Genomic DNA, 57,671 nt, shown 5'->3' with positions numbered 1-57,671 from the left:
TCACCATGACCGAGAAGATCTGGAACAACAACCTGAAACCCAAGAAAACGGAAGTATAAAGCTGAATTGATCATAAAATCTTTTGATGTGCGAAATCCATGCAATAAGATTACGGTACCATCGTAACTCCGCTCCATAGAGTTTCTGGTTAAATCGATTTTAACATTGTTCTCTTTGTCGCCTTCTCCATGCTTTACGGAGTACTGAAGTTTGTTATCGGTTAAAGGTGGACCATAGTAATAGCTAATACAGTTCTTTTTTTGCAGTGGGCAATATTTGTCTTTTTTGAAGTCTAAGTCTTTAATTTGATCGGCAGTTATTCTGTTGTTAAAAGAATAATCTTCAGCATTGTCTATAAAGCTTGCGATCCTTTGGGAGCAGGCTGAAGTAGCTAAGCATGTTAAGGTAATGGCGAGTACTTCAATTAGAGATACTTTGGTTTTCATGGTTTTTGACTTTAGGAGGTTGCGGTAATTTACTCGCAGGATTATTCGTTTTTCTCTTGCCTTTGATATGTGCCATATAGGCAACCAGTTCTTCTGCCTGCAAACCTGCTGTGAGGGGTACTTCGTTCATAATTTAGGGCTTTTCCAACTTTTGCCCTTGTTTTGCGAAGGGGGCTTAGGAGTCTGCTGAGGTATTGTGTTTCGAACCAGCGTACGCCTAAGATGAGTACTAATTACTTGAGCCGGCTTGTACTTCTTCTAGGCTAGCATGTGCCACTTATGTTGGGAGTCTAGGGTTTTGCCGAATAACTAAAGTGACCACTAAACCCCTTCTTTGGTTGAGAGGGCTGTCGGCTATCCTCTAAGGCAGCATGAATACCTCCATTCCTCAAGGTGCTACGGTGTTATATCTAGTCACAGCAAAGCGTGAGGCCGAGTATGGTGCTTACCTTTGCTTGCTGTAGTTGCGTTCCAGCATTTCCTGGCGACTTTTTTCTTCAAAAGAGAGTTCTGCAGTGGGCCTTAATAGCAGTCGCTGCAAACCGATCGGATCCCCACTTATCTCACAGTACCCGTAAGTGCCATCTTTAATCTTCTCTAATGCCCGCTGGATCTTGCGCAGAAGTAGATGCTTGCGGCCTGTAAAGCGTAGGTGTTGCTGGTTCTCCTGCTCTGCGGCCGCTCGGTCCAGGTCATCAGCTAAGGCAAGGTTCGTGGTTGCAATAGCCTGCTGTCCCTGTTCAACCTCTGCCATTAGGTCGCTTTTCAATTCCATTAGACGATGCTGGAAGAAGAATAGTTGTTTTTCGTTCATATAGTCTGAGGCGGGCATCCCCAGCAGTTCTTGCTCACTGATTTTTGGCATTCCATGAATCCCCTGTTCCATAGCTCACGTTGACTTGAAATATTAAATTTATGATATAACATATCATCATATTGGCTGAAGTGTATGTGGTTGTCTTGGGTTCTCGTAGATTAAAAGGATTGTTGTGAGAGATACTTTAGGAATTTTGGCTTCTGGGCTTTGCTTGCTGCACTGTCTTTTGACTCCTTTGTTACCGGTATTGGGAGGTTTGGGGATATTGGGTGCTTTACAAGAGGACCAGTTTCTCCATTTGCTGTTGCTTGTACCCGTGGTAATTCTGGCCTTGGCCAGCTTCCCAGCCTCTTGCCGACGCCATCAGCGCTACGCGGTAATGATTGTTGGTTTCTCCGGGGCATTGCTATTGGTTGGTGCGCTATATATCGAGGGGGTATGGGAGCTAGTTGCCAGTGTTCTTGGTGCAGGCTTATTGATTGTTGCCCACTGGGTAAACCTGCGCTTGATTTATCGGGATGCTTTAGTCGAGTAGGTGAGGGTCATGAAACTTGCAGGAGCATTGTTTGTTGCGTTGTTTTGGGCCGGTCCAGTCGCTGGGGAAATGGGAAGTCATATTCACGGTAAGGCGATGATGTACCTGGTGGCCGAAGCAGACAGAATCAGTGTCGAGCTGGAGTCGCCCACAGTCGACCTGGTGGGATTTGAGCATGCGCCACGTAACGATGCTCAAGAGCGGCTGTTAGAACAGGTTGCTTTTAATCTATCCAAGCCAGACCATTTTTTGGAGTTTGTCGGTGCTCAGTGCCATCCCTTAAGTGTGGAAGTTAAGGCGCCATATAGCGCAGAAGTTACCAGTGACAACTCAGTGCACAGTGGTTTCCGTGCTAGTTACCAATTCAAGTGTGATAATCTGGCAGAGTTCAACAGTGTCATTGTTACCCTGTTTGAGAGGTTTCCCGGTATTCATGGGATTGCAGTGCAATGGATCAGCTCCGGTCGTCAGGGGGCTGAACTGCTCACTGGTAAAGACAACAAATTGCAAATGAAATAGGCTATGAAAGCATCCCAAATCAAACAGACCCTGAGTGTGGCGGAACAAACCTGTCGCAGTTCAGGTGCCCGCCTGACTGAAAAGCGTAAGAACGTTCTTACCGTGTTGTTGCGGTCAAAAACTCCGCTCTCTGCCTATGAAATAGCGGAGCATTACAATGGTGACTTTGGCGACTCAATTCCCGCCATGTCAGTCTATCGAATGCTGGACTTTCTGGCAGCAGAGAACCTGGTTCACAAACTCAATTCAGAAAACAAGTACCTGGCCTGTGCTCATATTGCCTGTGACCACAGCCACCAGACTCCACAGTTTTTAATCTGCAATCGCTGCAGCAAAGTGCGGGAAATTGGCATTAGGCCCGAAGTCATTGATGCATTGCGGGATACGGTTGAAAGTGCTGGATATCATCTCCAGACATCCCAATTGGAGCTGGATTGTGTTTGTGATGAGTGCAGCCGGGATGCAGCTTAGTGGCAGCTAGTCAGTTAATACGCGGGGTACCTGCCAACGTTATCACTGGTTTTTTGGGCGTCGGCAAGACAACGGCTATCCGGCATCTCCTGGAAAGTAAGCCCGCTGATGAGCGCTGGGCTGTTCTGGTCAATGAGTTTGGAGAAGTGGGCGTTGATGGCGCACTTTTTGAACCAGAACAGGAAGGCAATATTTATATTCGAGAGGTACCTGGCGGCTGTATGTGTTGTGCTGCTGGTTTGCCGATGCAGGTTGCTTTAAACCAGTTACTGGCTAAGGCCAGGCCCCATCGATTAATAATTGAGCCGACAGGCCTGGGGCACCCTAGAGAGGTGCTGGCGGCTTTGTCTGATGCAGTGCGCGGCGGTGTGTTGAACCTTCGCGGTACGCTAACTTTGGTCGATGCTCGCTGTATTGAAGATAACCGCTACTTACGTAGTGAGACTTTTCGGCAGCAATTAGAAGTTGCTGATCTGGTAGTGGCTAATAAGTCTGATCTCTACGGCCCCGAAGACTTGCAAAACCTTCAGCGATTTCTCTCGTTCTTAGGTGAGGGCGCTGAAAAACCGCTGCAAGTGGTGGAGCAGGGGCGTATCGAATTGGATTGGCTCCAACTGCCCTGCAGTTTTCAGGTCTCGTCGGGGAGTGACCACCACCACCCAGTAACTCAGGCGGCGGATGAGATTGAGCTATTGCCGGAGTGTGGCTATCTCCGCTCAGAGAATAGCGGAGAGGGTTACTACAGCTGTGGCTGGCGTTTTAGCCCTGAATTTATATTTGATTATGATGCGCTCTTTTCACTATTCAGTGGCACTGACGCTGAGAGAATCAAGGGGGTATTTATTACCGAGCAAGGTGTATTTGGATTTAATAAGGCTGACAAAGTGCTTACAGTTTTAGAGCTGGATGACACATTGGAAAGCCGGGTAGAGGCGATTAACCAAGCGCGTTTGGATTGGGATGCAATGGAGAGCTCCTGGATCGCTGCCCTGGCGGATAACCAGGGTACCGAAACAAAAGTGTTTTACGAATCCAAATAGCTATATGGCCAGGTATTCAAATCTGGCCTGGCTTATTAGAAATTTTTGCATAAATTCGGTCATTTTTTCGCGGCCGTATTCCGTAAAGTTTTAATCTGACGTAAATCTCTGAAGTAAACCAATGAATATAAAATTACTCGGCCGCTTAACTGTGGCATGGCTTGCTATGTCCGGAACCTCGGGCAGCTTTGCCGCAGACCCCCTCAATGTTACCGGTGATAAGTTCCGCCAGTTGGAGGAGCTACTGCCGACACCTAACAGCTATCGCACAGCTTCGGGAGCCCCTGGTCATGCCTACTGGCAGCAGCAGGCGGACTACGATATCAAGGTTTCATTGGATGATGATAAGCAACTGATCACTGCTTCAGAGACTATCACTTACACCAATAATTCGCCGGACACCCTGCGTTACTTGTGGGTGCAACTGGATCAAAATCGCTTCAAGCCAAATTCCTCTGGTAATTTGGCGACGCCGGTTGATATGGAAGCTATTGAACCGGACACCATTCCATTTAAGAGTTTTCGTCGTGCAGTAGTATCCGGTGAATTCCCAGGCGGATACCAGATTACTAAAGTGGCTGACACTCGGGGTAGGGAGCTTAGCCATACTATTGTCGATACCGGGATGCGAATTGACTTGCCCCAGCCTCTGGCCTCAGGTTCCAGCGTGAGTTTCCAGATTGACTGGGCTTACAAGGTTATTGAGCAGAAAGCACTGGGTGGGCGTTCCGGTTATGAATATTTTGAGCGCGACGATAACTACTTATACGAGATAGCCCAATGGTTCCCTCGTATGGCTGCATATAACGATGTTAGCGGCTGGCAAAACAAGCAGTTCTTGGGGCGCGGCGAATTTGCGCTGGAGTTTGGGGATTATCGTGTTGCTATCGAGGTGCCGGCGGATCATATCGTTGCTGCAACCGGTGTTCTTCAAAATCCCAAGGATGTATTGACCTCCAAGCAGCGCGAGCGTTTGAGAAAGGCTCGAGTAGCCAGTAAGCCTGTGATGATTGTCACTAAGGATGAAGCGCTGGAGAACGAAAAAAGTCGTTCAAATAAGCGTAAAACCTGGGTATTTGAAGCTGAGAATGTACGTGACTTTTCTTGGGCTTCGTCACGTAAATTCCTGTGGGACGCACAGGGTTACAAGAAGGGTGGAACCGATACGATGGCTATGTCCTTCTACCCGGAAGAGGGCGCTCCACTGTGGGACAAGTACTCAACAGAGTCCATTATTCATACAATAGATATTTATAACCGCTACAGTTTTGACTATCCCTATCCGGTCTCTATTTCCGTCAATGGCCCTGTGGGGGGAATGGAATACCCCATGATCACCTTCAATGGTCCGCGCCCTGAAATTGATGAGGAGGACCGCAGCAAGCGTACTTACTCTCGCCGCACCAAGTATGGGCTTATCTCTGTGATCATTCATGAGGTGGGGCACAATTATTACCCTATGATCATCAACTCTGATGAGCGTCAGTGGACCTGGATGGATGAGGGCCTGAATACCTTCGTACAGTTCTTGGCTGAACAGGAATGGGAAGAGAAGTACCCATCCCGCCGTGGCGATGCACGGAAAATTGTCGAGTATATGAAGAGTGAAAACCAGGTTCCGATCATGACGAACTCGGAGTCTGTGCTTCAGCTTGGTAACAATGCCTACGGTAAGCCTGCAGCTGCACTGAATATCCTGCGTGAATCCATTATGGGGCGTGAGTTGTTCGATTTTGCTTTCCGGGAATATGCCCAGCGTTGGAAGTTCAAACGCCCTATGCCTGCGGACTTTTTCCGCACTATGGAAGATGCATCAGGTATGGATCTTGATTGGTTCTGGCGTGGCTGGTTCTATACTACCGATAATGTCGATATCAGCCTTGATGCGGTCCACCATTACACAGTAGGCACCAAGAACCCTGAAGTGGAAGGTCCCTGGAAACGGGCCCAGCATGAAAATGAGCCAGACACTATCACTGTAATTGAAAACCGCGAACGAAAGCTGACTCGCATCGTTGATGGTAAGCCGGAGCTGGAAGACTTCTACAACAAGCACGATGAATTTGATGTCTCCAATGCGGACCGCAATAGCTACCAAAGCCAACTTGAAGGGCTTGAGGACTGGGAAAAGGACATGCTCAAAGTAGAGAGCAATGTCTATGTAATGGACTTTAGCAATATTGGCGGCTTGGTAATGCCGTTACTCCTGCGCCTGGAATATGAAGATGGAAGTATTGAGGACTTACGTATCCCTGCGGAAATCTGGACTCGCAATGCTAAGAAAACTTCCAAGATGCTGGTGCGGGACAAGAGCAAGGTACTCAAGTCAGTAGTGCTCGACCCCCACTGGGAAACAGCAGATGTTAATGTGGAGAACAATTTCTACCCACGCCGAATTATCAAGTCTCGCCTGGAGCTATTTAAGGATGAGAAGCCGCGTAACTTGATGAAGGATTGGGATGTAGAGCTTGAAGAGGAAGATTAAGCCTTGGAAGAAGTGCAGCTCTGCGGCAGTGGGCCTGGAGAGCTGCACTTAGTGCTCTTTACTTAACGTATCCACCTGAAACATTCATTGTGTTGTGGTAGTAATTGATGAAAGTTTTATTTTCCTTCTTATTGATAGTAACGACCTCGATATTTACACTCCAGGCAAATGCACATCGCTATCATTTTGGTTTGACCGACCTCTCCGTAAACGAGCGCACTCAAACACTGGAGGTCTCCCATCGTTTTTTTGTTGCTGATATTGAAAAGGCCTTATCAATAAGTGCCAGTAAAGAATTGAATGAAGCACAAAAACAGATGGAGAGCTATGTCAATTCAAGATTCCAGATTAGCCAGGAAAATGGTGAGTTGTTGAAGCTCAATTGGGTAGGTGTGGAGTCCGATGTTCATGACATCTGGATATATCAGGAAATACCTTTGGTAGATATTTCCAGCAAAAAATTGAGTGTTAAGCAATCAATGCTTATGGAAATTGAGCAGGATCAAGTGAATACTATAAATGTCAATCGAGGTAAGAAAACCCAAAGTTACACCTTAAAACCAGGTGGGAGTAGGGTAGAGTTTGCCTTATAAGCTGGAAATTTATCAGATAGCATCTAATTTTGTGCTTGTCTGAAGAGCTGTAGTTCAGGGTTGACCTGACAGAAGGCCTTTTGAAAACCGGTAACTGTCAGATCAAATCTGAACTGATGCAGTCAAAAGCAGAATAGCTCAATAGGCTATACGTCCACTCTTGAGAAAAGTTAAATCACTTGCCCCGTTACCGGCATATATATCATGGTTGTATGGGAGTTGCCGTTATGATTACTATCTTTACCAAAAAAATGAGCCATATCTAGTAGCTCCCAACCGCCTGTATTTCCATCAGTAAAAACACAGTCACTTTTATTGCCTGCTCCATGACCATTTGAGGTATGAATCATTACATGTCTCATAACTCCTAAATTTGATAGAAAACCAACGAAGCAGCCCTCCGGCAAGGTCATTAAATCGTGCAGAGTATTAACTGATCGGGTTCTGGGGGTGGCTCCAAAAATTCTATTGTAGTTATTGTTACCAGTAACATTATAGTTTTTGTTGTCCATGGTTACACTTGGGCAGTTTACACCCTTGGCGCTCCAGGCACAGTAGAGAGCAGCGTCCCAGCATTGCAAACTGCTTAGTTTTGTATAAAGGGAAAGCTCTGGTCCTGTCAGAGTGCCGTTCATGAAAGCGGGTTTCGCATTTCCCATCGCCTCAGCTAACAGACGCGTTCTTCTACCTGGTGTTTGCCCCTCAGGGATTAAGGTCATTAGTGGCATTTTTGTTCCTTATTTTTATGCTTAGAAGTTGTTTTCTAAATGTTAATGCACCAAATGAATCGCATTGAAGCCATGATAAATGAATGGCGGACCTAACTGTTAGAAAAAAGTGCTATTTGTAATGCTGTGTTTTAGTCGGCTAATGGCAATCTCTAGATGCGACTCTTTATTTTATATTTTTTGATTAAATGGCCGCGCTTTGTAGGCGGCAAGTCGTAAAACCCTACTTGGTATCAGGGGTTTCATTTTCGTAATTTCCGTTTCAGATCTTTAGTTTGAGTAACTGTGATCTCTGGTATCAATTTCTGGATGTTATTAACGGCTTCATGTTGCTTGTAAAGGCAGTTGAGTTGAGGTCGCTATGGTTGTTTTAGGTTGGAGTAATAGCTAGATGTAAATCTTTCTTAAATTATCCGCATCGATGGGTAGGGTGTTTGGGTTTCCTTATAAAACTATTAATCTGGAGTCACATAATGCCAGTCGAGGCTATTGTGTCCTTTGGTTTTGGTGGTTTTTGGTTGTCTCCGGGGTTATATTCCTTCACGTACTTGTTTAAACCAGCTGAGTACTTTCTGGTGGTGTTCTTGCCCGTATAAGAGAATAAAATTACGGGTGTGGTAATTCTTGTTGTCCTGCAGTGCATTGATGCGCTCATCAACAAATTCTGGTGTTAGTTCGATGCCGCACTCTACCGTAATGCAATGTAGCCAAGCGTTGAAATTCTCTGGTACTACTGGCTGGGTCATAATAACTCCTAATTATTTTCTTGGTGCCTACGGGCCCTAAGGGAAGTTCTTGTGAAAACGCAGGGATTTATCTAAGTTCTTATTGAGGGCAATTTATAAAATGGAAAAACCACCGGCAATGATTACTGCTGGTGGTTTGATTGATTGACTAAAGCCTTTCCCTGACTAAAACATGCCTCGCAATCCAACACTAAAGTTCCGCCCCGGCAGTGGAGCAAGTTCCTTTAGGAAGGATGAATGCACGTAAGCTAACTCGTCAGTTAGATTGTTAGCCTTCAGGTAAACGGTGAGGTCGTGTTGGCTTCCTTGAAAAGTGTATGCAAGCTCAGTATTCAAAAGTGTGTAAGCAGCGGTGCTGGTTTCCAGTTCTGATACTTTGTTTTGCTCAAACGCGTGCGTAATCTCAATTCCTGCATCCCATCCATTGGAGCTATAACTTAACATACTGCCCAATCGTGCAGGTGGAATGCGAGGCAGGTTACCTCCGTCATCTAACTTTCCACGAACAGTGTCTCCCCACAGTGTTAATGTGAGTGGCTTGGATATTTGCCAGGCAAATTCAGCTTCTAGCCCGTAGAGTGTCGAATCAGCTTGATCGAAGACATAAACGGGTAATTCGCCATGATCGTGACTCTCTTCTTCCTCATCGTGACCATGCTCTTCAATATCTTCGCTGGTGTAGCCCGTATTTCGCTCGTAGTAGAAATTATCAACCTGGTTGTAGAATAGATTCAGCACCCAGCCGATATTTCCGGAATGCCGGCGAAAACTGAGGTCAATGTTGTTGGAAACCTCTTCCTCAACATTGTTCTCGTAGTAAAAATAGGGCTCTTCTGTGTCATCCAGTCTAAATAGTGCGCCGACTTCGAAGGTGCTGGTGCCAATATGGGGACCATAAGAAAAAAGTTCAGCGGCACTGGGTGCTCGTTGGGCGTGAGTAAAAGAGATGCCGGCATTGTAATTAGCAGCAATGTCCCAGACCAAGCCGGCAGAAAAGCTATAGGGTGTGAAAGCTAACTTATCGAGATTTCCCCCCTCCCAGTCATCATCGGTGGTTTCGATAGTGACTCTTTCGATTCGGGCTCCTAACTGCCATAGGAACTCTCCCGTGTGCTTTTCCTGTATTAGCCCAATCGCTGAGCTTTCCGTTGTGCTCGGCGGAGTGAATGCCTCTTCGCCTATTGCTTCAAAATCGGTGGTTTTGCTTTCCAGGGTTATTGCACCACGCCAGCCGGCCATCTCTTGCAGCAGCAGGTTGACCCGTGCTTGCAGTGTTTGATTACTGAATGTCGTACCGATAGCGTTGTTTTCGATCTCAGAATGTTCGTAGTCTGTGTAGCCAATTCTGGCATCCAGGCCGCTCAACCATGGGTTATCCAGTGACAGTTCGCTAGCCAATTGCCAGCGGTCCTGTTTCAAGTCAGAGACTACTTCTAACTCTTCTTCATGCTCGTCATGATGCTCTGACTCATCTTCCTCGTGTTCCTCATGTTCTTCAGCGTGCGAATGGCTGTGCCCGGGAATACCGTTAATTCGCTCCAGGCGTCCATAGGCAAGGCCGATTGAACCATTATCTAAAAACCAATTGCCACCGATGTTGAACCCTTTGCTTTTTGAGTCACTGTTCTCTAATACCCCACTGGATTCTTCGCCATAGTCGCTTGAGGTGGGAATTTCATAGTCGTCACCTTTGCGCCAGAAGCTGTCCACGTGATACGCCAGCTGATCATTGCCGCCGGTATGAGTCAGCGAGGCTTCGCGCTCATCTGCCACGGTATTGCTGCCCAGCGAGTAAGCGGTCCTGTTTTCACTAGAGGTAGGGATCCGCTCATCTACAACATTGACTACGCCACCAATGGCTCCTGAACCATAAAATAAAGTGGCAGGCCCCCGCAGGATTTCTATCTGCTCTGCAGTAATGGTCTCAGTGGCGACGACATGGTCTGGGCCAACTCGGGAGGCATCAGCGCTATCGAGCCCATTTTGGGTAATCAGAACGCGGGGGCCGTTGAGTCCGCGGATAATGGGACTACTGGCTACTGGTCCAAAGTAACTGGAATGAACCCCTACTTCATTCTTGAGGGTTTCTCCCAAAGTGGAGGCTTGTTTTCGACGCAGCTCTTCGCCGGCTACCACTGTTACTGGTTGTGCTGATTCAATGGTCGAAGCATGTAATGGCGTGGCTGTTACGTCAATTTGCTCGATAACAGTGTGTTGCAAGGTAACCTTCAGGGGCTCATCCTGACCAGCTTGTAAAATTACTGTCTTATGGCTGTGCCCCGGGGCATTGATATGGATCTCGCGGAGCTGTGAAGTATTCACCTCAAGTGAAAATCGGCCCTGCGCATCTGTTTGTGCCTGCTGTCTACTTCCCGCGACTTCAATACTAGCGCCATAGATGGGCTCTCCAGAAGAATCTAATACCTGGCCGGAAATCCCATGGGCCAGGTTAGATAGGGTCATCAGTGCGAAAAGGTTCGCAGTAAGTTTCATGAGTTATTCCTTATAAGATTTTTACGTCCAAGTGCACGCTAGTTACTCGTCGGCGGACCCGAAATCGAAAGTGAGTAGCAGTCGCAGTTGGCCGGGCTCGACACTCGGCGAGCGGTGGATTAGACCGGCCCCTTCATTGCCCTCCCAGAGTTCGCCTTTGAGAAGGGCAACCGAGCCGCATGCCAGGTGATTGATGGAAGTTGGAGGGAATTCCTGGTTAGCCTTTAAGTTGAGCGTATTTGGGTCAATAGAGTCTGGAGTCAGCCACTCTGTACCTGTACCTAAATATGTCGTAATCAATCGGCAGGGCACCCGATCTACATGAAACTTGGGGCACATTGCACCGTTCAGGGTTGTTAAACGAATACCGACTCCACTTAGCTCAAATAGGTAACTGAACATATCTGCCAGTAGCTGGATATCAGCACATAGGTGCGGGTAGGGCTTAAGCTCCGGTAATACTTCAGCGAGACGGTCAATCTTGGTGGTGGGAAGCAGAATCCGGCGGTTGGGGTGTACACCACTATTTAAGAGGGTGCGGCAATCACTGGCTATGCTACTGGGCAGTTCCCGTTGCCAGATGGCCATATTGATATCAGCTTGGAAAATATCTGTTAAAACTTCTCCAATATCTGCAGATACGGCCCGACGGATATTTGGCAGGTCTGCCTCTGACAGTCCTTCTTCTTTCGGAGCCAGTTCAGCACTTGGAGTTTGTGTGATAAGTGTCTCATGGCTTCTTTCTGTAAAGTCGGTCAGGCTCAAGCTAATCTCCAATTAAGTAACTTCGGCTAATAAACACTATTTTCAGAGGCTTTAATTGCTTTGCTCTCTGCTGTGGCGGGCGCTGCAATACCTAAATTCCTCACTCGCACTACCCACTCCTTAATGTAGGTGATGATATAACATATCATATTGAGAATGGTCGGCCTTGGCAACCTCCAACATTGGGGTGAATCAAGCTTGAAGACCGAATTCATCAGGAGTTCTGATAGCTGGAGGGAACCTTGGTGAGACGTATTGACCACTGCCTGGCGCAAGTAGATTATTCGGCGATGTTCTTTTTAGCAGCAAAACTGTTTATCGCAGATTTCTTTCTTGCTGTCGTCGTAATTCACATTTTGCTCAGATTTGACTGGATTAAAATGATATAGTGTATCAATTGTGTGTTTATGGTTTATCCCACTTGAGTGGAGGAGCCAGGGAAATAATGGCAATGATTGGCAGGATTTAGCTAGGGGTGCAGCTTCGTGCCGGCCTGCAGCCGGGGAGGGTGTGTTACTCTGTCAGCCTGCCGTGTTTATGAGTGAATTTTCGGTGTACCGGAAAAGACAGGGTTAGCGTTGGGAAGTACCCAAAATTAACCTGTTATTTTTTAAATATTGCTGAGTAAATATGAAGATCAATAATTCTATTGTTTACGGGGTTGCAACTGCTGCGTTATTTGCTGGAGCGAGTTGCGCCAGTCTCGCTGCAGAGAAAGAGAGTGTTTCAACTGAAGGCATGTGGCAACCTCACCAGTTGCCTGAGCTGTCCAAAGAGCTTCGGACTCATGGCCTGGAGCTGGACCCAGCCAGCATGACCAAGCTTACCGAATTTCCAATGAACGCGGTGATCAGCCTGGGAAACTGTTCTGCTTCCTTTGTCTCTCCCACGGGATTGGTGATTACCAACCACCACTGCGCCTACGGTTCAATTTCATACAATTCAACTGAATCCAAGGATTTACTGGCTGAAGGTTTCCTGGCCGGAGATTTGTCTGAAGAGCTGCCTGCTGCACCGGGCTCCCGCGTCTACGTCACCGTTGCAATGAACGAAGTAACGGACAAGGTTAACGAACGCCTGACAGATGAGATGGATGGTGCTGCACGTTTTGCCGCAATCGAAGAAGCGGAGAAGGCGCTGGTTTCCGAGTGTGAAAAAGATCCGGGCCATCGCTGTGAGGTCTATAGCTACTACGGCGGTTTGAATTACTACCTGGTTAAGCAGCTGGAAATCCGCGATGTGCGTTTGGTTCATGCGCCGGCGTCTTCGATTGGCAAATTCGGCGGCGATATCGATAACTGGATGTGGCCTCGCCATACCGGCGATTACGCTTTCTACCGCGCCTATGTTGGCAAAGATGGTAAACCGGCTGATTATTCCAAAGATAATGTCCCTTACGAGCCCAAGCACTACCTGCCCGTAGCGGCAAAAGGCCCTAAGGAAGGCGATTTTGTGATGGTTGCCGGTTACCCTGGCCGCACTAATCGCTATCGCACCGCCCAGGAAGTGGAAAGTAATTTTAATTGGTATTACCCAAACATGCAGCGGGTATTGGGTGAGTGGTCAGAAACGATTGGTGCGGCTACCGCCGACAATAAAGATGCAGAGTTAAAGTATGCCAGTCTCGTGGCAGGCTTGAATAATTACTCTAAAAACTTTACCGGCATGATGGAGGGATACCAGCGTAGCGATCTATTGCAGCGTAAAGAAAAGCTGGAAAAAGATTTGCAGGCCTGGGTGGATTCAGACAAAGCCCGCCAGAAAAAATACCAGTCTACTATTGATGACCTTGAGGCACTGGTTGTAGAAAAAGAATCAACCCGTGAACAGGATCTCGCCATCGATTATATGGATCGTTCAGCTATGCTGGGTTCCGCGAGCAAACTGTATCGTTTGGCTAAAGAGAACGAAAAACCTGATGCTAAGCGCAAGCCGGGTTATCAGGAAAGGGATCTGACCCGATTCACAGAGGGCATGCGTCGTATTGAACGCAGCTATCACCCATCAGTCGACAAACAGATCTGGCTTTATTTCCTGGACCGTTACCAGGCGCTCCCTAAGGAGCAGCGTATAGCCAGCTTTGATCGTTACTTGAATATCGGCAAAGGCAATACTGACTTAGAGGCAACTCTCGACAAAATGTATAAGGAAACAGAGCTTTCCAATGTCGAGGTACGTGAAGCGTGGATCGGTAAAAAGCCCGAAGACTTCAAAGAGAGCAAGGATCCGTTTATCCAGCTGGCAGTGGCCATGTACGATGATATGCTTGCCCGTGAAGAGCATGAGGAGTCCATGAAAGGGCGCTTCGCTCAATTGCGCCCACAGTATATGGAGATGCTGATAGATTATTACCACTCCTTAGGTAAGCCGGTCTACCCGGATGCAAATAGCTCTCTTCGCGTGACTTATGGCCTGGTTAAAGGCTATGAGCCACCAGCTGGAACAATTAAAGAGGCAGCAGATGGTAATGACGGTAAACAAGGCTTTGTACCTTTTACAACATTGCGTGGTATTAAGGCAAAGTATACCGGCGAGGACCCCTTTGATGCTCCCAAGGCTTTGATGGAAGCGATCGATAAGAAGAACTATGGCCGCTACTATGAAAAGCAGCTGGATTCAGTACCGGTTAATTTCCTAAGTACCGTAGATATTACGGGCGGTAACTCAGGATCTCCGACAATGAATGGTCGCGGCGAGCTGGTGGGAGTCGTATTTGACGGAACATACGATAGCATCAATGCTGATTGGGACTTCACCGATAGCACCCGGGCGATTCATGTCGACATCGCTTACATTCTCTGGGTAATGGAGAATATCGACGGTGCCGGATACCTGGTTCGGGAGATGGGCCAATAGCCGGCAATCGATGAAGTAGTGTCCTCGGGTGAGCAGCGCTCGCCGGGGACATTATTCTGCGTAAGGTTGTATGTTATCCACTTCCATACTGTAAGCCGCAGTTCCGAACTCGCTTTCTATTTTCAATGTTCTCAGTTTCCCTTCTATAGAGAAAGGTTCGTACAGAGCGTCAACTTGAACTCCCTCAGAAAAACTGCCATGGATAACCTGATTTGGAGGTGGGGGCGGCAGGTGGATACAGGCTCCGAAGTAGGGAACAAAAAGGAAATTGGAAATTGTTAATTCGTCATTGAATTCAATTGGAACTATAAACCCAGCAATACGTATCTGTTGATTGTCGAACTCTGGTTTTATTCGGGTGGAAGTCAAAGCGGCTTGGTAGCGGCTTTCATTTTCGCTCGTAGAGGCAATAGCTGATGTGTCAGGCATTGAGTCGGCAGTGGAGCCTTCAACAATATCATCTATGTATTCTGGTGGGTTGAGTAACGCATCCAGATCATCTTTTGGGATTAACTCTTCCCAGCTGACTTCACGATAATTGATACTTACCTGTTTGACTTGAGTATCTTCAGCGACTGGCGCTGAAACTTGATTGGTTTCAACTGGGCTATCACAGCCAGCTACGAGTAGTACGATTGCCAGGGTGCAGGCTGATGAGAAGAGATATCTGTTCATGGCTGGGGTTTATTTATCGTATTAAATGATTTGATATATCATTATATATCTGTTTGCAAAAATCCATGCTGCAAATGAGGTGCAAGATGAATGCTTTCACTACGAAATTGAAACTAGCGGTTGAAGTGGAGCAGCTGCGCTTCGCCTATCGTACAGGTCCTTCGGTTTTAGAGGTCCCTTATTGGTCAGTGCCTGTCGGTGAGCAGGTATTTTTACGTGGCCGCTCCGGTAGTGGTAAATCAACACTGCTGAACCTCCTGGCCGGTATTCTGTCAACAAAAGTTGGAAGCCTTAAGGTTCTGAGTCAACCACTGGGTACACTGAGTGAGCGCAAGCGGGATCGCTTCAGGGCGAGACATATTGGCGTTGTATTTCAGCGCTTTAACCTAATTCCCTATTTGAGTGTGGAGGACAATATTCGTGTCGCCACCCACTTTTCTGGTTTCCGTGGCGATTTTCGCGGCAGGGTTAATGAGCTGCTAACGGGACTCTGTTTAGGAGAGGAAATTTTACCCAAGAAAGTGGCCAGCTTGAGTGTCGGACAGCAACAGAGGGTGGCAATCGTGCGGGCATTGATCAATGAACCGCAGTTATTGCTGGTTGATGAGCCTACATCTGCTTTGGACCCTGAAGCGAGAGATGCTTTTGTCCAGTTGTTGATGACTGCATGTCAGCAAAAGAAATGCACTCTGATCTTTGTCAGCCACGATAGCTCTTTGGAACGACACTTCCCTCTGGTTATGAATATGCGCGAAATAAATATTGCCTGGAAACTTAGGCCCGAGTGGGACACTGCACCGGAGGCTTTAGCCGATGTTTTTTAAACTTGCTTGGCAAAGCCTGATGCAGCGTAAGGGTAGTGTGTCACTGGCCGTATTGTCTGTAGCAATCAGTTTGATTCTAATGTTGGGGATCGAGCAGTTGCGAAGCCATACTAAAAACAGCTTTAGTCGAACTGTGTCAGGAGTAGACCTTATTGTTGGGGCGCCTACGGGACAATTGAATCTCTTGTTATACAGCGTATTCCATATTGGGAATGCCAGTAATCATATTTCATGGGATAGCTACCAGGAACTTTCTCACTTACCCCAGGTAGGTTGGGCGATACCCCTATCCCTGGGGGATTCGCACCAAGGTTACAGGGTGGTGGGAACCTCAACGGGATTTCTCGATCACTATCGGTATGGGAATAAGAGGCCATTGGAGCTATCAACCGGCCAGAATTTTATCGATACTTTTAGTGTCATATTGGGGGCGGAGGTCGCTCGGGAACTCAACTACCAACTTGATGACACTCTCACATTGGCGCACGGTTTGGTTGGAACACGCTTTACTGAGCACGGTGAAAATCCCTTTGCCGTTAGCGGAATACTCAAGCCTACTGGTACACCAGTAGATCGAGCACTCTATGTGAGCTTGGCGGGACTGGAAGCTGTTCATGGTGTTAACGTGGAGCACGATGATCTGGTGCCCACTAATATTACGGCCTTCTTACTGGGGCTTAAATCCCCTATGGCGACATTCCAGGTGCAGAGAAAAATAAATGAATATTCCAAGGAACCACTATTGGCAATTCTGCCGGGCATTGCATTATCGGAGCTTTGGCAGATATTGGGTGGTATAGAAAGGGTATTATTTTTTGTTTCTGCTCTAGTGGTTTTCGCTGCATTACTTGGCCTGTGTATCTTACTGCTTTCTACGATGCGCGAACGTAGATCTGAGATTGTACTGCTGAGGACTATAGGTTCTGGTCCTTTGTTTCTATTTTTACTAATCCAGTCTGAGGCACTATTGGTTTTACTTTTAGGTGTAGTACTTGCTACTTCTGGGTTGATATTGGGGGGCTGGCTGGTTGAACCAATACTGATAGATAAATTTGGGGTTTACTTGGATGGCATTGTGATAGGTGAACATACTATCGTGCTTTTAGTTTTAGTCTTGGTGAGCACCTTAATTGTGGCTGCATTTCCCGCAATAAGCGCATGTCGTCAGTCTTTAGGGGATAGCGATTTTCTGCGTTGACTAGGTGATTAGGCTGAGTTAACCCCACACTAGTAGCACCTTAAGTTATTGATATTAGAAATAACCAAATATCTTTTATTTTGTGGATGATACTAGTTTTGTAATTTCTATATATTTGCATTGTTGCCTTTCTATACCATTCGTGATCCTATTTCCAGGCTGCAAATTTTCCTGTCATGGGAAATGTTTATATCCCATGCCTTATAGCAGCTCACGAGCACTATCTAATAATTTTTCGTAACAAGGAAATAGTTTTGAATAGGATAATACTAACAATCTTAATGTTGCTGGGTAGCCTCAATATATTTGCTTCAACCCCGGATATTGAGCAGGCTAAGGACTCTTTAGAGATTGTAAAAGAATTAACCCCATGGCCTTGGGAAGAGCCGGTAACTCCAATTCTTGAAGAGTATATGGCAGCTGAATTTGATCAATACTCGGGGATGGCAAAATCCCACTATATGGTTGAAGAATTACTGATGCACAAGTGGGGCCAGTCAATCACAGAATTTATTGTATTAGCTGAGCTTCTGTATACGTTTCAGCCAGAAGATTACCAGGAGCAATATAGGCCGGAATTTGATGCCGCTATTGCCGACCTGAATCTATTCAGATTGGCAATTAATGAGTTACTGCTTCCCCATGTGCCCGGTTATAAACTGAAACAGCAAATTTTGACTAAACGCTTTGATGGCGAGGGTATGGTAATTGCTGTCTTTGATTTGTTTGATCCGACACGCTTACAAGAGCAGCGCGAACAGTATCCCAATATTGAAGCAGAAGTTGCATTTGGTGATCCCATTACTTTCCTTCATGGTAACACCGTAATTGATATCATTTTGGATATTGCTCCTAAGGCAACTATTGTACCCGTTAGTGCTGAGAGCAAAACTTATAATGATGCAATGGCCTATATGCGGTATCGAGATGACATTAGTGTGATCAATATGAGCCGTGCATTCCATATCACCAATGACCAACTAGACCCAGAGTTTGCAGAGCATCTTTCCGCTATTTTACAAAGTAAGATTTTTACCAAGTCACTAGGAAATACAGGTACGGATCTTGAGCATAACAACTCCGATGTGAGAGAGCGCTTGGAACTACCGCCACTCGGCAGCTTCTTTACCTATGACCTGGATTTAATCAGGGCATTCCTTGCTCAGAATGAAGGGCAGACCGGTGCTGAAAATTTGTTTTTTGCAATCAACCTCCAGCCATTCTCAAATGAGATCTCACTTACGGCGACGGTTCCGGGTTACAACCCCTTGGCTATTAAGCAGAGCTTTGCTATTGCCGGCGATGCAGTATATTCAGCTTCCAGTCAAAACTTTGAGTCCGGTAGCTCTTTTGCCGCTCCTCAACTAGCGGCTGTGAGTCTATTGCTCCTTGAAATGGCAGACTACTATGGCCTTAGCAGGGTAGAAGCTGCTCAACTAGTGAGCAAGTCATTGAAAGATAATGCTCGCCGCAGTTGGCTAGGTGATCACAACACCGGGCTTGGGTTCGTTGACGCCCACCGGGCTATGAGCACTATTCTGAGAGCGAATAGCAAATAAGCTTGATTTAGTCATCGAGTTGAATGAGAGTGCGCTGGCAGGTTGAATATTTGCAGCCTGCCAGTTACCTGTATAGATGGTACTGTGGGTAAAGGAAGTGAATAGGAATAGGAGTGAATATTGAACATACTTTCCGCTCATATGGGGTCCTCATTCAATGAATTATCTCCACTGTTGCAATTTGCACACACTGGGATGAAGAGGTATGAGGGTTCTGTTGTCGTCAAACGAGGTGGGGTTATTGCGAATACTATTTGTTCAATATTTAGATTCCCGAAGGCGAGTTCAAGTTCGCAGTTAGTTGTTGATTGTGGACATTTTTCCGATCGGATGGATTGGGTGAGAGATTTCGATGGGTTCAAGATGAGCTCATCATTTTATTCAGAAAAAAATTATCTGGTGGAAAGGCTCGGCCCTTTGGAAATGCAGTTTACCGCTCATAATGTCAACGGAGCACTTGAATATCAGTTTTCGAAAACGAAGCTATTAGGTATACCTTTGCCCAAATTTCTTTGGCCCAAAGTCAAGGCTTATGAAACAGAGAGTGAAGGGCAGTATCAGTTCAGTGTTAGTGTGCACATGTTTTTAGTGGGGTTCATTTTATCATATGCTGGCGATCTGAAAATTACGGAGCCCACTTGATTTAAAATGCCATTAGGGAAGAGCGATCTCAGTAACAAGCTCTTCCCCAACTACAATACCTTACTTACCTGGTATCAGAGGATTCCGCTAGTCCCTTCAGGAGTTTCTGGCTATCTGTATGAGCGCCAAAGACACCTCCCTGCATAGTAATCATCTTGAGAGCCGACTCATGGTTGCCGATGTCGGTAGCCCCAGTGCAGTCTGATAGAAGCAGGCACTCGAATCCTCGATCATTTGCTTCCCTCATGGTGGTGTGTACGCATACGTCGGTTGTAACGCCCACGAGAATCAAGTTATCTATCCCTTTAAGCTTGAGTATGAGCCCAAAGTCTGTAGAAAAGAAGGTACCTTTGCCTGGCTTATCAATAATGACCTCACCAGCTTTGGGCGCTAGTTCAGGGATCACGTCCCAACCAGGTTCCCCTCTGACTAAAATACGTCCACATGGTCCCGGGTCGCCGATACCCGCAGCAATTTGTCGTGAGCGCCAGCGTTTGTTTGGAGGGAGGTCAGAAAGGTCGGGGCGATGTCCCTCCCGGGTGTACATAATGTGGTAGTTTTCTGCCCGCATCGCATTCAATACTTGCTGGATGGGTTCGATGGGCTTGCGCATTGCCTCCAGATCATATCCCATCTTGTCGACATAGCCGCCGGGGCTGCAAAAGTCCACCTGCATATCAATAACCACGAGAGCGGTGTTTTCTGGCCTGAGATCCCCATTATATGGCCACTTGTATGGGTTGGCCTCGACAGGGCCATTCTTGTCCGATGAATCTGAAGTGCTCATTGTCAAGGCCTCTACTTATTGATAGAGAAAGTGATTGCTAATGGATAATAGCGTTGATTGAGAGCTTGATTGAATGGCAAGGCTTTATCGGGCGCACAATTCTTGCTTAGGTGAGGCATAGCTGGATTTGCATAAGTAATAAGTGCTCATCTGGTAGTGGTTTTAGGCGTATCTCTCCTATATCTTTTATTCATGAAAGGCCAAAAATATTGTGACATCTATTTTTGTGTATACGGTTCTCTTCAAGTATTTGATCAAATTTAAAAGGCGATTTTTATTCGTATATCTAGCATATGAAATTGCGAATGCGATTTTATTGTGCGCTAAATATCTACAAACAAGATCACGGTTGGATAGTTCAAGCTTACTTCTATATTACGGTTCAAAGAGTTTGTTCTACTGATATGTGGAAGTGAAGCGTCATACTTTTTTTATTGAAAAATTATCTATATCATCCTGCGGGTCATTTTGAGTGAATTTTAGCGGAGCTTACTTGGTACTCCCATCTGATTAAGAAATATAGGGATTAAAAAATGCCCGCTTTTGTATTCATCTTTGAAGTTAAGAACCGTTTTTGGATGTAAGTAGTTAAAGGAAAGTTTGTGGAAAATCTTAAGAAGGGAATTTTCGCTGGTGTTGCATTACTGATTATCCCTATCACCATGGGGACCGTTTTCACGGTTGACGAGGGTCACGTAGGAATCGTAAAGCGATTTGGCAAGGCAGTTTCACAGGTTGATCCCGGAATTCATACGAAAGTCCCATTTATGGATAATGTGGTCGAAATCGAAGTGAGAACCCGGAAAAATGTTGAAACGATGAATGCCGCCACCGCAGAACAAATGCCGTTAAAAGCAGTGACCGCGGTGAACTGGACGGTAACTCGCAGTGCAGCCATAGATTTGTATAAGCAATATGGCGGTTTGGAACAATTTGAACAGCGGATTCTCGATCCCAGGCTGAGAAGCGCCAGTAAAGCTGGTCTGGCTGAATTCAAGGCAGAGCAGATTATCCAGAACCGGAATGCAGCAATTCGACGGATTGAGGAACTCTTGGAGGAGGAAACCAAGGGGTTGCCTATGGAATTGGGAGATGTACAGATTGAGAGCATCAGCTTGCCTCCCAAGTACATCCAATCTATTGAAACCAAGCAGACAGAGTTGAACTTGGCGGCTGCCGAAAAGCATAAATTGGAACGTCAAAAGCTGGAAGCGCAACGTGAGGTGAATACTGCTAATGCGCGCCGTGATGCCACCAAAGCTAAAGCAGATGGTGAAGCCCATAAGATTCGTGTAGAAGCCGAGGCGGAAGCTTTTGCGATTCTGGAGAAAGGGGAAGCGGAAGCTGCAGCGATTAAAGCAAAAGCTGATGCGATTGCCAGAAACCATACCTTGGTTGAATATATCCGCGCGCAGCAATGGAATGGTCAGATGCCTTCAACGATTATGGGTGGCGATCAGCCAATTCTGTGGGATATGGGGAATAACTCAGACCGCAGAAATTAAGATAGCCCAAAGCTAGAGCTTTGCTTGCTTTTTACACAAAAGGTTTGGTGCTTATCAATAGGAAGCACCAAACCTAGTTTGTTCAGTTGGCAGTATTTCTTAAATTCTAAATGATGGTACAGTCATTACTTAATGAGGACTGTTTGTTAGTCTCGTAGTTACTTGACTTGCCAATTAACTCCTCCCAATATCCGAAAGGTACTTTTCGGTGTGCTTATTACCCGGTATATCCTGATTAAATTTATTGATGTTCCTCGGGTATCACGCACTCTAAATCAAGGAGATTCCGGTTGAAACACTTTATATGGTTCACCACTGCTGCAATATTGGTTTTTGGCGTCAGCAACTCGGTGATTGCAGAAGATGGGGGCTCATGTAGCAAGTTATGTACTTTTGTGCTCAAGAATAGTCGGACCTCAGAATATACGGTAATTAATAGGGAGAGGGCAGCCAGGCAGTTCACACCATTCTCTACTTTTAAGGTTCCCAATACCCTAATTGCACTTGACTTGGGTTTAGTTGAGAACCTGTTACAAGAGCTAACCTATAATCATGACAAATACCCGGCTAAAGCGTGGTGGCCTACAATCTGGTCAGAAAGACCTTTGACAATTCGCGAAGCATTTCAAAATTCAGCGGTTCCGATCTATCAGCAATTAGCAACGGAGATTGGCGCTAAGAGAATGAATCAGTATTTGGCAGGTTTTAATTATGGTAATCGGGATGCTTCGTCTGGTATTGATACCTTCTGGCTCAATGAGAGTATCAAAATATCAGCGTTGGAGCAGGTAGACTTCTTGGAGCGTTTATTTACTGGTCAATTACCTGTATCGCAGTCAGCTATAGATAAATTTAAAGAAGTGATGCTGGTAGAGGAGACCGATGCCTATAAGTTATATGCAAAAACAGGAGGAGGGCCATTAGCTAAGAATAAGGCTTTAGGTTGGTATATTGGAATTGTAGAGTCCAATAACAATATTCATTATTTTGCGATTAACATAGATGGCAGTAGTTTTCGGGAAGTACAAAAGAAAAGAATTGAAATTGCCAGAAAGAAACTATCTGAGTTGGGGGTTATTTAGGCTCTTTATAGCGAAGCTGTGGTACGTCTGTTTTTGCAATGGTTAGGGCTTTTTGATTGATTGTTGTGAGTCAATCGGCATAATGGCGATCAAATTCACTTTCATATGGGGCTTCCTATGGGAACTCAAGCTGTAAAAGTTATATTTGCTTTATTCATCAGCACCTTTTGCTCATTATGCCTGGCTGCCGATAAAGTAGCCAATTTGGATAAGCTTCTGCTTGTATCGGGTTTCACCAATCAGGTTGAGGGGTTTCCTGAGCTAGTAAAATCTGGATTTGCGGAAGGCGTACAGCAGGGTGCACCAATTCCTCAGGATAAACTGCAAAAGATTCTTGAAAGTGCAGATAATACAATTTTGCCGTCCATCATCATGGATGAAGTGCGCTCGTCACTGAGTACTTCTTTGACCGATAAAGATGTTGAGGTCTTATTGGCTTGGTATGAATCAGATATCGGTAAGAAAATTACCAAGGCTGAAGAGGAAGGAAGCTCTGAAGAGGCATTCCAGAATTTGATGGCTAATGCACAGCAGTTGATGGCTGACACAAAGCGCGTTGAAATGGCAACTCGTATTGATCAGCTTGTTGGTGCTACCGATATGGCGATGGAGATGCAGGCCTCTACGGGTATTGCTGTCTATTCCGCAGTGATGGCAGTGATGGCTCCCGGCCAAGAGATCAATTTAGATGCTTATAAGGCACAAATGGAAGCAATGAAGCCCCAGATGCGTCAAAATGTTGAGCAATTTGTTACTCTCTCTTTCGTGCAAACTTATCAAGGCTTCGACGATGCAAGCTTAGCGAAATATGAGAAGTTCTTGAGCCAGCCAGAAGCTAAAAAATTCAATTCCTCTTCAATGGCAGGGCTTAATAAAGCTTTAACACAAGTAATCGGCCGTTGGTCCGGTGATATGGCTTCTATACTTAAAAACGAAGCGAACTGATTATGGGGTAGGGAGCTCCTGAATATCTTTATACTTCTTAATTAGAGTATTTAGGGGGTTCTCGGCCTACCGCCTGCATCCATATTAGCTGTAAAGGAAGCAGGCGGTATGACCATCACACTTTTACCTTTCCGTTCTATACCCTAAAGTGAGTCTCATAGGCTTGTCAGTTATTTAATAAAATAGCTTGTCAATTCAAATCATTATATTCTCTTGCACTTCTACAGTCCGATTAGCTGGAATGCGGTAATAGTCGATAGCACTACTTGAATTCCTTACCATGGCGGCAAAGATCCGCTCTCGCCAATTTGCCATTTTGCTATAGCCGCCTTTAACAGGAAATATGTTATATCGGCAGGTAAAGAAAGAAGACTTACTTGGATCTATATCCAAAAGGTGCATTTTGTTGAGTTTATTTATGGCCCCTTCGACATCTGGGCGTTCCATATATCCATAACGTAATATTAGCCTGAAACATCCCTCTCTGATCTTGCTAATGATTGCTCGGTTCTTTGGGAGTACTTTTGGTGTGTTGGCCGACGTAACGGTTAGGAAAAGATTCTTTTCATGAAGGACACTATTGTGCTTCAAATTGTATATCAGGGCATGAGGTACAAAGAGTTGATTGGTTCCCACAAATATTGCAGTTCCAGGTACTCGTAATGGGGGATTATCAAAAAGTGAGTTTAAATAGGGCTCTAATTTAAAATTTTTCCCCTGTAAGTAACAATTTATCGCTTTTTTTCCATCTCTCCAAGTAATCATCAGCATCGCAATAAAGGCGGCTAAACTTATAGAGAACCACCCCCCGTGGCCTATCTTTGCCAGGTTTGAAGTAACAAAGGCAAAATCAATAAAAGCAAAGAATGAGCCGACAGCCAGGCAAATTATCAGATTGTATTTGAGGTAGTGACGATACACGATTGCTGCAATGCAGGAGGTAATCAACATTGCGCCACTCACTGATACACCATAAGCACTAGCCAGGTGGACTGAGCTTCCAAAGAGAATTGCCACCAGTATTACCGCTGTCATTAATAGGTAATTGACACCGGGCATATAGACTTGTCCCGCGAGTGCTGATGACGTGTGCCGGATGGCAAAACGGGGCATCAAGCCAAGTTGGATTCCTTGTTTTGTCAGGGAGAAGGTCCCCGAGATACAGGCCTGGGAAGCGATGCAGGTTGCTACAGTTGCAAGAATAATCATTGGGTAGAGCGACCAGTCCGGGTACATCCGGTAAAAGGGGTTGTCTACCGCAGAGGTGTCACTAATAAGTAGAGCGCCCTGTCCCATATAGTTCAACACCAGGGCGGGGAACACCAAACCTATCCAGGCAATTCTTATAGGCATACGTCCAAAATGCCCCATGTCGGTATATAGAGCCTCTCCTCCGGTAAACACCAGTAATACTGCACCTAATATCCAGAATGAAGCCATGCCATGGTTAGTGAGGAAGCTCAAAGCATGCAGCGGATTGACGGAATGGAGGATTACAGGGTTTTGGAGCACCCAGTAAAGGCCCGCGAGCAGCAAAACTAAGAACCAGATGGCGGTGATCGGGCCGAACAGTTTCCCCACGGTTTCGGTGCCGAAGCGTTGCACAAAAAACAATCCAAAGAGTATGCCGATAGAAATTGGCAGGATAAACGGTTTTAGAGTCTTGTTGACTATCTCCAGTCCTTCGACTGCGGAGAGAACGGAGATGGCTGGTGTGATAACGGCATCACCAAAAAATAGTGCCGCCCCACAGATCCCTCCGCCGATAATAAGCTTTCTTAATAATTCTCGCCCTTTTGTCGCTTCCAGGGCCAGTGTCATCAGCGCCATGATCCCACCTTCCCCTCGGTTGTCCAGGCGCATTACCAATATGACGTACTTAATAGTGACAATGAGGGTAAGTGCCCAGAAGACAGCAGAGACCCCACCAATAATGGTCTCGGTGTTATGGGGAATTCCAAACCGGGGGTGGAAAATCAGTTTAAAGGCGTAGAGTGGGCTAGTGCCGATATCACCAAATACAACCCCGAGAGCGGCAAGTGATAGAACCCAGTGTTTTCTTGCGCCTTCTGAGCGAGATTCCATTTGCAACTCTTATCATCCGGTGTCATACAAAGGCAGTGATTTAATACTTATCAGGGAGTTTGCTGTCATCAATTGGATGGTGGGTATCAGCGCGCAAGAAATTAATTTTCCCTGAGACTGATCTTAGCAATACATTGCTAAGGCACCATGTGAGCTACTGTGCAGGGTGCAAACTTACGAGCCGATAAAGTGAGATGTAAGAGAGGTATCCGTGTAATTGAGCAATAGTGTCAGGCAGTTATAAAAACAGCTCTTTTGGCGGAGATCTTATTGTTAGTAAGGCGGGACTACAGGAGCCTCCCCAATGAAAGCATCGGACCTTTTTATTCGTGCCCTAGAGAAAGAGGGCGTTGAGTATATTTTCGCGATTCCTGGTGAGGAAAACCTGGATATGCTGGAGTCCTTGCGGGGCTCAAAGATAAAACTAATTGTCACGCGCCATGAACAGGGTGCCGGTTTTATGGCTGCTACCTATGGTCGGCTTACGGGCAAACCAGGTGTCTGCATGTCTACTTTGGGTCCGGGGGCCACGAATCTTGTGACAGCCGCAGCCTATGCCCAGCTCGGTGGAATGCCGATGGTGATGGTCACCGGTCAAAAACCTATCAAAAGTTCTAAGCAAGGGCAGTTTCAGATTATTGATATTGTTGACATGATGCGCCCCCTGACCAAATTCACAAAGACAATCGTGGGGGGCGACTATGTGCCAGCTCATGTCCGTGAAGCCTTTCGGCAATCTGAAGAGGAGCGGCCGGGGGCAACCCACTTGGAATTTCCTGAAGATATTGCCCGTGAACACTCCACCATGCCGGTCTTGGAGCCCAGCTATAACCGCAGGCCAATTGCCGAAGAGAAGGCAGTGCGCAAAGCTGCAGAAGCGATTGAGGCATCCCGTAAACCGCTGCTGTTGGTGGGAGCAGGCGCAAACCGTAAATTAACCGCCAAAATGTTGCGCAAGTTTGTCGACAAGCTGGGTATTCCGGTGGTGACAACTCAGATGGGTAAGGGAGTAATTGATGAATCGGGACCGCACTTTATTGGCAATACCGCGCTATCCGACGGGGATTTTGTTCACCGGGCCATTGAGCAGGCCGACCTGATTATCAATGTGGGCCACGATGTTGTAGAAAAGCCGCCTTTCTTTATGCGTCCCGGTGGCCCGGAAGTTGTACATATCAACTTCAATTCAGCGCAGGTGGACCCGGTCTACTTCCCACAGATAGAGGTGGTTGGCGATATTGCCAACAGCTTGTGGCAGCTGGACCAGCACTTGGAACCCCAGGGTCACTGGAGCTTTACCGATGCGCACCGTATCCGAGCCGCGCTTCAAAAGCATATCCAGGAGGGCTCAAATACCACCACTTTCCCAATTCGTCCGCAACGACTGGTAAAGGATCTCCGCGAAGTGATGCCGGAGAAGGGCATTATTGCGCTTGATAATGGCATGTTCAAAATATGGTTCGCGCGGAATTATCCTGCTTTAGCCCCGAATACCGTGCTGCTCGACAACGCACTGGCAACGATGGGGGCGGGCTTGCCTTCGGCAATGGCTGCCAAGTTAGTGTGTCCAGACCGCCGTGTGGTCGCAATTTGTGGGGATGGGGGCTTTATGATGAACTCCCAGGAGATTGAAACGGCAGTTCGATTAAAGCTTGACCTTATCGTACTTATTTTGCGCGATGATGCCTACGGTATGATCAAGTGGAAGCAGGCCATGATGGAGTTTGATAACTTTGGTCTGGATTTTGGTAACCCTGATTTTGTCGACTATGCAAAATCCTATGGTGCTCATGGCCACAGAATAACGGCCACGGATGAGTTTAAGCCGATGATAGAAAAATGTTGTAGGGCGGGCGGGGTCCATCTCGTGGATGTGCCCGTGGATTACAGTCACAACGACCGTATCCTGAATCATGAGATTCGCGAGTTGTCGAGTAAGTTGTAGGGGTAGCCGGCTCGGGTAAGGTAGTTGTAACAGGGAGGTGTTCGGCTTTCTTTTAAACAAGCTCCTCGGGCCCGAGTACTTTAAAGTAGGGGCCAATATCCAGCCTTATGGAGGACATGGCAATCTTGATCATTTCTCTGCGATCTTCGAGTATGTCCTCCTTAGCTATTCCATGTAGAACCATATAATCTTCATATTTCCCGGTAATAAAGTCCTCTTTCCGTATACCTTCGTAAGCTCTACATAAAACTCCATGAAGGTTCTCTATGAATTGGCGGCGGCTCTGCATTGTTTGTCGGGGCCCATGCTCGACTTCGAGTTCATGAGCATGTTCGTAGTTGATATTCACCAAGCAAAAATTTGTTTTGTTCTCTTTCCAGGCTCTTGCCGCCTGGTTGAGTTCTACGATCAGGGTGAAGGGTAGGTCAGCGAACATAGGGTTATGGTCAGTAAAATCGAGAAATGCATAGCCAGCTCTTAGGTAGCTACTGGCGCGTTCCGTAATGTCGTAGCTGTGAATATCCCCGGTGCGTATGGATTCGCTGTCGGTATCTTTCTGGCAGTTGAGGCACAAAAAACCTATCTCCACTTCTGAGCTGGCATGGCCGCAAGCATTGCAAATAAGCAGTGTGCCGGGTTTGTCGTAGTCACTGCCGAAGTGTAAAAGCTCCTTTCGACATTTGGGGCAAATCAGGTCTTCACCCTCCCTGAAGTCAGCTTCACGACCCAAATAAGCGCAGCTGAAATGGTGAAGATAGAAGTCTTCGGTAAGGTTAGAGGATCTGCATACCGCGCACTCTTCACGGACATTAAACTGAGAACCCCCACAGCCGTTACAGATATGGCGTCGATCGAAAAACTTGCCCTGTAGAAATCCTGATTCGATCAGTTTTTCACATTCCGTCACAACCGTCGGGCTATCGAGGATAATATTAAAATCAACAGTAGCTTTGGAGTTGGGGCTATAGTGCGGCGAGAGACTTACGCCAGATACAAATAATCGCGCTAGTATTTTGTCGCTATCTTTCTGAGTGGTGTGGAAATCCAGGTGGACTTGCGCGCGCCGATAGTGAAAGTCGTCAATAACCTGGCTCACAACGGGCATATCCTGCGCACTAAGCTTTGAGCAATCCAGATCTGCCTTCTCGCCGACTGTTCCAGTGAGATCAATAACCGGGAGTAGATACAAGCCACCACGCATATGCCATATATGCGTCAGGTCATCTACTGATGCTGGCTCCTCAATCAAAATAGCGTCTTTGGATTCACCGGTATGCGATGTCACCTTAGAGTCGCCGGGCCAGCGAAAAAAGCTATATTCGTCACTTAAAAAGGAGATGCTGATTCCTCCACACCTATATAACAGCTGGCGTTTGAAAGATTAACTGAGTGTTTTAGCTTATTTCATGCCAGTTATACGTAACTGTGTAACCTGTGGTGTATATGGCGTCCCTTTTACTGAATAGATTGTTGAGTATTTAAGAAAAGATAGGTGAAAAATTGGCAATAGGCAGGGATAGGTGCCCTACGTCCCTGGCAGGAATTAGGAATAACTGTATGACATAAAAGGTAGTCGTCATCTGGGGGGAGTTAATTAATAAATTTATCAATAATGACATCAATCCAGTCAATCTTTAGGGTTATGGTAACTTTCTCGTTCACCGGAAATTTTGATGGGTCAAGTAAGACTATTTTCGCTAACTGATTACGCGATGTGGGCTTGAATGTATTTTGGAACTCCTGGGGTAGTGCGGCTGAGAGGGGGATCATTTCTACTAGTACCCCTTTGTCTTTAAAGCGTCCACCAGTAACCAATACCTCCATTCCAGGCTTGATCACGAATTGATATTGATTGGGTAGATAGGCTAGGACATAGGCTTCCCCGGTGTAGATAGACATAAGGGGCTCCCCAGCATCATAAACATTGCCGACATGGGGGACTGAAGCCCCAACTAGACCAGAAGTGGGGCTTTGAATAATACCGTTATTGTAATGCTCCTCCAGTTTTCTTAGCGCTTGTTCGGAGCGATAAATTGCCTCATCAACAGATCTACGTTTTCCTTCCAGGGTGGCGCTTTCAACTTGTAATTTTACCAGGGTTTCACTGGCCTCGAAGTTATCTTTCAATACATCTTGGTAACCGACTTCGCTGACTACTCCTTTATTTGCAAGTTTATTGATTCTATCTACGATTCGGCCAATTTGTACTTTACGCTCCTTGGCGGGAGTGAGTAGTTTTTTAGCAGTCTCTGCCAATAAAGTGAATTCAGCAGAAATCTGTATTAGGTTAGCTTGGCGGGTGGAGAGATCGGCGATTCGCTCCAGTAGCTCCATTGATTCAATCCTTAAGAGTAACTCGCCCTCTCGAACAGCTTGCCCTTCATCTACGGCAACCTCTACTACTTTTACTAGATAGCCCATTTCAATAACGCTTTGATCGCGTAGTACTAACCCATCGCTTCGCAGTAAAAACCAGTCACCCCATATATAGCGAATAACGCCAATACCAAATAAAATTAACAAAGCCAGATATATTCGTCGGCTGGCAGATCCTCGGGTTTTTCGCTGCTCGCTTTCGAAGCTATCTGGGCGTAGTCGTTTTCGCAGAGCCTTCATTCAAGCTACTCACGAACACGGTGTACTTTTAAAGGGGCGAAAGAATCTTTATAGGATGTTCTAAAGATCCATTCCTGAACATAAGCATACAGTCTTACGACTCGCATAAAGTTTACATAAAAGATGCTATAGGCAGGAATATAGGGCCAAAGGGGAAGTGACTTGACTTTTGGGGTTGCGTAAGAAGCTAAAGCAAAGGTAATTGTATCGAGTGCAATTAATACAACCTGGGCTCCCGCTAAAATAAACCAGGCATTGTCGCCATAGCGCACAAATAGCCAGACTAAATAGATTGGTAAAGCTATTGCGGCAATAACATTGAAAACCAGGAATTCATATTGGTGAAAAAACTCTTTTAGCTGCATTCCTTGGCGGAACGGATTAATAAAATGCAGGTACTTGCGGTAGCGAAGACGAATCGCATCCCGTTCCCACCTAAAGCGCTGGCGCATTAGAACTGTGATGCTGGTGGGAACATCGGTATAACAAATCGCCTCAGGTGCAAATTCCACTTTCCAACCGTAATCCCGCAAACGAAAGGTGATATCTAAGTCTTCTCCTCCGCCGGCATCAAAGCCGCCAATTTGATTCATTGCGGATACCCTAAAAGCACTGAAGGCACCGGAGGCACAACACATTTGGTCGAGCATCGCTAGGGAGTGTCGCCCCAAGCAAATACTGATTACATATTCAATGGCCTGGAAGGAGCTGAGTATATTTTCTGTGGAGTTTCGGACAATTACATTACCTGAAACCACGCCAACCCTGGGATCTGCAAAGCCTTGCATCACGTATTTCATAGCGTGGCGATCGAAGGTGCAATCGCAATCAATTGAGGCTATAAAGTCGCCTGTTGAAAATCTCTGTCCTAAGTTGAGGGCTGAGGCCTTGCCTCCACGCAGTTCTGTTGCATGAGCGCCATCCAAGCGGCCCTTGTTTTGCAGGTAGTGAATATCGTCTCGGGTTTTATCTGTGGAGCCATCGCTGATTGCGATGACTTCATAGGGGATATAGCTTTGTTCCTGTAAGCGTTCGCCGCACTTTTCAATAGAGTTTTCTTCGTTGTGACCGGCGATGACTGCAGTGAGTCTGCCCAGGGATTCAATGTCCTCCTCGTACTCTGGTTTTGTGGCGAAAAAGAATACCGAGGTAAAAAACGACATTAAATATCTAGGGAATTCCAATACCACCACGATCCAAAACATCGTAAAGAGGGTGGCGTAGCTCTGAGTGGCAAAGAAAGTAATTCCATCATCGATCATTTCCCACATTTAGGTCTGCTCCTGAATAAGCGAATATAGACCCCGGCTATTGCTGTTACCTATCTGTGATGTGGTAGTGATCTTATTTGGAGAACAGCGAGTGTCTTGCGGCACTTCGCTTGGGTGGACTAGGGGGCGAGCATGGAAGGTTGATCTTACGCTTAGCTTCCATTCACTGGTAAGGGCTATCAGCTCACTGCTTGTATAGGCTAAGCCCAATTTTGATACCCCCTGACTTTGGCCCTTTATGCTATAGAGCCTGTAAAAGAGACCTTGGCTCAACCAGAGGGGCAGCCATAAGTCTCCCTAGAAGGAAATGCTATCTCTGAGACTGTCAGTATAGTCCACGGTGGTTTGAGGTGTCGGGCAATGCAGAGCCCCAGAGCCAGCAGAGGCTCTGGGTTGATTTATTCGCTGCTAATAGGAAGGGGGGAATTCGGAGGCGGCGGTTCAGCCTTTATCGAACCTCAAGGTCCAGATTGTATTGAGCAACCACGCGACCTATGTAGCCCAGTTTTAGAAACGTCGCACTAATCACCATAAAGATATGTCCGGCGACCTGCGTGGGAATTGAAAACAGGTGAGACAGGGGATAGCAAATAACAATCGTCAGAATAAGCAGGGGAACTGACAGAAGCAGCGTAAAGTTACCGGCTTTTAGTAGTAGCTTGAAACGCTCACGCAGTAAGGGGTTTTCCGTATTCAGCATATCGGCCTCAGGTTCAAACGGCGTCAATCTATCTTTAGCAACTGCTATGCCAAATATAAATACCAATAAAAACAACGGGTTACGGCTTATTCTTGGTGTTTATGTGTCAAATTGACCTTTATGATTGCTGTGTCATAATGACTCTTAAAGGTCTTTTGGACTGATTTGGCTATGGTAGATACCAACGCAACCTTACTGCTTGAAGTGGCTCTGGACCTGGCTAATAGCCTTAACAACAGCGATCGTTTTGAGCGTCTGCTCTCTACTATCCGCAAAGCGATCAAGTGCGATGCTGTTGCCTTGCTTGGGCTCAATGGCGCTACACTCACCCCTCTTGCAGTTCAGGGGCTTGCCCGAAGGACTCTGGGGCGGCGATTCCTGATTGATGAGCATCCACGGCTTGCGCAAATCTGCGCTTCGGAACACCCAGTCCGCTTCCCATCTGACTGTCAGCTACCAGATCCCTTTGATGGTTTGCTTTTGGATAGGGAGGGAGATCTTCCCGTGCACTCCTGTATGGGTTTGCCTCTCTATTCAGATAACCACCTGATTGGCCTGGTAACAGTGGATAGCATGACAGGAGATGCCTATGCCCGAATCAGTGATCGAACCCTTGAGCTGATAGCCGCGCTGTCTGCGGCCACTTTACGCACAGCTTTAGAGCTAAAAGCTCTGTCACACTCCGCCGAGCATGCCGAGCAATTGGTGAAAGACCTAACTCAGCAGGCACTGGAGCGGGATGGAGGTGAATTAATTGGTGAGAGCGCGGAAATGCAGTCCCTGCGCAGTGAGATAGAGCTGGTGGCTGGGTCGGATTACAACGTGCTGATTCTCGGTGAAACGGGAGTGGGGAAAGAGCTGGTGGCCCGTACCGTCCACAGGTTGTCGACTCGTAAGGAGAAGCCCTTAGTCTATTTGAACTGCGCTTCCCTGACTGAAACCCTGGCGGAAGCTGAACTTTTTGGCCATTCAAAAGGGGCCTTCACCGGCGCAGATCGCGAGAGGCCCGGCAAATTTTTACTGGCGAACGGCGGCACTATTTTCCTGGATGAGGTTGGCGAGTTACCGCTTGTGGTGCAGAGCAAACTGTTGCGTGTATTGCAAAGTGGTGAGATTCAGCCGGTAGGCAAAGATACGGTGCAGCATGTAGATGTTCGCATTGTAGCGGCGACTAATAGGGATTTACGCAAAGGGATTGAAAACGGTACTTTCCGAGCTGATCTCTACCACCGCCTCTCTGTATATCCCCTTGAAGTCCCACCGCTATGCAGGAGGGGTAATGATGTTCTGCTGTTGGCAGACTACTTCTTGGAGCGCTCCCGCAGGAAGCTGGGTTTTCGTCAGTTGCGTCTCAGTACAGAGGCCACCAATAAGCTACAGCGATACGCTTGGCCGGGTAATGTTCGCGAGTTGGAACATATTATCAGCCGCGCAGCCCTTAGGGCCCGCAAAGGTAGCTCTCCAGAAGCTATTGTTGCCATTACTGCAGCACAAATTGAAATTCCCGATGATCTGGTCATTCAGAAGCCTCCGCAGAAACCGGTAGAGTCGCTGTCTGAGGCTATTGATTTAAGGGTGGAAACGGAGAACTATCAGCGCGAACTCATTGGGAGTGCCCTGGCTGAGACCGATGGGAACTGGAGTAAAGCGGCCAAATTACTATCCGTAGACCGAGGGAACTTGGTGCGTCTCGCTAAAAGGTTGGGTGTTTACATCAAGAAAGAGGTTGTTCGAGGTAAGTAATCTATATGAAGCAAGGGGTTGCAATGTTGATTAGCGATAAAGGATTACGGTTTTCGCTGGTTGTAGGGGTAATTTCCCTGGCTATCGGCTTACTGGCATTTGCGTATAACTGGAAAATTATTGGTGGGGGATGGCCGTATTTCGGTACATTTTTATTTCCAGGCAATCTTGTACTGTCATTCTTCTCTAAAGAAATAGACTTCTGGCCAAAGTTTGCGCTGCAGATGAGTGGCCAGTTTTTGGTTCCTTTTTTGGTTGCGCGCGGTATTATCAAATTCAAGGATTGGTTGAGGTCACAGCTTTAGGTTTGTAATTTTGCTCGTTGCACTTCTTTCGATAGGGTAAGCAATGAACGCGGCGCTAAAAAAGATTTTTCCACTTCTATTTCTAATCTGTATCTCCATTTTTTGGGGCTTATACTATAGCTCTAACGGCCCCCTAAATGATTACGGTCGCGCTAATTACGAGTGGTTGCTACTGATAGATGGCCTTATTGTTTTACCTATTCTGTGTTTAATTTGTTCCGAAAATAAGCGGGACGCACTGCTAAAAATACTGGTCTTTGGGAGCCTGGTAGTATTGGTTGGAAGTTACATTATCCCTAATCAAAGTAAAGTCCTTTGGCCATACCTGGAGATGGGGAGATACTTGCTATTGGCAGGCTTGGTTATAGTTGAAGTGACGGCTATAGCTACAATGTGTTCGGCAATTAGGGCGGCAACTATCAACCATGACGATCCTGATATCGCAATACGCTCGTCAGTGGAGAAATATACCGGTGGGGGACTGTTAGCACAAATATTGGAGTTCGAGGCCCGTGTTTGGATGTTCACGTTCCTTGGTCATCGCATTGACCCAAGCCAATATCATGGGAGTAAGCATTTTAGTTATCATTTGAAGGATGGAGCAAAAACTACTGCTCTCGGATTCATTTTTATTATTTTATTCGAACTACCAATAGTACATCTCCTTTTACACTTTATTTGGTCGCCAATGGCAGCAAATATTGTCAGCTTTTTAACTCTGTTTGGGCTTCTATTTTTGGTTGCAGAATATAGGTCAATGGGGCGTAGACCTATATCTCTTAATAATGACTACCTCATAGTAAGGTATGGCCTCTTTAATCAGAAGGTTATTCACCTAAGCGATATCCAATCTATAACCCACAACTCTGGTTACATCCCAAGGTCGAAAGCTGTAAAACGATTTAACTTTTCCGGTAATCCAAATATTCTTATCGAACTAAACAGGCAAGTTGGGAAGGTAAGACGGATTTATATTGGAGTTGATCAGCCGGCGGAATTAATCAGCGCTGTGATCGATGCTAAGAATAACTTAGAGGTGCCGCTCTCCAGCACTGACTAACTTGAGTAGGATTGATTATTTTCTCATCACTCGGAGCCCATTAAAGACGACTAACAAACTGGTACCCATATCGGCAAAAACAGCCATCCACATGGTTGCCTCTCCGGCAAAAGCAAGCACCAGAAAGACCGCTTTAATGCCCAGCGCCAAGATAATGTTCTGCCAAAGAATATGGGCCGTTGAACGAGATAGTTGAATAAAGGTGGCGATCTTGCCCAGATTTTCGTCCATCAGGGCCACGTCAGCGGTTTCTATCGCTGTGTCGGTTCCCGTTGCTCCCATCGCAAACCCTATATCAGCACGGGCCAAGGCGGGGGCATCGTTAATGCCATCGCCAACCATGCCAACCTGGCCTTTTCCAGATAAAGTCTCCACCTCTCTGAGCTTGTCTTCCGGCAGTAGGTTGCCTTCAGCCCGATCGATGCCGACTTGTTTAGCAATCGCATCTGCAGTGTGCTGGTTGTCCCCGGAAAGCATCAGTGTTTTCACGCCCAGCTTGTGAAGGCTCTCAATGGCGTGTTGGCTCGATTCCTTCACGGTATCGGCGACAGCAAATATCGCCAGAACGGAGTTCTCCCGGGTCAGCATCACAACAGTTTTCCCTTCTTCCTCAAGGGTTCCCAATTGGCGCTCCAGCTCGGCGGAGCAAATGCCCAATTCTTCAATAAGCCGGTGGTTACCCAGGTAGCACTGATCCCCCTGAATTCTGCCCCTGACGCCGCGCCCGGCCAGGGCTTCAAAAGTATCCACTTCTTGCAGACGTTCGTGGGGAATCTGAGCAAACTCCAGTACGGCCCTGGATACCGGATGATCGGAACGTTCAGCTAGGCTCGCCGCCAGGGTTTGTACCTCTTCCGCGGGCATTGGCGCTAACACTTTAAAATCCGTGACGGTTGGCAGGCCATGGGTGATGGTTCCTGTCTTGTCCAATGCCAACCAGCGAAGGTGGCGCCCTTGCTCAAGGTAGGCCCCGCCTTTAACAAGGATTCCGTGGCGGGTGGCCGATGCCAAGCCGCTTACGATGGTGACAGGAGTTGCGATTACCAGTGCGCAGGGGCAGGCGATTACCAGTAACACGAGTGCGCGATAGATCCATTCCATCCAGCTGCCGGCAAAAAGTAGCGGCGGTATTACCGCAGTAGCCAGTGCCACTGCAAATACCAGGGGCGTATACCAGCGGGCGAATTGGTCGACAAAGCGCTGGGTTGGCGCGCGACTACCTTGTGCGGCTTCCACCGCATGAATGATTCGGGCGAGCAGGTTATCGTTGGCAGCAGCCGTAGATTGGTACACGAGTGCCCCGGATTCGTTGATACTGCCGGCGAAAAGTTCATCTCCAGGGCCTTTGTCTACCGGAAGGCTCTCTCCGGTAATTGGGGCCTGGTTTACTGCTGAATTGCCGCGTATTACTTCCCCATCTAGAGCGATACGTTCGCCGGGGCGCACCCGGATGGTTGTGCCAACCGGAACAGTCTTGGCTGACATGGAAACCCACTCGCCATCTGGCCCCTGTACGGTGGCGGTTTCCGGGGCCAGGTCCATTAACTCCCGAATCGCATTGCGGGCACGATCCAGGGATTTGGCTTCAATTAATTCTGCCAGGGTGAATAACACCATCACCATTGCCGCTTCGGGCCAGTGACCGATAAGCAGGGCGCCGGTGACCGCGATGGACATCAGCGCGTTCATATTCAGGTTGCGATTGCTGAGCGCAATCCAGCCCTTTTTGTAGGTCGTGAGTCCGCCGCCAGCGATAGCGGCCAGGGCCAGTATCATTACCAGCCAATTGTTTCCCCCCTGTAACCAGAATACGACCTCGGAGGCAATCGCCGCCAAACCGGCCGCGCCCAATAACCACCAGTTTGCATGGGTGGCAGGTGGCGCGGAATCGATGTCATCTTCCGTGGCCAGGCGTGCGTCCAGGTCAAGAGGGGTTAGGGTGTTGAGGATCTTGCTCTCCATACCTGGCGCGTGGCGCACCTGTAGGATTCGCTGCACCAGATTAAAGTCCAGCTGGTAAATTCCCTGTATGCCGGAGAGCTTGGCGCGTATCAACCCCTCCTCAGTGGGACAGTCCATCTTGCTGATGGAGAACAGGGACAGGTCACCTTTGTCGCTGTTGTTATTGGTGTTTTGAATCGGCGTCATGGTTGCGGCTTGGGTTGCCCCGCTGCAGCCACAGCTGGAATCGCGCTTGACCATTATTCACTCTCGGATAGATCAGTCGGTGAGCCAGTATTACAATCCCTCTAGTAACTATAGAGTCAAGAGGGAGTGGCATGGCTTACAAAATTGGTGAAGCTGCCAGGAGAGTGGGCTGCAAAGTGGAAACGGTTCGTTACTACGAGCAGGCAGGGCTACTGCCAGAGCCCGCTCGCTCAGAGGGTAATTTCCGGCTCTACTCAGAGTCTCACCTGGAACAACTGCGTTTTATTCGCCACTGTCGTTCTCTGGATATCCCCCTCGAGGATATTCGCAACCTGTTGAGATTAAAAGAGGCTCCATCGCAAAGCTGCACTGATATTGATAGCGTGGTTGATGATCAAATTCAAAGAGTCGAAAAACAACTGGAATCGCTCAAGCAGTTGCGAAAAAGCTTGGTAGATTTACGCAATCGATGTGAGGGTGGTCAGGCAATTAATGCCTGTGACATTATGCGGGAGCTGACAGATTGTAGCTGTCATGGCCATCCGGCAAATAATAATGAGTGTTAGTCGTAAATTTTGGGCCTTGTTTTGAGTAAGTGGCGTATAACTTTTATCGTATTATTTTGTATTGGTTTGTTGTTGGCCGTATGGGCATTTATCGTTGAGCCAGCAAGTTTCCGAATTAATGAAGATGATATTGTCGTAGATACCTGGCCAAAGGAATGTAACGGGCTAAGGGTCGCGATACTTGCTGACCTGCATGTAGGTTCCCCTTACAAGGGGCGGAAGAGCCTACAAAACCTGGTTGAGGCTGTTAATAAAAGCCAACCCGACCTTATTCTCCTACCCGGCGACTTTGTTATTCAGGGGGTTGTTGGAGGTAAATTCGTTCCGCCGGAGGATGCAGCGGGAATTCTTAAAGAGCTCAAGGCCCCGATGGGGGTGTTTGCCGTATTGGGAAATCATGATTGGTGGCTTGATGCAGCGCGGGTTGAGCAGTCCCTTGCAAGCCAGGGGATTTCAGTGCTTGAGGATAAGTCAGTAAGTCTGGTTAGTAGCGAATGTAAATTACGGCTAGTGGGAATCAGTGATTTTTGGGAGGGGCCTCACGATGTTAAAAAAGCAATGCAGGGGATAGATGAGGGTGAGACGATATTGGCCTTCACTCATAACCCGGATATTTTCCCCGAACTGCCTGCGGAGCTGTCATTAACTATCGCCGGGCATACTCACGGGGGCCAGGTCTACTTGCCGTTTATTGGGCGGCCCATAGTCCCTTCAAGTTATGGGCAGCGTTTTGCTATTGGGCATGTTGTGGAAGGTGATAAACACCTCTATGTAAGCCCTGGGGTAGGGACTAGTATTTTGCCAGTACGTTTCCTGGTGCCACCAGAAGTAACTGTATTATCCATATTTGGTCCTTGAGTTTGATCTCTCACTGATGGATTTGGGTAGGAGGTTTGGTAGGAATGGAGCGGGGATCTTCACATATAATTCCAGCCCAGATAAGAAATAACGGGTTGATACGATGATAACCGTCAAGCGAAAAGTACTGTTCGGGGATTGTGATCCCGAGGGAATCGTATACACCCCAAGGTTCTCATCGTTTGCACTTGAGGCAACCCATGATGCAATGGCTGTTCTGCTTGAAGGGCCTGCTATCGCCAGAATGAAACAACTGGGTTTTCTTACACCTGTAAGAGCTTTTAACCTGGAATTTCTATCCCCTGTAACCTGGGATCAAGAATTAAATATCCATGTTTCTGTTGCGGATATTGGTAATCACTCTTTTACGTTTCAAACGAAAGGCTTTTTGGATAATGGGATACTAGCGTTCACCGCCAATGTTACCTATGTCACCCTGTCATCCCCTGAAAAGCTAAAGACCCCATTACCTGGCTATCTTAGAGAGGCCCTGCTGCGCGTCAGTTAGCTGCCAATTCATTGGCAAGTTATTAGAGTAGGGTGCTTCCTAATTATCTTTTTGAAAGACCGTTGTCGGAATTCCCTTAGCACCAGCGTAAAAAATGATAAGTGTCGCCGGCTTGTCGCCTTCATTGCGCCCAAAATGCCACATATCGGTGACTTCAACGTAGGCTTTCCCCTCATCCAAAGTTAGGCTTTTATCCTGGTCAACGAGGGTAACTCTTAAAGTGCCTTCGGCAACATAGACGCTATTAGGTACGGGGTGTTTGTGCACTGGTAGCCGTGCGCCTGGCTCGATTGTCACACGCACCACAGAGAGCTCTGGCTGCCCCTCTGGATATTGGGGTAGGGTATCTCCGGCCCAATCCTTGGTCGATTCTACCAGTGTGTCAAATTTTACCCCCTGCATATTTTCCTGTAGATAACCCACCAAGGGGAGCATTAGCAATAATACTAGGGCAGCCATAGGCTTCCAGGTGTTCATGGGCTGATTCCTTATCGCTCTAAGTAAGCAGCCGTCGCCATACCGCCGGCAGTGCAGACACCAATAATTGCCCGATGGGCGTCGCGCCGGCCCAGTTCTAATAGGGTTGAACCCAGATAGCGGATGCCCGACATACCGTAGGGGTGGCCGAGCGCAATAGCACCGCCATTAACATTGGTAATGTCCCAAGGGGTTTTGAGTTCAGCTTGGTTGTATAGGGTGGTTACGGCAAAAGCCTCATGTAGCTCCCAAAGGTCAATCATATCCTGGGTGAGTTGGTGGCGCTTCATAAGGCGACTGACCGCTGGCGCTACCGCAATACTCATCTCTTTTGGCGCTACCGCTCCCAGCTGCATACCGCGAAACAGCCCCAGAATAGGCAGGTTTCTCTGCGCTGCCAGTTCAGCATCCATCATGACGACCGCTGCGGCCCCATCGGATAACTGGGACGCATTACCGGGAGTTATCGTCCCTCCTGTGTTCACCGGTTCCAGCGCAGACAGGGCTTCCATGGTTGTGCCGGGGCGGGGGCCTTCATCTTCTGACAAGGTGACTTTCAGGCGATTGGTTTCGCCACTCTCCTTATCTTTCACTGCCATTACCGTATCAAACGGCGTGATTTCCTCGGCAAACTTTCCGGCCTTTTGAGCTTCGGCAACACGCTTTTGTGATTCAACCACATAGCGATCCTGATCTTCACGACTGATGTTGTATTGATCGGCGACATAGTCGGCCGTTTGGATCATGGTCCACCAAACTGCCGGCACTTTCTTTTGTAAGGGCTCATAGACAAAATGGTTCAGGTTCAAGTTGAACTGCACCAGGCTGATACTCTCGACGCCACCGGCCACCCCAATTTGCATTTCGCCTGCGGCAATACGGTTGGCCACAATAGAAGCCGCATTGAGGCCAGAGCCGCAGTAGCGATTTATAGTAAAACCCGGCACTTGAGACCCAAAGCCGGCAAATAGTGCCGCGTTGCGCGCGACATTGTGCCCAGTAGCCCCCTCGGGTAAGCCGCACCCCAACACAACGTCTTCCACTTCCTGTGGCGTTAAACCCGCCTTATAAACCACCTCCCTCAGGACATGGGCAGCCATAGAAATACCGTGAGTTTCATTCAGCGCACCCCGCCTGGCTTTGGCGATGGCAGTTCGGCAATAGGCAACAACGGCGACATCTCTCATGGGTGTAGCTCACACGATCGGGGAGGGGATGTGTTTACATTAGATCAGATAGAGGGGCTTGCAGGAGGGAGGTGAGTTTGGAGCTGCTTTCAAGCGTAACCGCTCCAAAGGGAGGGGTTGTTTTGGGCTAGATTCTCCTCAATTTTGGCAGCTAACACGTTGAGGGAGCCTGTAGTACCCATGATAATCTGCCATTCACAAAATAATGGTATGGCATCACAGTATTCTTCATGCGGAAACTTCCCTCGACTAACTTGCTGGTAACCTTTGATGCGGCTGCTCGGCACTTAAGCTTCAAGGACGCTGCACAAGAGCTTCATGTAACACCTTCCGCTGTTGGGCACCAGATACGAACGCTGGAGGCGGAGTTGCAAACCAAGCTATTTATTCGTTTCAATCGAACTATTGAACTTACGGGTGTTGGTAGGGAATACCATCTGAAAATTGCCAAGGCACTGGAAGTGATTCGACGGGCAACTTTGGATTTACTTGCGCGGGATCAAAATAAAACACTTACCATCCACAGTATTCCATTTCTGACCAATACAGTACTCGCCCCAAATATCAAATCCTTTAAAGCGCTATACCCCACAGTGTGTATTAGTATCGAGTCTCAAATCGCTCGCGCCAGCATAGATCCTGGCGAACTGCAGGTTGCTATACGTTATGACAAGGAGTCGAATGATGATTTGTGTTACCGGGAGATCTCAAGGGTGCGAATTTCACCGGTTTGCGCGCCGGGTTACTTGAAGAACGATCGAGCAAATCAGATCCAATTGTCTACAGATAAGCTGGGTTGGCAAAGATGGTCGGCAGATTGGGGCTTATCAGTTGAATTCAATGAGACGCTGACTTGTGATGGCTTACAACCCGTACTCGAGATGGCCGAGCAAGGGTTGGGAGTCGCAATGGGATACTTTCCCGCACTAACGCCTAAAGTCAGATCTGGAGAGCTTGAACTACTCTACCCTGAAAAATTCAGTGAGCTGGCTCCTTTGTATCTTGCCTTTAGCAAGTCATTGGAGGGTAACGAAATTATTGAAGGATTTGTTCGCTGGTTTATAGAAGTTGTCCATTCCCTAGAAGGTTAATCACCTAGCTTTATTTTCCCAGACAAGATTTTCTTGCCTGAGCCTAAGGAAAAACCCATTTGTCGCAGTGTTGTCACTTCCCTAGGATTATCTGATTGAGTATCTAAAGTAATCAGGTGGCCAGAGTATGATATCGGCAGTTATAGATGGCTTTGTGCCGAGTTTGCTTAAAAGTCAAACCCTTAAAGGGTACGCAGCTCACTCAAGAGATGGTATTCAGTTTATGGATTTGGGCTCTTGTGTGATTCGCTATCGAAAGATAGGGCGAGGCAGCCGTGTAATTGTATTTGAAGCAGATCCGCCAGTTGTTATTGAGCATTATGACTATCTTGTAAGCCAAGTTCCAAGTGATTTCACCGTTGTAATATTTGAACCACCTGGCTTTGGTTTTTCCATTCCTTCAACGAATCTTGATTATAACTTTGCATCTTTGGTTAGTCTTACCGAGGTGTTTTTACAAAACCTTGCCCTTGGATGTGTGACGCTTGTTGCTCCATGCGTACTCGGCTTTGGAGCAATTGCACTTGCGTACAAGCGCCCAGATTTGCTTGACCACATAGTGCTATCTCAAGTACCGAGCTGGGGAGAAATGTTGAGATGGAAGGAAGGGAGAGATCCACGAGGATTGCTTAGCAAGCCAATTGTAAGTCAGCTGTTGCTAAAAGCTCTGAAACGTAAGCGAACACTTGCCTGGTTTGAAGCTGCGCTAGGGAAGAGTGAGCTGATCACACCGTTTAATGAATTGGCCCAACAAGCCTACCAACATGGAGCAACTTTTAATCTGGCGTCAGCTTTTCAACGATTATTAGTCGGCGAATCTCCTTTGCAGGGTACTCTTTTCTCCAAACCCTTAACAGTGAGAGCCTTATTTCTTTGGGGGGAGCGGGACCTTTCTCATAAATGTACTTGTAAGCATTCAAGTTTGAATATGATCCCGGAGGCCTCTCTACTACGCGTAGCAGAAGCTGGACATTTCCCTGAGCTGGAGGCTCCGGATGTGGTGCTGGGTCCTCTCATAAATTTTGTATTAGACCAAGACATGGAGGTCTCAAGTAATGATTGAAGAATGTCGAATAGTAACTCAGGATGGCCTATCTCTCGGGGCAACGCTATTTTCACCAAAAGGTCCGCCTAAAGCGGGAGTAATCATAAATTCAGCTACGGCGGTTAAGCAGGGTCATTATGCTGGATTTGCAAAATTCCTGGCTAAGAATGGCTACCTGGTAGTGACCTATGACTATCGAGGTATTGGTAAGTCTGCGGTTGCCAATCAACGAGACTCCCGACTATCTATGAGCGCGTGGGGAGAGTACGATTTGGCCGCTGTTATCGATTGGTCTACTAGCCAATATAAAACGTTAACCTGGCATTGTGTGGGGCATAGTGTAGGGGGCCAAATTATTGGCTTCGCAGATAACAATACCCAACTTGCTAGTGTCTACTGTGTATCCTCCCAAAGCGGGTATTGGGGTCACTGGGGATTGCGTCAGAGGCCCAAAATATTGTTTGCATGGTTCGCTATGATTCCGCTCTTATCAAATATTTTGGGGCAGGTTCCAGGCCTTTTCCTCGGAGGTGAGAGTTTACCCGCAGGTATTGCCCGGCAGTGGGCCTACTGGGGGCGCCATAAAGACTATATTGTCGACCAGAGAGGAAGTCCCGTACGAGATGGATTCTCCCGTCTGGAGTGCAACATGAAGTTTCTACACATCGATGATGATATAGATTTCGCTCCGCTACAGGCTGTGGAGGCTCTCAAGGCGTTCTATTGTAATGCAAATACCGAAATACAGATTGTTAATGCTAAAGCCGTGGACACAAAGCCAATAGGTCATTTTGGTTTCTTCAAGGCGCGCTACGAAGATAGTTTGTGGAGGGATGCTTTAGGTTGGTTGAATACTGCGGCTTGAGCATCTAAGGGGACCATTTCTATTTTGATTTAGAAGTCGTCCCACTCGTCATGCTATTTACTCTTCTATATCAGGTCCTGCTGGTTAGTCTTGGGTGTTCTTCTTAGAGTGGGTTTTGATGACTGAATAACCTAAATTTGCGAAGAAAAATACAGTGCGTGCGGGATAATATAGGCTTAGATGCTGGCTGAAAGCTTATAATCACCTATTCACAGCGCATTTTGAGCCCACTGTATTCTCCTGTCCTTTACAGTTGCGAAAGAGTTACCGTTAATGGTCGTCAAGAATCTAAAGAAAGTTATTGCCTTGCTTTTGACTGCGCTCCATTGTGGTCAGCCCTCAAGCGGTATGACTTACCGTGATAGGTCATTTATAGTTGAGAGCAGTAAAGTAAATGAAACATCAGAATACTTAATGGAAGTAGGTCTTTCCAATAGTGTATTGCCTAGACCAACTGACTGGTGGTCAGGTGAAAATACATGTAATTACCATGGGGTTAATACGGGCAGATGTGCACCAGAAGGAATCTCCCAGTGGATTCTTACTATGAACGATACGAATAGGGCTAATGAAAGTAGCTCTAGTGTTGCGGTACATGGTAATTCAAAAATAAAAAACTACAGGCTTTTTGAACTTCATTCAAAATACAAGGGTGAAGATGTAAGGTGTCTTGAAAAATTTAAATATATGTGTCCTGCATATGTTATTTATTACACCGATCTCCAGAGAGAGGGGACGAAACTATCGGTGATGGATGGGAAGATTTATGACTCTACTGGTGAGCTTTTTGATACTAGGCGTGCACAACAGGCAGAAGACTATAATGGTAGAGCTGCTATCTATGTTATGGATAAAAATGGGAATATATATTCAAGTTACTTTTATCCAAAGCCAGTCTTTGCTCATTCGACGTTTCTGGCAGGAGGCAGTGTTGCAGCTGCGGGTGAGATTGTTGCGGAGGGTGGAAAGATAGTTTTTGTTAACACCTGTTCTGGCCATTATCGGCCCACTCCAGTTGCCATTGATCAACTTCGAGCTCAGTTATTGTTGCTAGGATATACGGATATAGGCTTTAGTACTTCGACTGAATGTAGATGGCGGTGAAGGTTGTTTAGCGTATAGTTTTATTTTTGTCTAACTATATTCGAGTATATCTGGAGTGCGGCGATGTGGGTTTTCTAGGCGATTTGCAAGTTTCTTAAGCTATGTGAGCCTTGTTTTTGGCGTTTACGGCTATGATTTCTTTTGTGCATGCCTCGTGGTTATCTTGAATCGATTTTTATAGATGTTATGTGGCAATAGCGCTTTCTCATTCTATACTGTCGGCAGTGATCTCCCCACTGGGAAGAGCCTGCAATGAATAAAGTAAAACCTTTTCGGAAGCTTGGGGCTCAGGAAGCACTCTTTGTAGAGTTGACCGAAAAGTCTAACGGTGCAGTTCAACTAGCCGTCTTCTTCAGGACCTGTAGGTCTCTGGGTATTGAGGAATTACTAAAGGGAATGGAATATCTCCATAATCTGTACCCAATGCTCCGTTCTCGTGTAGAAAAAAATCATCATGCTTATTGGCTCTGTGATGTAGCTTTTAAATCTATTCCTTTTGAAATAAAGCATGATGCATTGCCTTTAAATTATCAGGAAGAGTTTAAGCGATTAGGAAGTAAAGTTCTTGAGCTGGATAAATATGCTTATCGTTTCACGGTTTATGTGAATGATCATGAAGAAGTAAAGTGGATTGCTTTTATGGTAAGCCATGCTGCCATGGATGGACGCTCCTTATTACTCCTAGTTAGAGACTTGGATCGGTACTTGAGAGGCGGGGCTGAAGATGAATCCTCTGCTTCGATAATGAAAAAATCGGTGGTGGATTATGTTAGTTCCATAAAACACCTTAATAAAAGACAGTTGGCAGTTGGTGACGGAAATGATATTTCTCCAAAGTGGCCTGTAGAGCAGGCAGTAAATGCTTCCCTTCGAAAGGGATGTTCTATGTATCGGGTCCTACCCAAAAAATTATTTTCTCTTTTGTATTTACTTTCAAAACATGAGAATGTGCAGGTCACCTCTATCTATAATGCCATTGCGATTATAGCCGCCCAGTCATTACCAGGTTTCCGCTCAACAGCAGAGTTAATGTTGCCTATAAATGCACAATGTTTGTGTAAACACCAGATAGAACGGGATGTTATTGGGGAATGTACAATTGCGTTAACTATATCCTTATCATCAAATGAAACTAGTCTTGACTTATTGAGCCTCGCACGTTTAATTCAAAGAAAATTCTATTTGCAGGTGAGGCGAGGGAATTTTTTTAAGCCTCCAATTGTGCCCGATTACAGCCTTGTTGATATTAAACATTTGGCTAAAGATTCTAGCACTGCTAAAGGTTACTTTCCCTCTGGGATTTGCGTATCCAATGTAGGGGATATAGGTGAGTATACGGGCCCTTTGGAGTTCTTTGACTTTGGTGTAGTTATGACGGTACAAACACATGGAGAACACCCGATCATGCTAGTGACTTGTACAATAGATGGAGAAGGGGTGTTCGTTTTTGGATATTGCGAACCGCTAGTTAGCAAAGAAAGTGCTCTAAAGTATGTAGAAAAATATATGAAGACACTAAGAGACTTTTCCGAGAGCAATGATTTACATATAAGTTAGTGATCTGCAAGGGATAATGTGAGATTACAAGATCTACCCACAATATCTATATTGAGATCAGAATAGGTCAACACTTGTGTTTTACTGCTTAAACTATCCTCTTCATTAGTCTGGAAGCATCAGTTTTCAAAGTAATTCAGGAGGCCTGATCCTACCCACCAACAACGGACACACCACTAAGCGACTAGTTGTTCCTCAAACGCCTCAGGGCTGAGATAGCCATTGGCGCTGTGTAAGCGATTTCGATTGTAGTCTATTTCTATATACTCAAATACGGTTTCCCGCATGAGGCACCTTGTAGGAAAGCGGTTACCATGGATTACTTCTACCTTAAGTGAGTGGAAGAACGTTTCTGCGCAGGCGTTATCATAGCAGTTACCTTTGGCGCTCATGCTGCACCGCAGATCATAAGCTGTAATTAAAGATTGATAATCTTTAGAGCAATATTGGCTTCCCCTGTCAGTATGCACGATAACATTTGTAGGTTTCTTACGTCGCCATAAAGCCATTTGAAGGGCGTCACAGACCAATGTAGCTGTCATCGTTTCTGACATCGCCCAACCAATAACCAGCCGACTATATAGGTCTATCACTACAGCCAGATATAACCAACCCTCTTCTGTTCGTAGGTAGGTAATATCCCCGACCCATTTCTGATTCGGCGCTTCAGTATTGAAGTTCTGCTCGAGCAGATTTGGGGCCACTGGCAGACCATGTTTTGAGTAGGTTGTGGCTTTATATCTCTTGGCGGCTTTAGCCCGTAGGCCCTGTCGACGCATGCTGGCAGCAACTGTTTTTTGATTATATTTACTCCCCTCACTGGCCAATTCCCTCGTCAGGCGAGGGGCGCCACTACGTTCTTTACTGGCTATAAAGCGCTGCTGTACCAAACCATCAAGCTCCATTTGGTACTGCTGGCGCTTGGATTGATCGGCCGATCTTGACACCCAATCGTAAAACCCACTGCGAGATACGCTCAATACCTTAGCCATCGCTTTGATGCTGAACTTATGCCTGTGCTTTAGCATGAAGGCGTACCTCATTTCAGGCTCTTTGCAAAGTACGCTGCGGCCTTTTTTAAGATCGCCAGCTCCTCTGCCTGCTCAGCCAGCTGCCGCTTAAGGCGAGCATTCTCTGTGGCCAGCTCTCTCTCGGCATCCCCTCGGCTCTGATGTAACTTAGCCTTGCTTCGCCATCCGTAAATCTGGGAAGGATGTAACCCAAGCTGTTTAGCGGCAACGCTTACCCCTACCTTGACCGCCAGTGCTAGGGCATCTTTTCTATATTCCTCTGAGTATTTTTTACGAGTGGTTTTGGTTGATTTACTTGATCGTGTCATAGGGCACCTCTGCTGCGTAGTTTATCGCTTAAGAGAGTGTCCGTCTTTGGTGGGTAGGATCAGCCTGAATGTTGAATGAAGATGTTAGCAGTGGTGGTAGTGGACCGGGTGTTGCGGTAGTAAGCGATATCTATATAGGGGGCATGTGCTTGCACAGTATTTGATCCTGCTGATCCTAGTGTGTCAATATTTGTGACGCTTTCGCTACGAATTGTGCGACTTTTTTTAATCTAGTTGGATTGTATCTGTACCATGGAATACTGATGGTGGTAGTAGGTTGCTTTGGAGGGCTTCCATATACTCTGTTAATAATGCGATATAATTACTTTAGAAAAAAGATTGAGTTATGGGCAAAATCAAATAACGTAGAAATTTTAAGTATAGAAAATAACAACCTAATCAAGAGTAAGTTGATTTGGAAGGTGTCCGATATTCAAGATGTATTTTATTTGCAGGGGCGCGATGAAGAATATTGGGTGGCATGTGGGTCATGGTTTTGGGGGCGTTCAAGCGTGAGTTGAAAGTACATAGAGAGTCTAACGGGAGTTTAAGGTTAGTTGCTTCCTGGTGAATACAATATTTGACTAAAGGGAGTGGTTGATTCTAAATGATAAATCCAGGACACCAAAAGACTAGAGATGAGAGCTAGTTATATTATTGTTACCGGTATCGAGGGATGTTTCCCTTCAAGTCAGGGCAAAGGTATGGTAAAAAATTAAAAAACCTAGTTGTGCGATGGAACCCATTAGGTTCGATAAACGCTGCAAGGAGAAGTAACTAGAGGTTGGGGTGATAGTTAACAGTCGCTGAGGAAATGGATTGATATTCATGAACCTTAATAGGCTCTTATTGTTTTGTTATTGGTTGGTCATATTCTTAATGGTTGTGTTGATTGATTTAACAAATGTTATTGCACATGTGTATTCACTGTTTTTTGATTCAGAGAATGAAAAGGCAATCAACTCAATTCAGATGGGGTGCAAGGTCGGATTTGTAGTTGTTGCTTATCATTTGTTTGTATTTGTTAGGCGGAGAATATTGAGCGGCGTTGACAGTAAGTGAAAGTTCATGAAGGTCCTGAAAGATATCATCAATAAGTAGGTGGAAAGAGAACCCATTACCTATGGCGCCGAGATCTATAAGGTTTGTGTGAGTCTCGTGGTTATCTAGAATCGATTGTTATAAATGTTTCAAGGGTATAGCGCTTTCTCGTTCTATACTATTGACAGTGATCTCCCGACTGGGAAGAGCCTGCAATGAAAAATACAAAACCTTTTCGTGAGCTTGGAGCTCAGGAAGCACTCTCTGTAGAGTTGACTGAAAAGTCAAATGGCGCAGTTCAACTAGCAGTCTTCTTCAGGGTATGTAATTCTCTCGGTATTGAAGAATTACTAAAGGGAATGGAATACCTCCATAACCTGCACCCAATGCTCCGCTCTCGTATAGAAAAAAATGTTCATGCCTATTGGTTCTGTGATGTGGGGTTTGAAACTATTCCTTTTGAAATAAAGCATGATGCAATGCCTTTAAATTATCAGGAAGAGTTCAGGCGCTTAGGAAGTAAAGTTCTTGAGCTGGATAAATATGTGTATCGTTTCACGGTTTATATGAATGAGCAGGAAGAAGTAAAGTGGATTGCTTTTATGGTAAGCCATGCTGCCATGGATGGACGCTCCTTATTAATCTTGGTTAGAGATTTGGATCGGTTCTTGAGAGGGGGCTCAGGAAGTAAACCCTCTGCTTCGATCATGCAAAAATCGGTGGTGGAGTATGTTAGTTCCATAAAACACCTTAAAAAAAGACAATCGGCAGTTGGTGGCGGAAATGACGTTTCTCCAAAGTGGCCAGTAGAGCAGGCAGCAAACGCCTCCCTTAGAATGGGATGTTCTATGTACCGTGTCCTCCCTAAAAAATTATGTTCCTATTTACATTTAATTTCAAAGCGTGAGAATGTTCAGGTTACCTCTATTTATAATGCCATTGCTATTATTGCTGCCCAGTCATTACCAAGTTTTCGCTCAACAACAGAGTTAACGTTACCTATAAATGCACAATATTTGTGTAAACGCCAGATAGATCGAGATGTTATAGGGGAATGTACAGCTGTATTAACCATATCCTTATCATCAGATGAAAATAGTCTCGATTTATTAAACCTCGCACGTTTAATTCAAAGAAAAGTTTATTTGCAATTGCGAAATGGGCATTTTTTTAAACCTCCACTTGTGCCTGATTACAGCCTTGATGAGATCAAACATTTGGCTAAAAATTCTAGTGCTGAGAAAGACTATTTCCCCTCTGGGATTTGTGTATCCAATGTAGGCGATATCAGTGAGTATACAGGCCCCTTAATGTTCTTTGACTTTGGTGTGGCTATGACTGTTCAAACACATGGAGAACATCCCATAATGCTAGTGACTTGTACAATAGATGGAGAAGGGGTGTTTGTTTTCGGGCATTGTGAACCGCTAGTTAGCAAAGAAAGTGCTTTAAAGTATGTAGAAAAATATATGAAGACACTAAGAGAGTTTTCCGAGAGCAGTGATCTTTATGCAAGTTAGCGATCGGTAGGGCATAACTCGATTTTAGTAAACAGGGTGTGGGTACAATCGTCATATTCAAGCGAGCGCCTATAGATTCTTACGTTCCACCACCAATTTGAAGTAATTTAGGGCTGCCAACTACCCTTGTGCGATGAAGCCCAAAGGGTTTGATATAAACCGCAAGGAGAAGTAACTAGATATTATGTGGGGTTACGTCTGGCAGAAAGGTAGTGCCGACAATCGCTTATGCTGTATATCTGTTGAGGCAGAACTGGGGACAGGATTAATACTCTTGATCTTAAAGTGGTCAAAGCTCAGATTTCATATTATGAAGTTCATATTTTTTTTTACAGGGAAACTGACGCCGGCAGGTAAGTAATTACTGCGCCAAACTCTTTGGCTTGCCCAATAGGAAATGAATCAATCGGGGGCTAATGTTACATAGAGTCCTGCTCTGTAATGACCCGCCCGATACATAAATGAAGGCATCATTATTACCTCTCAGGCAGGTTTGACCTCTAATTGCCAAAGGTAGTGACAGTTTGCCATCTACTTATCAAAATCATTCCCTGGGTGTTGGGTTAGCTCTTCTCGGCGGAGTGCTGATGGGGTGTCTTGGTATTGCCGGAAAGCTGGGTTCTGGTGCAGGCCTTAGCCCATTTCTGCTATTGGCTGCACAGGTCATATTACTTGCTCCATTGTCGGGTATGTTTCTTCTGATGCGACAAGGGGTGGCGGGGATAAGGCCGGTGAATCCTCAGATCCTTGTCCTTCGCTCCATATCAGGTTTTGTCTATTTTGCTGCCTTTTACTGGGCGGTCAAGGGAATACCCATCGCAGATGCGCTGGTGCTGGAAAGCACGAATCCATTCTTTGCCATGTTGATGGCCCGAGTATTCCTCGGTCACCGGGTTAGTATCGCCACTATCTTTCTTGCGATACTGGCATTCTTGGGAGTATGCCTCATTTTGATCCAGCACAGTGTTCAGGGCATTTTCAATCCCTATTCACTCCTTGCGTTGCTGGCGGGAGTAGCGCGTGCAGCGGGTAGTATCACAACCGGTGTCGCAGGCCGGACGGAACCACCTGAGCGCATCATGTTCTATTTCGCTGTTGGGATGTTGGTCTTTAGCTTATCTATTGTATTCTGGGAGGGGGCGAAGGTAGAGACATCGTCGCTATGGATTCTCGCGATTCCAGCGCTGCTGTTTGTTCCACAGAATCTTGCTTACACGATCGCTAATCGTGTTGCACCTGCTTACCTCGTTGGGGCACTGTTTTACAGTGCGATCCTCGTCGGTGTGTTAGCTGATCGTTTTATGTTTGACACAGAGTTCGGTATCCGTGGTGTGATAGGCATGGGTATTACGGTTGCGGCTGGTCTCGGGTTGGCTTGGTTGCGGGCGAAAGAGCTCAAAGAGTAACTTGGTGCTCAGTACTCCAGCGTCAATCAAGTGCCTAAATACTCAAAAGTCTTTGAAAAATTTGGTGGGTTAGGGAGCGGTTGTTTACTGGGCCACTTTTCTCAATGACAGAGGCCTCTCCAGAGCTTCAACTTGTTACCTTTTTCGCCTGGTAAATCGCTAAGTCAGCTATTAGACGATAGGAGTTTTCGGAGTAGCCGCCACTGGTTACGGTGACCATAGGCACATCCAGCGATTGAATCTGGTCAACCAGCCATTGGTCCCTTTTTCTGGCCCCATCGATACTGACCTGGAGCCCCCCCAGCTTGTCCTGAGCAATAATATCTGTGCCTGCATTGTAGATAACCAATTTAGGCAGCGGACTCTGCTTAATGAAGTCCGAAAATTCCGACTCCAACCGACTGAGGTAACCTTCAGTATCTGTTCCTTGCTTTAGGGGGACTAAAAATGGCCAGCGAGATTCCTGCTCATCGGGGTGCAAGCCGGGGTAGGCTTGCATATTGTACATATCAAAGATATGTATATTGGGGTCCTCCATGGCCCAGTCAGCAAACCCATTCCCTCTATGGGCATCAAGGTCAATTACCCAGATATTGTCATCTGGTGAGAGCAGGTGCTGTTTGCGGGCACGATTAATAGCAATGGCTACATCGGCGAAAGCACAGAACCCCTCACCGTGACCAGCAAATGCGTGGTGATAGCCTCCACCGAGATTTAAGGTAGAGGCTTTCTTACTCAAGGCTTCCTGTACCGCCAAGCAAGTGCCTTCAGCTGCAAAGCGCATTGGCTTCATGAAATATCTATTTAATACGCCTGCGGGCAGCAAGCGCAGTAGCGGCATCTCTATAACGCGAGCCAGTGTTTTCGATTGATGCAAGCTATCTAAATAGGGTTGCGTATGTACAGATAACAGCCAGTCTTGACTAAGAGGCTCTGAAACAACTTTTAACTCAATGTTCGCTTCTGACTCGGCATTAATCAGCGCCAATGCTTTCTCATATTTACAGCCATCAAAAGGATGCAAGCTGGAAAGCAGCGGCAAGCTGATGTTGTAATTTGGCGAGTAGAATAGCGGTAGTCTCATGAGGTTATCTGGCTTCGAATTTGTAGCGCATAAGCTAACACATCATTGGGTGTCCACATATCAATATGATTACCGAAAAAGCGTAACTGGAAGAGAATACGGTGAATAGGGCTCGCTGCCCAGTCACTGATTTTGATTCCTCCTTTTCCAGGTGATGCGAACCCTGAGCCAGTCTCAAGTAGCCAGGCAACGACCGTCGAGCAATTCTGATCCTTCATATTGTAATGCTTCTGTTCGCCCTTGAAGTTTTCCCAGGCTTCAATCATTTTTGTTTCATTCAGCCCATCGATAAGAATGTTCTGATCCGCATCACCACCCTCGAGGCGCCTATCAACTCGATAACCACTTGGAAAGGAAGGGCTGTGCGATCGCCCGATTTTAAAGTCCTTTTTCCCTGCCGCTGAAGAAGGCCAGTAGCTGATATAGGTGTTATCAATGGTGATGGAAGCATGTCCGACATTCCCGGTCTTCTGCTTCCAGACATGAACAGTAATAGCCATCGCGATCTCCTTATTGCGTAGTGGCTTCTAAATTCAAAACTCAATGAAGAAAGGGCGGTTAGTTCAGTGACTAATTTTATTTAGGCGGGAGGTTAGCATACTTGTATCTGGGTACGTAGTTTCAAGCAATTACACTGAGCTGTTGCCGTATTATTCTACCGATCTAGTAGTCATTGCGTGAAGAAACAGTAGTTTTGAGTTTTTTATTCGACAAGGTTTTGCTATTGGTCGATAAATAGGTGAATAGCACTTCTTGATCTTTGTAGCTTCCGGAAATCTAACAGTTGTGTGATAAAAATAGAGAGCAAAAGCCTCTATTTTTATCACAGCTAGTTTTAATTTTTATGAATGAATCAATTAGCGCTATTTGAGTGGTAGATCATCGCTTGCCAAACGTTCTGCTTGCCGCCGCCGTAATTATCAATTGTAGGGTTCTTGATATATGACCAAGCGACTTTACCGTTGCCCATGAAGACAGGTTCGTCAAGTCCGCCCCAACCAAAATTCGTCAGCTTTACAGGGCCTTCCAATACATTTAGGTCTGCATCAATTTCCATAACATAGTAGGCTTTCGGAACAAGCATCCGCATTGCCCCATTTTTAGCGGAACTCCGGTTATAAGAAAGGTTGTCGGAAATACACTGAAATTGCGCATAGCCAAATAGGTAATGTCCATTTTTCAAGTCGATAAGTTGTGGATCACTGATTTGACAGTCGGGCTCTTCTACAAGCCATTTAAAGCCTTCCCCCTCGATACTTCCTTCACCATCCACTTTAGCAATACCAATGCGAGTCAGGGATGAGGATTCCAGAGCATCCCCACTGCGTAGCCCCTGTCTTGAAATGGTTGGATTATCGCTGTTTGACATGTAGGAAAAGAAGCAGTTCGTATCATCGAATGAGCATTGCTGGTCAAAAGGCCCTTCAATGCTGGTATCAATGCCGTATTCGCTTTGCAGGAAGCGATTCATTTCCTCATCATCAATGTACTTGGGGGAGACGATGAGAGATAAGTTAGTATCTTCATCCACAGGGACTACAGTATGTCCACCTCCGTTAGAGAAAAATGCATTGTCGGAGGGGATCAGGTAATTGTAGTAACCTTCAAATCTACTGGTAGAAGAAATATCCTCCATCTTGATGGCAATAGTGTTTAATCCGCGCGATTGATTATATTGACCGCCATCGCTAGTGCAAATTGCTCCATATTTTTCGGTACCAGGATTATAAAATGCCCGGATGTTCAAGACATGACCGTAGCCGCAAAGCCAATACCAGCCCCTGTTATTGCTGCCACTCATATTTAGGGACCAGTTATCGCGATCAATAACAGTCATTCCAGCAGAATAGTGGGAGCCACCATAGCTGCTATCAAAAACCCGAGCAGTTACTGAGAAGGCGTAGCTGGTGCGGCCTTGGCTATCATTCTCGACATAGATAAGCTCTTGGGCTCCGGCGTGGCCACCACCGTGCATCTTGTTTACAACGTAGGCCGCAGGCTTCTCGCTAAGCGCTAAGTTATCCCACTCCATTAGCCAGATCTGATCATTATATTTATAGCCATTCTCGCGAATATACTCGACCATAGCGTTATAGTCGGCATCAGAGAGTTGATCGACAATGTAAGCCATCTCCTCTTGCATTTCGTTACCTTTAATTGTCTTAAAGGTCGGGGAATCGCCGAAGTCGGTCTCGGGGAAATTTTCTTTTAGCCCAGGTAGGAAGTCCTCGAACTTTAGTGTGGGATGGTCCGTAAAATAGCCAATGTATTGACTGTGATTGGTAGATATCATCAGGCCGATATCCCTTTCAATACGTCCGTCAATAGCACTGATATTATTTTCCATCTTCATCCAGTCGCTACCGTATTGCTCAACCAGATCCCCTTGTACGTCATAGCGCTCATTTGCCTGGTATTCAGTGTTGCACAAGACGGCAACCCGTGAGCAATCAGCGCTAGCTGCGATACCATGGGCTTCATAGCATTGTTTTAGAATTGTGGTATTGCCAGTTTGGTCGAAGCTTAGAGTTTCAGGGTTATATTGCAGCTCATAAACAGTGCCATAAGTGATTTCATCTTCTCCATTACTTTCGCTAAGGGTCTTGGAAACAAACATCCGAGGTCTATCGGTGTCGGTTGCACAAGCTGTGGTGTAACTTCGCATGGGCACAGACTGTAGATTGTCATCCTGGTTACTATCTGTTCTGGCTATATAGTGTGGGAGTCCATGGACTTCTTCGGCATTGGTTTGGCCATTCGGCAATGTGATATCCCGGGAAGTAATCTGTGCAAACCCCAGATCTGCCGTTTCTATATCGCCAACAGTCACGGTGCCAGGTTCGTTGTCTGGAAGGGTCCCCGATCCGCTATCCCCAGAGCCGCTGCCACTACCTGAACCGCCTCCGTCTCCAGAGCCTTGGCCCCCGCCATTGTCGCCAGATGATTGGGCCGGGTCCGAATCTGAAGAAGAGCCTCCACCTCCTCCACATGAAGCCAGTATGACTGTAAATGCCAGCGCCAAAGTTTTCTTGCTGAATAGCTTGCTCATAAGTTTGCCCGTAAATGTGCGATTGGAATCGATTGTTATCTGTGAAATTGTCGACAAAATCTCACTTTTTAGTTATTAGAATTGGGAGCGCCATTCTAGTTCTCTTGATCTACCTTTCTGTGGATTACTTAATAATTTCTCTAAAGGGACATTATTTTGATAGGAAATCTGGTGAAGTCCCTCTGTTTGAGCATCTGAAGAAGCTTTACGTGGAATCACTAGAATTTTTGTCGAAGGTCAAGTAGGGCGACTGTTATCTTAATTGGAATTGCTGGTCCTATAGTTTTTACCAATGATGCTGGCTAGCTCTTTGATAAGGTTTTCAAGAGTGAAAGGGTAGGGGGTTAATCTGTTGCTGGAATAAATTCCATTAAAGTTGGTGCGGCTGGAGATAAATGTACTAAAAGGTTTGAACTAAGTTGCAGCGTGCGCAGGGGAGGGAGCATCGGCAATAGCCTGCGCTAAGATATCAGCATTTATTGAAGCAAATATAAGTTTGTTGTACTGCTCCCACTATCTCACAAAGTCTTCGCAAAGCCTCAAAGAATTCCGATTCAGAAATGGTCAGTGCCTGGTTGATATAGTGGCTGTGCAGAGATAGGCGCTGAGCTCTCGGCAACACGGCGCTCTTTTCGGAGGCCTACATGTTGTCTATCCTGTGTGTAAAATCCAATATGACTATTTTCGTAACTATATTTTAATGGACTTCCATCTTTAAAATTTCAATTCCCTGCTGGCGAGTTTAACGCGGGTGGCAGTCTTTCCTAATTTGACAGTAGAGATTGTCAATGGCTAAAAATAATCTTTTCCACTTTAAGTACATAATGTTTGGTAGGTATGCATTAGGGGTAAATACCAATCATTGTGTTACTAATATCCTATAAAGATGGTTCAGTCGCGTAATCCGAAGGGCTGGGAAGAGTAATTCGACTGGTAGTCTTTTAAACCACAAAGGCTATTGCGAGCATCTGATAATAGATGCTTGGGAGGAATTGACTATTTACTTCCGATCCGCTAAAAACAATCCAGAGGGTAGGTCTAGCCTAGCCCAGCTAACAGATTGAAGTTTTGCCAGATAAAACGAACCCCGATAATACAAAGCAGTAAGGCAAAGCACAGCTTTAAGCGCTTAGCAGATATCTTGTGTGCAACGCTGGCACCAAGCCTGGCAAAGAGCACGCTGGTAAGTACAATTCCCACAAAAGCCGGCCAGTAAATATAACCACTACTCCACTTTGGTAGTAACTGATTGTCCCACCCTTGCACGGCAAAGCTGATTGAACCAGAAATAGCGATTGGCAGACCAAAGGCAGCGGAGGTTCCGACAGCGCGCTGCATTTTTGTACCGAAGTGCGATAAGTAGGGAACCACCAAGGCCCCTCCACCAATA

General features: G+C 46.4%; 51 protein-coding genes (2 of these 51 cut by a window edge). 29 read left to right on the top strand and 22 right to left on the bottom strand.

Translation table 11 applies throughout. The features are described from left to right. The 3 genes from ACJJI4_RS10200 to ACJJI4_RS10190 all read right to left on the bottom strand — a co-directional run. On the bottom strand, positions 1–446 hold the 5' end (the start) of the coding sequence (locus tag ACJJI4_RS10200) for an alpha/beta hydrolase (RefSeq protein WP_444913175.1). It extends 541 nt beyond the left edge of the window; only the first 446 of its 987 coding nucleotides appear in the window; it begins with the start codon at positions 444–446; its stop codon lies off the left edge, out of view. Further along, positions 421–576: a hypothetical protein gene (locus ACJJI4_RS10195; protein WP_282933011.1), complete on the bottom strand. Its 156-nt coding sequence runs from the start codon at positions 574–576 to the stop codon at positions 421–423. The genes ACJJI4_RS10200 and ACJJI4_RS10195 overlap by 26 nt, the downstream gene beginning before the upstream one ends. A 315-nt stretch (positions 577–891) precedes the next feature. Then, positions 892–1,311 carry a TraR/DksA family transcriptional regulator gene (locus ACJJI4_RS10190; protein WP_444913174.1) on the bottom strand — a complete coding sequence of 140 codons (420 nt, stop codon included), beginning with the start codon at positions 1,309–1,311 and terminating at the stop codon, positions 892–894. 124 nt (positions 1,312–1,435) lie between these two features. On the opposite strand from ACJJI4_RS10190, the gene ACJJI4_RS10185 reads away from it, so the two are divergent. The 6 genes from ACJJI4_RS10185 (at position 1,436) to ACJJI4_RS10160 (ending at position 6,906) form a co-directional block, all read left to right on the top strand. Then, entirely contained in the window at positions 1,436–1,798 is a 363-nt protein-coding gene (locus ACJJI4_RS10185) for a MerC family mercury resistance protein (protein ID WP_444927983.1), read from the top strand. 9 nt (positions 1,799–1,807) lie between these two features. Next, on the top strand, positions 1,808–2,317 hold the full coding sequence (locus ACJJI4_RS10180; RefSeq protein WP_444927982.1) for a ZrgA family zinc uptake protein: 510 nt from the start codon (positions 1,808–1,810) through the stop codon (positions 2,315–2,317). 3 nt (positions 2,318–2,320) lie between these two features. Further along, positions 2,321–2,788, top strand: a complete 468-nt coding sequence (locus ACJJI4_RS10175) for a Fur family transcriptional regulator (RefSeq protein WP_282933007.1) — start codon at positions 2,321–2,323, stop codon at positions 2,786–2,788. Next, on the top strand, positions 2,788–3,828 hold the full coding sequence (locus tag ACJJI4_RS10170) for a CobW family GTP-binding protein (protein ID WP_444927981.1): 1,041 nt from the start codon (positions 2,788–2,790) through the stop codon (positions 3,826–3,828). Before ACJJI4_RS10175 ends, ACJJI4_RS10170 begins: the two co-directional genes overlap by 1 nt. Before the next feature lie 121 nt (positions 3,829–3,949). After that, positions 3,950–6,313, top strand: coding sequence for a M1 family metallopeptidase (locus tag ACJJI4_RS10165; protein ID WP_444927980.1), 2,364 nt, complete (start codon positions 3,950–3,952; stop codon positions 6,311–6,313). Between the two features lie 107 nt (positions 6,314–6,420). Next, complete coding sequence (locus ACJJI4_RS10160) at positions 6,421–6,906, top strand: DUF6702 family protein (RefSeq protein ID WP_444927979.1); 486 nt, start codon at positions 6,421–6,423, stop codon at positions 6,904–6,906. 170 nt (positions 6,907–7,076) lie between these two features. Here ACJJI4_RS10160 and ACJJI4_RS10155 read toward each other — a convergent pair whose 3' ends face one another. From ACJJI4_RS10155 to ACJJI4_RS10140, 4 genes are all read right to left on the bottom strand, one after another. Next, on the bottom strand, positions 7,077–7,634 hold the full coding sequence (locus tag ACJJI4_RS10155; protein WP_157953999.1) for a hypothetical protein: 558 nt from the start codon (positions 7,632–7,634) through the stop codon (positions 7,077–7,079). A 530-nt stretch (positions 7,635–8,164) separates the two neighbouring features. Further along, positions 8,165–8,380: a hypothetical protein gene (locus ACJJI4_RS10150; protein WP_413662157.1), complete on the bottom strand. Its 216-nt coding sequence runs from the start codon at positions 8,378–8,380 to the stop codon at positions 8,165–8,167. Between the two features lie 165 nt (positions 8,381–8,545). Continuing rightward, a complete protein-coding gene (locus tag ACJJI4_RS10145; protein WP_444927978.1) occupies positions 8,546–10,873 on the bottom strand; it encodes a TonB-dependent receptor in 2,328 nt (775 codons plus the stop codon). Between the two features lie 42 nt (positions 10,874–10,915). After that, positions 10,916–11,638: a DUF1826 domain-containing protein gene (locus tag ACJJI4_RS10140; RefSeq protein ID WP_444927977.1), complete on the bottom strand. Its 723-nt coding sequence runs from the start codon at positions 11,636–11,638 to the stop codon at positions 10,916–10,918. Positions 11,639–11,883: 245 nt separating this feature from the next. Here ACJJI4_RS10140 and ACJJI4_RS10135 point away from each other — a divergent pair, with 245 nt between their 5' ends. Further along, positions 11,884–12,027 carry a hypothetical protein gene (locus ACJJI4_RS10135; RefSeq protein WP_444927976.1) on the top strand — a complete coding sequence of 48 codons (144 nt, stop codon included), beginning with the start codon at positions 11,884–11,886 and terminating at the stop codon, positions 12,025–12,027. Positions 12,028–12,268: 241 nt separating this feature from the next. Continuing rightward, positions 12,269–14,494 (top strand): S46 family peptidase, encoded by a 2,226-nt coding sequence (locus ACJJI4_RS10130; RefSeq protein ID WP_444927975.1) that lies wholly within the window; start codon positions 12,269–12,271, stop codon positions 14,492–14,494. Between the two features lie 51 nt (positions 14,495–14,545). Here ACJJI4_RS10130 and ACJJI4_RS10125 read toward each other — a convergent pair whose 3' ends face one another. Further along, positions 14,546–15,169: a DUF3299 domain-containing protein gene (locus ACJJI4_RS10125; RefSeq protein WP_444927974.1), complete on the bottom strand. Its 624-nt coding sequence runs from the start codon at positions 15,167–15,169 to the stop codon at positions 14,546–14,548. Between the two features lie 86 nt (positions 15,170–15,255). On the opposite strand from ACJJI4_RS10125, the gene ACJJI4_RS10120 reads away from it, so the two are divergent. From ACJJI4_RS10120 to ACJJI4_RS10105, 4 genes are all read left to right on the top strand, one after another. Further along, a complete protein-coding gene (locus ACJJI4_RS10120; RefSeq protein WP_444927973.1) occupies positions 15,256–15,993 on the top strand; it encodes an ABC transporter ATP-binding protein in 738 nt (245 codons plus the stop codon). After that, positions 15,983–17,191, top strand: coding sequence for an ABC transporter permease (locus tag ACJJI4_RS10115; RefSeq protein ID WP_444927972.1), 1,209 nt, complete (start codon positions 15,983–15,985; stop codon positions 17,189–17,191). Before ACJJI4_RS10120 ends, ACJJI4_RS10115 begins: the two co-directional genes overlap by 11 nt. 254 nt (positions 17,192–17,445) lie before the next feature. Beyond that, a complete protein-coding gene (locus ACJJI4_RS10110; RefSeq protein WP_444927971.1) occupies positions 17,446–18,750 on the top strand; it encodes a S8/S53 family peptidase in 1,305 nt (434 codons plus the stop codon). Between the two features lie 120 nt (positions 18,751–18,870). Then, positions 18,871–19,392 (top strand): DUF4166 domain-containing protein, encoded by a 522-nt coding sequence (locus ACJJI4_RS10105; RefSeq protein ID WP_444927970.1) that lies wholly within the window; start codon positions 18,871–18,873, stop codon positions 19,390–19,392. Between the two features lie 64 nt (positions 19,393–19,456). On the opposite strand, the gene biuH is transcribed toward ACJJI4_RS10105, so the two are convergent. Continuing rightward, positions 19,457–20,179: a biuret amidohydrolase gene (gene biuH / locus ACJJI4_RS10100; RefSeq protein WP_444927969.1), complete on the bottom strand. Its 723-nt coding sequence runs from the start codon at positions 20,177–20,179 to the stop codon at positions 19,457–19,459. A gap of 602 nt (positions 20,180–20,781) precedes the next feature. Between biuH and ACJJI4_RS10095 the strand changes: the two genes are divergently transcribed. From ACJJI4_RS10095 to ACJJI4_RS10085, 3 genes are all read left to right on the top strand, one after another. Then, the gene (locus tag ACJJI4_RS10095; RefSeq protein ID WP_444927968.1) at positions 20,782–21,684 is read left to right on the top strand and encodes a prohibitin family protein; all 903 of its coding nucleotides are present in this window, start codon (positions 20,782–20,784) and stop codon (positions 21,682–21,684) included. A 290-nt stretch (positions 21,685–21,974) separates the two neighbouring features. Next, positions 21,975–22,766, top strand: coding sequence for a penicillin-binding transpeptidase domain-containing protein (locus ACJJI4_RS10090; RefSeq protein WP_444927967.1), 792 nt, complete (start codon positions 21,975–21,977; stop codon positions 22,764–22,766). Positions 22,767–22,883: 117 nt separating this feature from the next. Then, positions 22,884–23,711 carry a DUF2059 domain-containing protein gene (locus ACJJI4_RS10085; protein WP_444927966.1) on the top strand — a complete coding sequence of 276 codons (828 nt, stop codon included), beginning with the start codon at positions 22,884–22,886 and terminating at the stop codon, positions 23,709–23,711. Positions 23,712–23,906: 195 nt separating this feature from the next. On the opposite strand, the gene ACJJI4_RS10080 is transcribed toward ACJJI4_RS10085, so the two are convergent. Then, complete coding sequence (locus tag ACJJI4_RS10080) at positions 23,907–25,796, bottom strand: potassium transporter Kup (RefSeq protein ID WP_413662144.1); 1,890 nt, start codon at positions 25,794–25,796, stop codon at positions 23,907–23,909. Between the two features lie 304 nt (positions 25,797–26,100). Between ACJJI4_RS10080 and ACJJI4_RS10075 the strand changes: the two genes are divergently transcribed. After that, a complete protein-coding gene (locus ACJJI4_RS10075) occupies positions 26,101–27,741 on the top strand; it encodes an acetolactate synthase large subunit (protein WP_444913937.1) in 1,641 nt (546 codons plus the stop codon). A gap of 52 nt (positions 27,742–27,793) precedes the next feature. On the opposite strand, the gene ACJJI4_RS10070 is transcribed toward ACJJI4_RS10075, so the two are convergent. The 4 genes from ACJJI4_RS10070 to ACJJI4_RS10055 all read right to left on the bottom strand — a co-directional run bounded on the left by ACJJI4_RS10070 (position 27,794) and on the right by ACJJI4_RS10055 (position 32,328). Continuing rightward, positions 27,794–29,026, bottom strand: coding sequence for a TackOD1 domain-containing metal-binding protein (locus tag ACJJI4_RS10070; protein WP_413662142.1), 1,233 nt, complete (start codon positions 29,024–29,026; stop codon positions 27,794–27,796). A 305-nt stretch (positions 29,027–29,331) separates the two neighbouring features. Further along, positions 29,332–30,357 carry an HlyD family secretion protein gene (locus ACJJI4_RS10065; protein WP_444913936.1) on the bottom strand — a complete coding sequence of 342 codons (1,026 nt, stop codon included), beginning with the start codon at positions 30,355–30,357 and terminating at the stop codon, positions 29,332–29,334. Positions 30,358–30,362: 5 nt separating this feature from the next. Next, positions 30,363–31,628: a glycosyltransferase family 2 protein gene (locus ACJJI4_RS10060; protein WP_444927965.1), complete on the bottom strand. Its 1,266-nt coding sequence runs from the start codon at positions 31,626–31,628 to the stop codon at positions 30,363–30,365. 448 nt (positions 31,629–32,076) lie between these two features. After that, positions 32,077–32,328, bottom strand: coding sequence for a hypothetical protein (locus tag ACJJI4_RS10055; RefSeq protein ID WP_444908164.1), 252 nt, complete (start codon positions 32,326–32,328; stop codon positions 32,077–32,079). A gap of 171 nt (positions 32,329–32,499) precedes the next feature. Between ACJJI4_RS10055 and norR the strand changes: the two genes are divergently transcribed. The 3 genes from norR to ACJJI4_RS10040 are packed head-to-tail and all read left to right on the top strand — an operon-like array spanning position 32,500 to position 35,436. Then, positions 32,500–34,071 (top strand): nitric oxide reductase transcriptional regulator NorR, encoded by a 1,572-nt coding sequence (norR, locus tag ACJJI4_RS10050; protein WP_444927964.1) that lies wholly within the window; start codon positions 32,500–32,502, stop codon positions 34,069–34,071. Positions 34,072–34,094: 23 nt separating this feature from the next. Beyond that, on the top strand, positions 34,095–34,376 hold the full coding sequence (locus ACJJI4_RS10045) for a hypothetical protein (protein WP_444927963.1): 282 nt from the start codon (positions 34,095–34,097) through the stop codon (positions 34,374–34,376). Between the two features lie 43 nt (positions 34,377–34,419). Beyond that, the gene (locus tag ACJJI4_RS10040; protein WP_444927962.1) at positions 34,420–35,436 is read left to right on the top strand and encodes a PH domain-containing protein; all 1,017 of its coding nucleotides are present in this window, start codon (positions 34,420–34,422) and stop codon (positions 35,434–35,436) included. A 15-nt stretch (positions 35,437–35,451) separates the two neighbouring features. Here ACJJI4_RS10040 and ACJJI4_RS10035 read toward each other — a convergent pair whose 3' ends face one another. After that, complete coding sequence (locus tag ACJJI4_RS10035) at positions 35,452–37,638, bottom strand: heavy metal translocating P-type ATPase (protein WP_444927961.1); 2,187 nt, start codon at positions 37,636–37,638, stop codon at positions 35,452–35,454. A gap of 77 nt (positions 37,639–37,715) precedes the next feature. On the opposite strand from ACJJI4_RS10035, the gene cadR reads away from it, so the two are divergent. The 3 genes from cadR (at position 37,716) to ACJJI4_RS10020 (ending at position 39,516) form a co-directional block, all read left to right on the top strand. Next, entirely contained in the window at positions 37,716–38,150 is a 435-nt protein-coding gene (gene cadR, locus ACJJI4_RS10030; protein WP_444897465.1) for a Cd(II)/Pb(II)-responsive transcriptional regulator, read from the top strand. A gap of 21 nt (positions 38,151–38,171) precedes the next feature. Then, positions 38,172–39,008, top strand: coding sequence for a metallophosphoesterase (locus tag ACJJI4_RS10025; protein WP_444927960.1), 837 nt, complete (start codon positions 38,172–38,174; stop codon positions 39,006–39,008). 103 nt (positions 39,009–39,111) lie between these two features. Then, entirely contained in the window at positions 39,112–39,516 is a 405-nt protein-coding gene (locus tag ACJJI4_RS10020; protein WP_444917263.1) for an acyl-CoA thioesterase, read from the top strand. Positions 39,517–39,555: 39 nt separating this feature from the next. Here ACJJI4_RS10020 and ACJJI4_RS10015 read toward each other — a convergent pair whose 3' ends face one another. Next, on the bottom strand, positions 39,556–39,993 hold the full coding sequence (locus ACJJI4_RS10015) for a cupin domain-containing protein (protein WP_444927959.1): 438 nt from the start codon (positions 39,991–39,993) through the stop codon (positions 39,556–39,558). Positions 39,994–40,004: 11 nt separating this feature from the next. After that, positions 40,005–41,180 carry a thiolase family protein gene (locus ACJJI4_RS10010; RefSeq protein ID WP_444908172.1) on the bottom strand — a complete coding sequence of 392 codons (1,176 nt, stop codon included), beginning with the start codon at positions 41,178–41,180 and terminating at the stop codon, positions 40,005–40,007. A 230-nt stretch (positions 41,181–41,410) separates the two neighbouring features. On the opposite strand from ACJJI4_RS10010, the gene ACJJI4_RS10005 reads away from it, so the two are divergent. From ACJJI4_RS10005 to ACJJI4_RS09985, 5 genes are all read left to right on the top strand, one after another. Continuing rightward, complete coding sequence (locus ACJJI4_RS10005; RefSeq protein WP_444913151.1) at positions 41,411–42,271, top strand: LysR substrate-binding domain-containing protein; 861 nt, start codon at positions 41,411–41,413, stop codon at positions 42,269–42,271. Positions 42,272–42,398: 127 nt separating this feature from the next. Beyond that, positions 42,399–43,334: an alpha/beta fold hydrolase gene (locus ACJJI4_RS10000; protein ID WP_444927958.1), complete on the top strand. Its 936-nt coding sequence runs from the start codon at positions 42,399–42,401 to the stop codon at positions 43,332–43,334. Continuing rightward, positions 43,327–44,181 carry an alpha/beta hydrolase family protein gene (locus tag ACJJI4_RS09995; protein ID WP_444927957.1) on the top strand — a complete coding sequence of 285 codons (855 nt, stop codon included), beginning with the start codon at positions 43,327–43,329 and terminating at the stop codon, positions 44,179–44,181. The genes ACJJI4_RS10000 and ACJJI4_RS09995 overlap by 8 nt, the downstream gene beginning before the upstream one ends. A 273-nt stretch (positions 44,182–44,454) precedes the next feature. After that, positions 44,455–45,285 (top strand): IQM protein middle domain-containing protein, encoded by an 831-nt coding sequence (locus ACJJI4_RS09990; RefSeq protein WP_444927956.1) that lies wholly within the window; start codon positions 44,455–44,457, stop codon positions 45,283–45,285. A gap of 252 nt (positions 45,286–45,537) precedes the next feature. Continuing rightward, on the top strand, positions 45,538–46,842 hold the full coding sequence (locus tag ACJJI4_RS09985) for a hypothetical protein (RefSeq protein WP_444927955.1): 1,305 nt from the start codon (positions 45,538–45,540) through the stop codon (positions 46,840–46,842). Positions 46,843–47,018: 176 nt separating this feature from the next. Here the strand turns inward: ACJJI4_RS09985 and ACJJI4_RS09980 are convergent. Continuing rightward, positions 47,019–48,181, bottom strand: a protein-coding gene (locus ACJJI4_RS09980) for an IS3 family transposase (protein ID WP_444897071.1) whose coding sequence is annotated in 2 segments (ribosomal slippage) — positions 47,019–47,923 and positions 47,923–48,181 — 1,164 coding nt in all. Because the reading frame shifts where the segments join, the coding sequence is not laid out codon by codon here. 1,256 nt (positions 48,182–49,437) lie between these two features. Between ACJJI4_RS09980 and ACJJI4_RS09975 the strand changes: the two genes are divergently transcribed. Both ACJJI4_RS09975 and ACJJI4_RS09970 read left to right on the top strand, forming a co-directional pair. Then, positions 49,438–50,742: a condensation domain-containing protein gene (locus tag ACJJI4_RS09975; RefSeq protein ID WP_444927954.1), complete on the top strand. Its 1,305-nt coding sequence runs from the start codon at positions 49,438–49,440 to the stop codon at positions 50,740–50,742. A gap of 524 nt (positions 50,743–51,266) precedes the next feature. Further along, positions 51,267–52,148 carry a DMT family transporter gene (locus tag ACJJI4_RS09970; protein WP_444927953.1) on the top strand — a complete coding sequence of 294 codons (882 nt, stop codon included), beginning with the start codon at positions 51,267–51,269 and terminating at the stop codon, positions 52,146–52,148. Between the two features lie 127 nt (positions 52,149–52,275). Here ACJJI4_RS09970 and ACJJI4_RS09965 read toward each other — a convergent pair whose 3' ends face one another. From ACJJI4_RS09965 to ACJJI4_RS09950, 4 genes are all read right to left on the bottom strand, one after another. Then, a complete protein-coding gene (locus tag ACJJI4_RS09965) occupies positions 52,276–53,232 on the bottom strand; it encodes a histone deacetylase family protein (RefSeq protein WP_444927952.1) in 957 nt (318 codons plus the stop codon). After that, entirely contained in the window at positions 53,229–53,732 is a 504-nt protein-coding gene (locus ACJJI4_RS09960) for a hypothetical protein (protein WP_444927951.1), read from the bottom strand. The genes ACJJI4_RS09965 and ACJJI4_RS09960 overlap by 4 nt, the downstream gene beginning before the upstream one ends. Before the next feature lie 353 nt (positions 53,733–54,085). After that, positions 54,086–56,281, bottom strand: a complete 2,196-nt coding sequence (locus ACJJI4_RS09955) for a hypothetical protein (protein WP_444927950.1) — start codon at positions 56,279–56,281, stop codon at positions 54,086–54,088. A gap of 1,038 nt (positions 56,282–57,319) precedes the next feature. Next, a protein-coding gene (locus ACJJI4_RS09950; RefSeq protein WP_444927949.1) for a sulfite exporter TauE/SafE family protein crosses the window boundary here: on the bottom strand, positions 57,320–57,671 show its end. 473 nt of this gene lie beyond the right edge of the window; the window shows 352 of its 825 coding nt (coding positions 474–825); the start codon falls outside the window, past its right edge — the gene reads right to left on this strand; its stop codon occupies positions 57,320–57,322.

It is taken from the genome of Microbulbifer maximicatervae (SeqCode) (genome assembly GCF_052467305.1).
The sequence above is the reverse complement of the archived record's forward strand: the minus strand, read 5'-3'. Positions and strand labels throughout refer to the sequence as shown.

Excerpts from the sequence above, each read along its gene's own strand:
- ACJJI4_RS10160 (WP_444927979.1), top strand. The coding sequence starts at position 6,421 with ATGAAAGTTTTATTTTCCTTCTTATTGATAGTAACGACCTCGATATTT.
- ACJJI4_RS09965 (WP_444927952.1), bottom strand. The coding sequence starts at position 53,232 with ATGAGACTACCGCTATTCTACTCGCCAAATTACAACATCAGCTTGCCG.
- ACJJI4_RS10120 (WP_444927973.1), top strand. The coding sequence starts at position 15,256 with ATGAATGCTTTCACTACGAAATTGAAACTAGCGGTTGAAGTGGAGCAG.
- ACJJI4_RS09955 (WP_444927950.1), bottom strand. The coding sequence starts at position 56,281 with ATGAGCAAGCTATTCAGCAAGAAAACTTTGGCGCTGGCATTTACAGTC.
- ACJJI4_RS10055 (WP_444908164.1), bottom strand. The coding sequence starts at position 32,328 with ATGCTGAATACGGAAAACCCCTTACTGCGTGAGCGTTTCAAGCTACTA.
- ACJJI4_RS10180 (WP_444927982.1), top strand. The coding sequence starts at position 1,808 with ATGAAACTTGCAGGAGCATTGTTTGTTGCGTTGTTTTGGGCCGGTCCA.
- ACJJI4_RS10165 (WP_444927980.1), top strand. The coding sequence starts at position 3,950 with ATGAATATAAAATTACTCGGCCGCTTAACTGTGGCATGGCTTGCTATG.
- ACJJI4_RS10115 (WP_444927972.1), top strand. The coding sequence starts at position 15,983 with ATGTTTTTTAAACTTGCTTGGCAAAGCCTGATGCAGCGTAAGGGTAGT.
- ACJJI4_RS10130 (WP_444927975.1), top strand. The coding sequence starts at position 12,269 with ATGAAGATCAATAATTCTATTGTTTACGGGGTTGCAACTGCTGCGTTA.
- norR (WP_444927964.1), top strand. The coding sequence starts at position 32,500 with ATGGTAGATACCAACGCAACCTTACTGCTTGAAGTGGCTCTGGACCTG.
- ACJJI4_RS10065 (WP_444913936.1), bottom strand. The coding sequence starts at position 30,357 with ATGAAGGCTCTGCGAAAACGACTACGCCCAGATAGCTTCGAAAGCGAG.
- ACJJI4_RS10085 (WP_444927966.1), top strand. The coding sequence starts at position 22,884 with ATGGGAACTCAAGCTGTAAAAGTTATATTTGCTTTATTCATCAGCACC.
- biuH (WP_444927969.1), bottom strand. The coding sequence starts at position 20,179 with ATGAGCACTTCAGATTCATCGGACAAGAATGGCCCTGTCGAGGCCAAC.
- ACJJI4_RS10175 (WP_282933007.1), top strand. The coding sequence starts at position 2,321 with ATGAAAGCATCCCAAATCAAACAGACCCTGAGTGTGGCGGAACAAACC.
- ACJJI4_RS09995 (WP_444927957.1), top strand. The coding sequence starts at position 43,327 with ATGATTGAAGAATGTCGAATAGTAACTCAGGATGGCCTATCTCTCGGG.
- ACJJI4_RS10040 (WP_444927962.1), top strand. The coding sequence starts at position 34,420 with ATGAACGCGGCGCTAAAAAAGATTTTTCCACTTCTATTTCTAATCTGT.
- ACJJI4_RS09990 (WP_444927956.1), top strand. The coding sequence starts at position 44,455 with ATGGTCGTCAAGAATCTAAAGAAAGTTATTGCCTTGCTTTTGACTGCG.
- ACJJI4_RS10190 (WP_444913174.1), bottom strand. The coding sequence starts at position 1,311 with ATGCCAAAAATCAGTGAGCAAGAACTGCTGGGGATGCCCGCCTCAGAC.
- ACJJI4_RS10080 (WP_413662144.1), bottom strand. The coding sequence starts at position 25,796 with ATGGAATCTCGCTCAGAAGGCGCAAGAAAACACTGGGTTCTATCACTT.
- ACJJI4_RS10145 (WP_444927978.1), bottom strand. The coding sequence starts at position 10,873 with ATGAAACTTACTGCGAACCTTTTCGCACTGATGACCCTATCTAACCTG.
- ACJJI4_RS10020 (WP_444917263.1), top strand. The coding sequence starts at position 39,112 with ATGATAACCGTCAAGCGAAAAGTACTGTTCGGGGATTGTGATCCCGAG.
- ACJJI4_RS10150 (WP_413662157.1), bottom strand. The coding sequence starts at position 8,380 with ATGACCCAGCCAGTAGTACCAGAGAATTTCAACGCTTGGCTACATTGC.
- ACJJI4_RS10125 (WP_444927974.1), bottom strand. The coding sequence starts at position 15,169 with ATGAACAGATATCTCTTCTCATCAGCCTGCACCCTGGCAATCGTACTA.
- ACJJI4_RS09975 (WP_444927954.1), top strand. The coding sequence starts at position 49,438 with ATGAAAAATACAAAACCTTTTCGTGAGCTTGGAGCTCAGGAAGCACTC.
- ACJJI4_RS10000 (WP_444927958.1), top strand. The coding sequence starts at position 42,399 with ATGATATCGGCAGTTATAGATGGCTTTGTGCCGAGTTTGCTTAAAAGT.
- ACJJI4_RS09960 (WP_444927951.1), bottom strand. The coding sequence starts at position 53,732 with ATGGCTATTACTGTTCATGTCTGGAAGCAGAAGACCGGGAATGTCGGA.
- ACJJI4_RS10035 (WP_444927961.1), bottom strand. The coding sequence starts at position 37,638 with ATGGTCAAGCGCGATTCCAGCTGTGGCTGCAGCGGGGCAACCCAAGCC.
- ACJJI4_RS10195 (WP_282933011.1), bottom strand. The coding sequence starts at position 576 with ATGAACGAAGTACCCCTCACAGCAGGTTTGCAGGCAGAAGAACTGGTT.
- ACJJI4_RS10010 (WP_444908172.1), bottom strand. The coding sequence starts at position 41,180 with ATGAGAGATGTCGCCGTTGTTGCCTATTGCCGAACTGCCATCGCCAAA.
- ACJJI4_RS10045 (WP_444927963.1), top strand. The coding sequence starts at position 34,095 with ATGTTGATTAGCGATAAAGGATTACGGTTTTCGCTGGTTGTAGGGGTA.
- ACJJI4_RS10060 (WP_444927965.1), bottom strand. The coding sequence starts at position 31,628 with ATGTGGGAAATGATCGATGATGGAATTACTTTCTTTGCCACTCAGAGC.
- ACJJI4_RS10075 (WP_444913937.1), top strand. The coding sequence starts at position 26,101 with ATGAAAGCATCGGACCTTTTTATTCGTGCCCTAGAGAAAGAGGGCGTT.
- ACJJI4_RS09985 (WP_444927955.1), top strand. The coding sequence starts at position 45,538 with ATGAATAAAGTAAAACCTTTTCGGAAGCTTGGGGCTCAGGAAGCACTC.
- ACJJI4_RS10005 (WP_444913151.1), top strand. The coding sequence starts at position 41,411 with ATGCGGAAACTTCCCTCGACTAACTTGCTGGTAACCTTTGATGCGGCT.
- ACJJI4_RS10015 (WP_444927959.1), bottom strand. The coding sequence starts at position 39,993 with ATGAACACCTGGAAGCCTATGGCTGCCCTAGTATTATTGCTAATGCTC.
- ACJJI4_RS10155 (WP_157953999.1), bottom strand. The coding sequence starts at position 7,634 with ATGCCACTAATGACCTTAATCCCTGAGGGGCAAACACCAGGTAGAAGA.
- cadR (WP_444897465.1), top strand. The coding sequence starts at position 37,716 with ATGGCTTACAAAATTGGTGAAGCTGCCAGGAGAGTGGGCTGCAAAGTG.